The 57,671-nt window shown below is 63.7% G+C and carries 43 protein-coding genes, 5 tRNA genes and 1 pseudogene (1 of these 49 running past the window's edge); 42 read left to right on the top strand and 7 right to left on the bottom strand.

What is annotated here, in order from left to right:
* Positions 1 to 434, top strand: the 3' portion of a protein-coding gene (locus BFAL_RS09550) for a fructosamine kinase family protein (RefSeq protein WP_305765040.1). Its footprint begins 418 nt before the window's first position; the window shows 434 of its 852 coding nt (coding positions 419-852); its start codon lies off the left edge, out of view; the stop codon is at positions 432 to 434.
* Positions 435 to 488: 54 nt separating this feature from the next.
* Here the strand turns inward: BFAL_RS09550 and BFAL_RS09545 are convergent, their stop codons facing one another.
* Complete coding sequence (locus BFAL_RS09545) at positions 489 to 1,343, bottom strand: PAC2 family protein (protein ID WP_055428146.1); 855 nt, start codon at positions 1,341 to 1,343, stop codon at positions 489 to 491.
* 165 nt (positions 1,344 to 1,508) lie between these two features.
* On the opposite strand from BFAL_RS09545, the gene BFAL_RS09540 reads away from it, so the two are divergent.
* From BFAL_RS09540 to BFAL_RS09510, 7 genes are all read left to right on the top strand, one after another.
* Positions 1,509 to 1,581 (top strand) — tRNA-Gly (locus tag BFAL_RS09540).
* A 28-nt stretch (positions 1,582 to 1,609) separates the two neighbouring features.
* A tRNA-Cys gene (locus BFAL_RS09535) sits at positions 1,610 to 1,680 on the top strand.
* A 44-nt stretch (positions 1,681 to 1,724) separates the two neighbouring features.
* Positions 1,725 to 1,799: transfer RNA gene (locus tag BFAL_RS09530), tRNA-Val, on the top strand.
* A 35-nt stretch (positions 1,800 to 1,834) separates the two neighbouring features.
* Positions 1,835 to 1,907: transfer RNA gene (locus tag BFAL_RS09525), tRNA-Val, on the top strand.
* 33 nt (positions 1,908 to 1,940) lie between these two features.
* Positions 1,941 to 2,016: transfer RNA gene (locus BFAL_RS09520), tRNA-Gly, on the top strand.
* A 363-nt stretch (positions 2,017 to 2,379) separates the two neighbouring features.
* Positions 2,380 to 3,066, top strand: a complete 687-nt coding sequence (locus BFAL_RS09515) for a M23 family metallopeptidase (protein ID WP_236691732.1) — start codon at positions 2,380 to 2,382, stop codon at positions 3,064 to 3,066.
* A 30-nt stretch (positions 3,067 to 3,096) separates the two neighbouring features.
* The gene (locus BFAL_RS09510) at positions 3,097 to 4,911 is read left to right on the top strand and encodes an AMP-dependent synthetase/ligase (protein WP_055428145.1); all 1,815 of its coding nucleotides are present in this window, start codon (positions 3,097 to 3,099) and stop codon (positions 4,909 to 4,911) included.
* 98 nt (positions 4,912 to 5,009) lie between these two features.
* On the opposite strand, the gene BFAL_RS09505 is transcribed toward BFAL_RS09510, so the two are convergent.
* On the bottom strand, positions 5,010 to 7,052 hold the full coding sequence (locus BFAL_RS09505) for an AMP-dependent synthetase/ligase (RefSeq protein ID WP_055428144.1): 2,043 nt from the start codon (positions 7,050 to 7,052) through the stop codon (positions 5,010 to 5,012).
* A gap of 199 nt (positions 7,053 to 7,251) precedes the next feature.
* Here BFAL_RS09505 and BFAL_RS09500 point away from each other — a divergent pair, with 199 nt between their 5' ends.
* From BFAL_RS09500 to hemW, 14 genes and pseudogenes are all read left to right on the top strand, one after another.
* Positions 7,252 to 8,409 (top strand): NAD(P) transhydrogenase subunit alpha, encoded by a 1,158-nt coding sequence (locus BFAL_RS09500; protein ID WP_055428143.1) that lies wholly within the window; start codon positions 7,252 to 7,254, stop codon positions 8,407 to 8,409.
* 16 nt (positions 8,410 to 8,425) lie between these two features.
* A complete protein-coding gene (locus BFAL_RS09495; protein ID WP_034526141.1) occupies positions 8,426 to 8,725 on the top strand; it encodes an NAD(P) transhydrogenase subunit alpha part 2 in 300 nt (99 codons plus the stop codon).
* Complete coding sequence (locus tag BFAL_RS09490; RefSeq protein ID WP_055428142.1) at positions 8,726 to 10,147, top strand: NAD(P)(+) transhydrogenase (Re/Si-specific) subunit beta; 1,422 nt, start codon at positions 8,726 to 8,728, stop codon at positions 10,145 to 10,147.
* Between the two features lie 388 nt (positions 10,148 to 10,535).
* A complete protein-coding gene (locus tag BFAL_RS09485) occupies positions 10,536 to 11,165 on the top strand; it encodes a 50S ribosomal protein L25/general stress protein Ctc (protein WP_055428141.1) in 630 nt (209 codons plus the stop codon).
* 219 nt (positions 11,166 to 11,384) lie between these two features.
* Positions 11,385 to 12,512 carry a branched-chain amino acid aminotransferase gene (locus BFAL_RS09480; RefSeq protein WP_055428140.1) on the top strand — a complete coding sequence of 376 codons (1,128 nt, stop codon included), beginning with the start codon at positions 11,385 to 11,387 and terminating at the stop codon, positions 12,510 to 12,512.
* 352 nt (positions 12,513 to 12,864) lie between these two features.
* Positions 12,865 to 14,427, top strand: coding sequence for a DivIVA domain-containing protein (locus tag BFAL_RS09475; RefSeq protein ID WP_082440509.1), 1,563 nt, complete (start codon positions 12,865 to 12,867; stop codon positions 14,425 to 14,427).
* 80 nt (positions 14,428 to 14,507) lie between these two features.
* Positions 14,508 to 15,149, top strand: coding sequence for a hypothetical protein (locus tag BFAL_RS09470; RefSeq protein WP_152973628.1), 642 nt, complete (start codon positions 14,508 to 14,510; stop codon positions 15,147 to 15,149).
* 51 nt (positions 15,150 to 15,200) lie between these two features.
* Positions 15,201 to 15,383, top strand: a pseudogene (locus BFAL_RS09465) (TRIC cation channel family protein); the annotation flags it as partial.
* Positions 15,384 to 16,264: 881 nt separating this feature from the next.
* Entirely contained in the window at positions 16,265 to 16,474 is a 210-nt protein-coding gene (locus BFAL_RS09460) for a helix-turn-helix domain-containing protein (RefSeq protein ID WP_055428136.1), read from the top strand.
* A gap of 668 nt (positions 16,475 to 17,142) precedes the next feature.
* Positions 17,143 to 17,343, top strand: coding sequence for a helix-turn-helix transcriptional regulator (locus tag BFAL_RS11920; RefSeq protein ID WP_055428135.1), 201 nt, complete (start codon positions 17,143 to 17,145; stop codon positions 17,341 to 17,343).
* A gap of 181 nt (positions 17,344 to 17,524) precedes the next feature.
* The gene (locus BFAL_RS09450) at positions 17,525 to 18,289 is read left to right on the top strand and encodes a trimeric intracellular cation channel family protein (protein WP_055428134.1); all 765 of its coding nucleotides are present in this window, start codon (positions 17,525 to 17,527) and stop codon (positions 18,287 to 18,289) included.
* 208 nt (positions 18,290 to 18,497) lie between these two features.
* Complete coding sequence (gene rpsT, locus BFAL_RS09445; protein ID WP_055428133.1) at positions 18,498 to 18,758, top strand: 30S ribosomal protein S20; 261 nt, start codon at positions 18,498 to 18,500, stop codon at positions 18,756 to 18,758.
* Positions 18,759 to 18,879: 121 nt separating this feature from the next.
* On the top strand, positions 18,880 to 20,760 hold the full coding sequence (lepA, locus tag BFAL_RS09440; RefSeq protein ID WP_055428132.1) for a translation elongation factor 4: 1,881 nt from the start codon (positions 18,880 to 18,882) through the stop codon (positions 20,758 to 20,760).
* A 297-nt stretch (positions 20,761 to 21,057) separates the two neighbouring features.
* Positions 21,058 to 22,320, top strand: a complete 1,263-nt coding sequence (gene hemW, locus BFAL_RS09435; RefSeq protein WP_055428157.1) for a radical SAM family heme chaperone HemW — start codon at positions 21,058 to 21,060, stop codon at positions 22,318 to 22,320.
* A 73-nt stretch (positions 22,321 to 22,393) separates the two neighbouring features.
* Here hemW and bcp read toward each other — a convergent pair whose 3' ends face one another.
* Positions 22,394 to 22,924 carry a thioredoxin-dependent thiol peroxidase gene (gene bcp / locus BFAL_RS09430; protein WP_055428131.1) on the bottom strand — a complete coding sequence of 177 codons (531 nt, stop codon included), beginning with the start codon at positions 22,922 to 22,924 and terminating at the stop codon, positions 22,394 to 22,396.
* Between the two features lie 153 nt (positions 22,925 to 23,077).
* Here bcp and BFAL_RS09425 point away from each other — a divergent pair, with 153 nt between their 5' ends.
* Positions 23,078 to 24,256, top strand: a complete 1,179-nt coding sequence (locus tag BFAL_RS09425; protein WP_055428130.1) for a pyridoxal phosphate-dependent aminotransferase — start codon at positions 23,078 to 23,080, stop codon at positions 24,254 to 24,256.
* Positions 24,257 to 24,299: 43 nt separating this feature from the next.
* Here BFAL_RS09425 and BFAL_RS09420 read toward each other — a convergent pair whose 3' ends face one another.
* Complete coding sequence (locus BFAL_RS09420) at positions 24,300 to 24,980, bottom strand: TetR/AcrR family transcriptional regulator (protein ID WP_055428129.1); 681 nt, start codon at positions 24,978 to 24,980, stop codon at positions 24,300 to 24,302.
* 305 nt (positions 24,981 to 25,285) lie between these two features.
* Here BFAL_RS09420 and BFAL_RS09415 point away from each other — a divergent pair, with 305 nt between their 5' ends.
* The 4 genes from BFAL_RS09415 (at position 25,286) to BFAL_RS09400 (ending at position 31,482) form a co-directional block, all read left to right on the top strand.
* On the top strand, positions 25,286 to 25,987 hold the full coding sequence (locus tag BFAL_RS09415) for an ABC transporter ATP-binding protein (protein WP_055428128.1): 702 nt from the start codon (positions 25,286 to 25,288) through the stop codon (positions 25,985 to 25,987).
* Between the two features lie 5 nt (positions 25,988 to 25,992).
* Entirely contained in the window at positions 25,993 to 29,337 is a 3,345-nt protein-coding gene (locus BFAL_RS09410; protein ID WP_055428156.1) for an ABC transporter permease, read from the top strand.
* Between the two features lie 7 nt (positions 29,338 to 29,344).
* Complete coding sequence (locus BFAL_RS09405; protein ID WP_082440507.1) at positions 29,345 to 30,898, top strand: amidohydrolase family protein; 1,554 nt, start codon at positions 29,345 to 29,347, stop codon at positions 30,896 to 30,898.
* Positions 30,899 to 31,002: 104 nt separating this feature from the next.
* Positions 31,003 to 31,482, top strand: coding sequence for a flavodoxin (locus BFAL_RS09400; RefSeq protein WP_055428126.1), 480 nt, complete (start codon positions 31,003 to 31,005; stop codon positions 31,480 to 31,482).
* A 6-nt stretch (positions 31,483 to 31,488) separates the two neighbouring features.
* Here BFAL_RS09400 and BFAL_RS09395 read toward each other — a convergent pair whose 3' ends face one another.
* Together BFAL_RS09395 and BFAL_RS09390 are read right to left on the bottom strand one after the other, a co-directional pair.
* Positions 31,489 to 32,295 carry an SDR family NAD(P)-dependent oxidoreductase gene (locus BFAL_RS09395; protein ID WP_055428125.1) on the bottom strand — a complete coding sequence of 269 codons (807 nt, stop codon included), beginning with the start codon at positions 32,293 to 32,295 and terminating at the stop codon, positions 31,489 to 31,491.
* Between the two features lie 44 nt (positions 32,296 to 32,339).
* Entirely contained in the window at positions 32,340 to 33,632 is a 1,293-nt protein-coding gene (locus BFAL_RS09390) for an NADH:flavin oxidoreductase/NADH oxidase family protein (RefSeq protein WP_055428124.1), read from the bottom strand.
* A gap of 210 nt (positions 33,633 to 33,842) precedes the next feature.
* Between BFAL_RS09390 and BFAL_RS09385 the strand changes: the two genes are divergently transcribed.
* From BFAL_RS09385 to BFAL_RS09340, 10 genes are all read left to right on the top strand, one after another.
* Positions 33,843 to 34,427, top strand: coding sequence for a TetR/AcrR family transcriptional regulator (locus BFAL_RS09385; protein WP_055428123.1), 585 nt, complete (start codon positions 33,843 to 33,845; stop codon positions 34,425 to 34,427).
* Between the two features lie 186 nt (positions 34,428 to 34,613).
* Positions 34,614 to 39,182: a glutamate synthase large subunit gene (gene gltB / locus BFAL_RS09380; protein WP_055428122.1), complete on the top strand. Its 4,569-nt coding sequence runs from the start codon at positions 34,614 to 34,616 to the stop codon at positions 39,180 to 39,182.
* A gap of 1 nt (position 39,183) precedes the next feature.
* Positions 39,184 to 40,722, top strand: a complete 1,539-nt coding sequence (locus tag BFAL_RS09375; protein ID WP_055428121.1) for a glutamate synthase subunit beta — start codon at positions 39,184 to 39,186, stop codon at positions 40,720 to 40,722.
* A 138-nt stretch (positions 40,723 to 40,860) separates the two neighbouring features.
* Positions 40,861 to 41,331 carry a hypothetical protein gene (locus tag BFAL_RS09370; RefSeq protein WP_055428120.1) on the top strand — a complete coding sequence of 157 codons (471 nt, stop codon included), beginning with the start codon at positions 40,861 to 40,863 and terminating at the stop codon, positions 41,329 to 41,331.
* Between the two features lie 164 nt (positions 41,332 to 41,495).
* Positions 41,496 to 42,746, top strand: a complete 1,251-nt coding sequence (gene glgA, locus BFAL_RS09365; protein ID WP_055428119.1) for a glycogen synthase — start codon at positions 41,496 to 41,498, stop codon at positions 42,744 to 42,746.
* 147 nt (positions 42,747 to 42,893) lie between these two features.
* The gene (locus BFAL_RS09360) at positions 42,894 to 43,754 is read left to right on the top strand and encodes an ABC transporter ATP-binding protein (RefSeq protein ID WP_055428118.1); all 861 of its coding nucleotides are present in this window, start codon (positions 42,894 to 42,896) and stop codon (positions 43,752 to 43,754) included.
* 147 nt (positions 43,755 to 43,901) lie between these two features.
* Positions 43,902 to 44,735, top strand: a complete 834-nt coding sequence (locus BFAL_RS09355) for a nitrilase-related carbon-nitrogen hydrolase (RefSeq protein ID WP_055428117.1) — start codon at positions 43,902 to 43,904, stop codon at positions 44,733 to 44,735.
* A gap of 116 nt (positions 44,736 to 44,851) precedes the next feature.
* Positions 44,852 to 46,462 (top strand): hypothetical protein, encoded by a 1,611-nt coding sequence (locus tag BFAL_RS09350; protein ID WP_055428116.1) that lies wholly within the window; start codon positions 44,852 to 44,854, stop codon positions 46,460 to 46,462.
* Positions 46,463 to 46,489: 27 nt separating this feature from the next.
* Positions 46,490 to 47,410: a tellurite resistance TerB family protein gene (locus BFAL_RS09345; protein WP_055428155.1), complete on the top strand. Its 921-nt coding sequence runs from the start codon at positions 46,490 to 46,492 to the stop codon at positions 47,408 to 47,410.
* A gap of 33 nt (positions 47,411 to 47,443) precedes the next feature.
* The gene (locus BFAL_RS09340; protein ID WP_055428115.1) at positions 47,444 to 48,439 is read left to right on the top strand and encodes a hypothetical protein; all 996 of its coding nucleotides are present in this window, start codon (positions 47,444 to 47,446) and stop codon (positions 48,437 to 48,439) included.
* Positions 48,440 to 48,462: 23 nt separating this feature from the next.
* Here BFAL_RS09340 and BFAL_RS09335 read toward each other — a convergent pair whose 3' ends face one another.
* Positions 48,463 to 48,963: a hypothetical protein gene (locus BFAL_RS09335; protein WP_152973626.1), complete on the bottom strand. Its 501-nt coding sequence runs from the start codon at positions 48,961 to 48,963 to the stop codon at positions 48,463 to 48,465.
* A gap of 75 nt (positions 48,964 to 49,038) precedes the next feature.
* On the opposite strand from BFAL_RS09335, the gene BFAL_RS09330 reads away from it, so the two are divergent.
* From BFAL_RS09330 to BFAL_RS09310, 5 genes are all read left to right on the top strand, one after another.
* The gene (locus BFAL_RS09330; RefSeq protein WP_055428113.1) at positions 49,039 to 51,186 is read left to right on the top strand and encodes a hypothetical protein; all 2,148 of its coding nucleotides are present in this window, start codon (positions 49,039 to 49,041) and stop codon (positions 51,184 to 51,186) included.
* A complete protein-coding gene (locus BFAL_RS09325; protein ID WP_055428112.1) occupies positions 51,183 to 51,491 on the top strand; it encodes a DUF8612 domain-containing protein in 309 nt (102 codons plus the stop codon). Before BFAL_RS09330 ends, BFAL_RS09325 begins: the two co-directional genes overlap by 4 nt.
* 95 nt (positions 51,492 to 51,586) lie before the next feature.
* On the top strand, positions 51,587 to 54,529 hold the full coding sequence (gene leuS / locus BFAL_RS09320; protein ID WP_055428111.1) for a leucine--tRNA ligase: 2,943 nt from the start codon (positions 51,587 to 51,589) through the stop codon (positions 54,527 to 54,529).
* 447 nt (positions 54,530 to 54,976) lie between these two features.
* Positions 54,977 to 55,465, top strand: a complete 489-nt coding sequence (locus BFAL_RS11265; RefSeq protein ID WP_160319053.1) for a ComEA family DNA-binding protein — start codon at positions 54,977 to 54,979, stop codon at positions 55,463 to 55,465.
* A gap of 155 nt (positions 55,466 to 55,620) precedes the next feature.
* Complete coding sequence (locus BFAL_RS09310) at positions 55,621 to 57,345, top strand: ComEC/Rec2 family competence protein (protein WP_152973624.1); 1,725 nt, start codon at positions 55,621 to 55,623, stop codon at positions 57,343 to 57,345.
* Positions 57,346 to 57,671: the final 326 nt, after the last annotated feature.

Below are 57,671 nucleotides of genomic sequence, written 5' to 3'. Positions count from 1 at the left end.
TGCTTCCCATGGTGGAGCTTGGCATGAGGCGCGGCGAACTCGACGAGCATGACCTCGAGCTGACGCGGCGCGTCATCGAGGCCATGCCCGACCTGTTGGGGCGTGCGGCGGATGACAAGCCGGCGCGCGTGCATGGCGACCTGTGGAGCGGCAACGTGATGTGGACGGCCGATCGCGGCTACAGTGAGGCGGTGCTCATCGACCCCGCCGCCCACGGCGGCCATCGCGAGGAGGATCTTGCCATGCTCGGTCTGTTCGGCATGACCTATCTGCGTGACATCCTCGACGGGTATCAGAGCGTCCATCCGCTCAAGGCCGGTTGGCAGGAGCGTTTGACCCTGTGGAGGTTGTACCCGATTGCGGGCCATTGCGTGTTCTTCGGCGGAGGGTACGTGAGCGAATACCGTTCCATGTGCCGCTCTCTTCTGGGGTAGCCGGACTGTCCCGCGCGCCTTCCCCTTGGTGGGAAACGCGCGGCTGGCGACCAATCAGAGGTTCTTGAGGAAGTCCTCGGCCTCCCTGACGAGTTGTTCGGCCTGCTGGGGGTTGTTCGCGGTGGCGGTTCGTGCCGCTTCCGCGACATCCCACTGGTGCTCGAGCCGGTGCACGTAGTCGGCCAGTTGGTCGCTGCAACGCAGCAGCATCGTGCCTTTCGCGGACCATTCCCGGGTACGTGGCTCCAGGTCGCCGGTGTCGAGGTCGAAACCAAGGATGCCGTCGAGTCTTCGCAGCAACGCGAGTGTGGCGGGCGCGCAGTCGTAGTCGCCCATGTACTGCGGGATCGACACCCATATCGACGTGGTGTCGAACGATTGTTCCCTGGCCATGTCGTCCAATATGGTGGGGATGCCCACGGGGCCGCTGTACCCGTCTTGACCGGTGTTCGCGCCACAGTCGCAGCTGCGGCCGCATCCGTCCAGATCGTGCGAGACGTCGATGGGGAGGGGACGTGTGTGAGGGCAATCGGCGAACATGGACCCCAGCGTGACGATGCGGTCCACGTCGAGTTCGTCCGCGATATGCAGGCATTGGCGGCAGTATTCGCGCCAACGGTAGTTCGGCTCGGGCGCGAGCAGTGCGTAGACGCGGAGATCCTCGCGCAGCATGACTTCGTAGAACGTGGTTTGCGGCCATATGATGCGGGGCCTACCCGTGACGCGGCACAGCATGGGACGTGAGACCTGATAGTCGTAGTACCCGTCGCAGCTGATGTGACGTATCTCCTCGGATTCGTAATGGTTCAGCAGATGACGGATCGTATTCGTCGCCGCCTGACATGCGTCGTTCCATCCCTCGAAGGCGGCGAGCATGACTGTCCGCTGTGGTTCCCGTTCCTCGCTCATAGCTTCCAGAATAATGGCGGCGTCCTTGCCGCGGGCCGGTTTCGTGGGGGTGTTCGCCAACGGCGTTCAGGCATCCGCGGAGCATGCGACACGCCGTGCTTGCATTATCGTTGTCGATGGTTATAGTAGTGACTCGTGCTTCGGCGGGGAAACCCGCGGCCGATTGCGGACATAGCTTAGTTGGTAAAGCGCAACCTTGCCAAGGTTGAGACCGCGGGTTCGAGTCCCGTTGTCCGCTCTAAGGTCCGATGAGTTGACGACCTTACGGTGGGTTAGCCAAGCGGTTAGGCAGCGGCCTGCAAAGCCGTATAGACGAGTTCGACTCTCGTACCCACCTCGCATCGGCCGAAGAGATTCGGTCGGCCCGTCTTGTACGGGCATGGGCGGTTGGCGCAGAGGTAGCGCACTTCCCTGACACGGAAGGGGTCACAAGTTCGAATCTTGTATCGCCCACCAGGCCGAAGCCCGGGATAATTGAATACATGAGTTTCGGGCGATTGGCGCAGCGGCTAGCGCACTTCGTTCACACCGAAGGGGTCGTAGGTTCGATTCCTACATCGCCCACCGGAATTCGCAGTTTTCGATGCGTCTTCCCATGCGGACATAGCTTAGTTGGTAAAGCGCAACCTTGCCAAGGTTGAGACCGCGGGTTCGAGTCCCGTTGTCCGCTCCATCGCCCCGCTTGTCGCGGGGCTTTTCTCGTTTGTTCCCCCCCCCATGCTCCCGGTTCATGTGCTGGTTGGTCGGCGATTGTGAATGTTTCCGGGGGCTCTATCCACATTCTCTGTGCGGCTGGATTGCCGTGCCCATATGCGTCATCGTGGAAGGTGCACCGTGACGGTCGCGGTACGGCTGCGTCCGGTCGCGACCGTCCGCGAGGACCTGTATGGAGGCGAGGGCGATGGACGGACGGTTTCACCATGACGGTGATGGATGGGCGCACGCGATGCGGCGCAGGCGCGCGGATCTTCTCCGGCGTCGGGAGCGGCACCGTGCGGATCGGATACGGCGTATGAGGGTCCGTTTGGCGGCGGCCATGGTCTTGACATTGGGCCTGGCGATGCCGCTGGCGGTCGCCGTGGGCGGTGACCTCGCCGTCGGGCGTGTTTCGCGACCGGCCCGTGAGAGCACGGTCCCGCGTCCGTCATGGTGCGTGACCGGCATGGATGCTGGCTCGGAATTGTCGATGTGGTCCGTTCCCATGACGATGGTGCCTCCGGCGTCGCTCGCCGATGATGTCGACGAGTCCGGCGGAGCGGCGTGCCGGAGCTCACTGTCCTGGCCGTTGCGCGACGTCGACGTGACGGGCGGATTCGATGCCCCGGCACGACCGTGGATGCCGGGGCATCGAGGCGTGGACCTTGCCGCGCATGAGCATGACGATCTGCACGCGCCGTCGAATGGCGCCATCTCGTTCGCCGGCACAGTGGCCGGCAAGCGTGTGGTCAGCATACGACACGGCGATCTGACGCTCACCTTCGAGCCGGCGGTCACGCGACTGCAGGTCGGATCCGCGGTGACGCGGGGAGAGAGGTTCGGCGAAGTGACACGGGGTTCCGATCATTGCGACGACTCATGCCTGCATTGGGGCGTGAAACGAGGTGACGACTACCTCGACCCGGAACGTATGGTCTCGGCCCACCGCGTGGCGCTCAAACCGGTGTCAGAGGAAGATTCGAGGGAGGGAACGCCGACTGGAACACGCGCACGGTACAATCGTTGACGGCATACGAAGCATCCCAAAGGGGGAGTGATGAGCACGGAATATTCGCGTCCTCTCGAACAACCGATCGACACCGACGGGAACCTGTTCTCGATACTTGAGGAGCGTGCCGCACGCACGCCGGACCGACCGCTCGTGGAATACAAGGAGCCCGGCACCGGTGAGTGGGCGTCGTTCACCGCCGCGGGCTTCCGCAATGAGGTCGTTTCCCTCGCCAAAGGGCTCATCGCGCGGGGTGTCATGCCGGGCGACAGTGTGGCCGTGATCTCCAAGACCCGTTGGGAATGGACGGCGCTCGATCTGGCCATCATGTCGATCGGCGCGGTCACCGTGCCGGTATACGAGACGAACTCCCCGTCTCAGGTCGCCATGATCTTCAACGACGCACAGGTGCGGATGGCGTTCGCCGAGAACGACATGCAGCGGGACAAGATCGAGTCCGTGCGCGTCGAATGCCCCGATCTGGGCGACGTGTACGTCATCGACTTCGGTGCCCTCGCCACCATCGGGGAATACGGGAAGACCGTCACCGAAGCCGAGTTCCTCGAACGTGAGCGGAGCGTGCGGGGGACGGATCTCGCCACCATCGTGTACACGTCCGGGTCCACGGGAACGCCGAAGGGCGTCGAACTGAGCCACGGCAATTTCATCTTCATCACGTATTCGGGCGTTCGCTCCATGCCCGACATCGCGATGCCCGAGCATGCGCGGCTGTGGCTGTTCCTGCCGCTCGCGCACGTGTTCGCGCGCTACATGCAGTTCTTCTGCTTCGCCGGCAACGTCACGCTCGGCCTGTCCGGCAACCTCCGGACGATTCTCGCCGATTTCGCCGCGTTCAAACCGACGTTCATCCTCGCGGTGCCGCGTATCTTCGAAAAGATCTACAACGCCGCATCGCAGAAGGCAGGCGCCGGATTGAAGGGCCGCATCTTCGCCGGCGCCGCCTCCACGGCCCGTGCGTGGTCGATGGCGCAGCAGTCGGGCGAACCGATCCCCTTCTGGCTGACGGTGCGCCACGCCCTGTATTCGCGGCTCGTCTACCGTTCGATACTCGACGTGTTCGGCGGGCATGTCGAATACGCGGTGTCCGGCGGGGCTCCGCTCGACAAGTCCATCGCGCATTTCTTCAACGGCATCGGCCTGCCGTTGCTCGAAGGATACGGCATGACGGAAACATGCGCGCCCGCATCGGTCAATCCGACGTCGGGCTACCGCATCGGCACCATCGGCCTGCCGATGCAGGGCACCGCCATGGCCGTCGCGGATGACGGCGAACTGTGCATCAAGAGCCCGGCCGTGTGCATCGGCTACCACAATCATCCCGAGATCACCGCGCAGCAGATCCAAGACGGCTGGCTGCATACCGGGGACCTGGGATCGATCGACGGCGACGGCTTCGTCACCGTCACCGGGCGCAAGAAGGACCTCATCATCACCGCCGGCGGCAAGAACGTCTCTCCGGGCGAGCTCGAGGCTTCGGTGATGACCTCGCCGGTCGTCAACCAGTGCATCGTCGTGGGGGACCGCAAGCCGTTCGTCGCCGCCATCGTCGCGCTTGACCTGAGCGAGACCAACACATGGCTCGAATCGCAGGGGGCGAAGCCTTGCGCCGACCTGGCCGAGGCCGCCGCCAACCCGATCGTCCACGCCGAAGTGGAGCGCGCCGTCAACCAGGCGAACGAGGCGGTGTCCCGTGCCGAATCGATCCGCAAGTTCGAGATCGTCCCCGACGACTTCACCGAGGAGAACGGCCTCGTCACCGCCTCGATGAAGGCGCGGCGCGAAGCCATCACCGAGCGCTATCGCGACCTCATCGACGACGTGATCTACGCGGGCAAGCGCTGACAGGCGTCCGCCCGGTCATATGGCGAAGCCCTTCCGGCTCCGGGAACCGCTCCCCTGGAGCCGGAAGGGCCTCGCCGCCTCCTATGTGTTCCGTGCCGTCACTGACGCGGCGCGGTCTTCTTCGTGTACATCCGCGTGGCGAGCAGGTTCGCGTAGCGCTTGATGACCTTCGGACGAATCACCTTCATCGAGGCGGTCATCAGACCGTTCTCCTGTGTGAACTCCTCCGGCAGGATGATGAACTTGCGCACGGATTCGGCACGGGAGACCCCCTCGTTGGCCTGATCCACCCACTTCTGGACCTCGGCCCGCACGGCCGCGTTCTCCGCCGCCGCCTCCATGGACATGTTCTCGTCCAGGCCCTTGGTCGCGAGCCACGGGCGCAACGACTCCTCGTCCAACGTGATGAGCGCGGAGATGAACGGGCGTTTATCACCCAGGACCAGGGCCTGCGAGACGATCTCGCAACGCTGGATGACCTCCTCGATCGGGCCGGGGGCCACGTTCTTGCCGCCGGCAGTGATGATGAGGTCCTTCTTGCGGCCGGTGATGTACAGGAAGCCGTCGTTGTCGAGCCGTCCCAGATCGCCGGTCATATGCCAGCCGTCCGGGGTGAAGGCGTTTTCGGTGGCCTCGTCGTTCTTGTGGTAACGGTGGAACACCACGGGGCCCGCCACCTGGATCTCGCCGTCCTCGGCGATCCGCAGCTTGAAGCTCGGGAAGGCGATGCCCACGGAACCCTCATGGAACGGCACGCCGAGCGGGTTGAACGCGCAGGGGGCGGTCGTCTCGGTCAGACCGTACCCCTCGTACACCGGCACGTTCGCGCCGCGGAAGAACGCCAGCAGCTCCGGGTCGAGCGGCGCGCCGCCGGTGACGATCCACCGGGCCCGTCCGCCCAGCACCTCGCGCAGCGACTTGTAGACGAGCGGATCGAAGGAGGAGCGGCGCATGGCGGTGAACGCACCGGCCTTGCCGTTGGCGCTCACCTCCTTCATGTACTGTTGCGCCGAGGTGACGGCAGCGGCGAACAGCATGCCCTTGGCCCCATGACCGGCCTTCTGCGAGGCGGCGTTGTACACTTTTTCGAGCACGCGGGGCACCACGATCATCACCGTCGGCTTGGCGACCTGCAGGTCGGTGAGCAGCGTCTTGATGCCGGTGGCGATGTAGATGCGCAGGTTGCTGGCCACGCAGATGTAGTTGATGGCGCGCGCGAACGTGTGCGCCTGCGGCAGGAAGAGCAGGATGGAGCCGTTCTTGTCGTGCTGGAGCAGGTCCGGCATGTAGTCGCGCAGGTTGAATGCGTCGGTGCAGTAGTGCTCATGCGTCATCTCCACGCCCTTGGGCGCCGAGGTGGACCCGGAGGTGTAGATGATCGAGCATACGTCGGTCTTGCGCAGGGAGTCGATGCGCTCGTCGAGCTCCTCGTCGCTCACCGAATCGCCGTATGCGGCGATCTCGTCGAGACCGCCGGTCTCGATGCAGACGATCTGTTCCAGCGACGGGCAGTCCTCGATGGCGCCTTCCGCCTTGTCCCGCATCGTGGTGTCCTGCACGATGAGCAGACGTGCATCGGAGTTGTTGACGATGTTGCGGATCTGCTCGGCCGAATCGGTGTCGTAGATGGAGGCGAGCACGCCGCCGCATGCCATGATCGCCGCATCGGCGAGATCCCACTCATAGGAGGTGCGGCACATGAACGCGACCGCATCGCCTTTCCTCAGTCCGTAATGCAACAGTCCCTTGGCGACCTTGCGCACTTCGGCGAGGAACTCGTTGGCGGTCTTCGAGACCCATTCGCCGTGTTCCTTGTACGTGTACAGCGGATCGTCGCCCATGCGGCGCGCGCGTTCCGCGTAGATGCCATAGATGGTCGTGTGCTCGTCGAGTGGGGGATTGCCCGCCGTCTCGGTGGTGAGCAGACCCGTCTTCTCGTCGATGTATGTGGTGGTGGGGTAGCCGGGGCCCCATTCGTCGGTGTGCGGCAGGCGGATGGATTCCTCGCGGATGATGTCTTCGTTCGCGTAATCGGGTTCGCCGGCGTCATCGCCGACGGGATGTGCGAAGTCGGTGCCGAGGCGCAACGCCCTGCGCGTGATGTTCGTGGTTTGCTGTTTCAGCGTGGAAAAAACGGACACGTGATGCTCCTTGACCCGGTTCCTTGCGGTTCTGCTATGCCTTGTCAAAACAGCCAGTCTACCGCCCGTGCCGCGACACGTCACCTTACGGTAGCGTAGGAAACCAAGACGTTTCTGGACGATGATCCGACTCCGTGCCGTGTCGTCGGCTACACTGAGCTACGTATGACTGCAACGGCCAATGTCAGAAAGGGCTCTCATGGCTGAAATCAAGGAAGCCACGGTGGCTTTCGGTGTCTTGAACGAGACGTCGGATACGGAATCCCGCGTCGCGCTGACCCCGGACATCGTCACCAGGCTCGGGCGGAGCGGGGTCTCCTGCCTGATTGAAAGCGGCGCCGGCGCCGCTGCGCGATACACGGACGAGGATTACGAGAAGGCGGGCGCCACCGTCGCCTCGCGGGACGATGTCGTCGCCAGGGCCGACGCGCTCGGGTTCGTCGACCGGCCTTCGCCCGAACTGGTCGCGCGGATCGGGGCCGGCAAGTGGATCATCGGCATGCTTGGATCGTTCACCGACGCCGACTATGTGTCGGCGCTCGAATCCGCCGGTCTCGTCGGCATCGCCATCGAGCGGCTGCCGCGTCAGCTCTCCAGCGCCCAGTCCATGGACGAGATGACCTCGCAGAACTCGGTGATGGGCTACAAGGCCGCCATTCTCGCCGCGGACGCGTACGGTTCGTTCCTGCCGATGATGACCACGGCCGCCGGCACGATCCGTCCGGCCAAGGCGCTGGTGCTCGGCGCGGGTATCGCGGGGCTGCAGGCGATCGGCACGCTTCGCCGTCTGGGCGCCGTCGTCACCGCGTACGACGTGCGCCCCGCCTCCAAGGGTGAGGTCGAATCGTTGGGCGCGAAGTTCCTCGACCTCGGGCTCGACTTCTCCAAGGGGCAGGGCGAAGGCGGCTACGCCCGTGCACTGACCGCCGAGGAGCAGAGGCAGCAGCAGGCGGCCGTCGACGCGAAGGCCGCGGGCTTCGACATCGTCATCACCACGGCCAAGGTGCCCGGCCGCAAGCCGCCCGTGCTGCTCACCAAGGCCGGTGTGGACGGCCTGCACCGCGGCGCGGTGGTCATCGACTGCGCGGCCTCGGAGCTCGGCGGCAATGTGGAGGGCTCGGCAGTGGGCAAGCAGACGACCGAAGGCGGCGTCGTCATCATCGGCGCGCCGTATCTCGCCTCCGGAGTCGCGACGACCGCCTCGGACCTGCTCGCCCGCAACGTGGCCGACATCCTCGTCCATTTCATTCGCGAGGGGAAGTTGTCGCAGGAGCTCTCCGAGGAGCTGGACGACGCGCTTGTCGTCGCAGGACGAGCCGAGACGCCCGCCCCGGTCGCCGGAACCGAAGAGAAGTAAAGAGGGGTAAGAGAACATGCCTACACTCGTCGTATCCATCACATTGTTCGTGCTCGCGCTGCTCATCGGCATCGAGGTGATCGGCAAGGTGCCCGCCACCCTGCACACGCCGCTCATGTCCGGCGCGAACTCGATTCACGGCATCGTCATCGTCGGCGTCGTCATCGTCGCGGCCGAGGCCAACTCGCCGCTCGCCTACGTGTTCATCTTCCTCGCCGCCGTGCTCGGCACGATGAACGTGGTCGGCGGCTATGTCGTCACCGACCGCATGCTCGAGATGTTCAAGTCCAACAAGAAGAAGGGGGAGGATAAGTAAATGGCCTCCGCAACCGTCGGAACCATCGACATCGTCGCCTGGTTCGTCTACCTGTTCTCCGCCGTCATGTTCGTGGTCGGCCTGCACTTCATGAACTCGCCCAAGACGGCTCGTAAGGGCAACCAGATCTCCGCGTTCGGCATGGTCGTCGCGGTGCTCATGGCGTTCATCGTGCTGTTCGCCAAGGGCTTCGTCAACACGGTCGCCGTCGTCGTGCTCGTCGTCGGCATCGTGATCGGCGCCGTCGCAGGCGTCGTCTCCGCCAAGAAGGTGAAGATGACCGACATGCCGCAGCTCGTCTCCGTGTTCAACACGGTCGGCGGCGGCGCGGCGGCCCTCGTCGCGTTGAACGACATCCTCACCAAGGAGGGCGCTCCGGACATCGTCGTGCTCGTCACGGCCGGCCTCGGCATCCTCATCGGCTCCGTCACGTTCACCGGATCGCTCATCGCCGCCGGCAAGCTGCAGGGCGTCAAGTGGGTCAAGAAGCTCTCCCTGCCCGGCAAGGGCGCTTGGAACATCGTGTTCATCGTGCTGACCGTCGCCAGCTTCGTCATGTTGTGCGTCCAGCCCGGGCAGCGTCTGCTGTGGTCGATTCTGACCACCCTGTTCGCCCTGTGCTACGGCCTCGTGTTCGTCATCCCGATCGGCGGCGCCGACATGCCCGTCGTCATCTCCGTGCTCAACGCCTGCACCGGTACGGCCGTCGCCATGTCCGGCCTCGCGATCGACAACGTGGCGCTGATCGTCGCGGGTGCGCTCGTCGGCTCGGCCGGCGTGACCCTGTCCATCCTCATGGCGCAGGCCATGAACCGTCCGCTGCTGTCGGTTCTCGCCGGCGGTTTCGGCGGTTCCGACGCGGCCGCCGCGGGCGACGGTCCGGAGGGCACGATGAAGGAGACCTCGCCGGACGATCTCGCCGTCCAGCTCGTCTACGCCGACAAGGTCATCTTCGTGCCGGGCTTCGGTCTCGCCCAGGCGCAGGCGCAGCGAGAGCTCGCCGATCTGGGCGAGCTGCTCAAGGGCCACGGCGTCGAGGTGTCCTACGCGATCCACCCCGTCGCCGGCCGTATGCCCGGCCACATGAACGTGCTGCTCGCCGAGGCGAACGTGCCGTACGAGGAGCTCGTCGACCTGGACGAGATCAACCCGCAGTTCCCGTCCGCGAACGTCGCGCTCGTCGTCGGTGCGAACGACGTGACCAACCCGGCCGCCCGCCGTCCCGGCACCCCGGTCTCCGGCATGCCGATCCTCGACGTGGACAAGGCACAGAACGTGGTCGTCATGAAGCGCGGCCGCGGCATGGGCTACGCCGGCATCCAGAACGAGCTCTACTTCGAGGACAACACGCAGATGCTGTTCGGCGACGCGAAGAAGAGCCTGCAGGCCGTCATCGCCGCCGTCAAGGAATTGCTCGCGTAGCGTCATTTCCTGCGCGATCGGTGCGCGGAGCCTCGCATATGGGCGCGGGCCGACCCTCGAAAGGGCCGGCCCGCGCCTTTGCGTTTCCCGTCGTTGTCCCGGCCCCGTCTATAATTGACTCCTGTTGCTTTGGCAGGCCGAGCCGTTAAACAGACAATCCGGTGGATTGTTCGTAGGCGAGGGGAGCGCGGTTTACCGCGCGACCTTGTGCCGAGCCAAAGCGTGTTGCTTTGGCGAGGGAAAGCACAGTCCCGCAAGGGTCCGTGCCTTCCGTAATCGACTCGGCGTGAATCCGTTCCCTCCTTGGGAATCGTTCTGCGGCGCGTCGTGGCGTCAAACAAGACAGAACGACAAGTGACACAAGTTCATCAACCCAAGGAGACCAGTTATGGCTACCAAGATCGTCCTCGAAGGCGAGATCCGCAACGAGTTCGGCAAGGGCGCGGCGCGTCGCATGCGCGTCGCCAAGCGCATCCCCGCCACCATCTACGCCGGTGGCGAGCAGCCGAAGTTCATCACCCTGCCGATGAAGGAGACCACCCTTTCCCTGCGCCACACGAACGCCCTGTTCGAGCTGTCCTTCGGCGAGGACAAGGCCATGGCCGTCGTCAAGGACGTGCAGCGCAACCCCGTCAAGCGCATCGTCGAGCACATCGACTTCTATGAGGTCAAGGCCGGCGAGAAGATCGACGTCGAGGTGCCGGTGTTCGTCGAGGGCACGCCGAAGGGCGCGGCCGTCGCGTTCGTCGACATCCAGGAGCTCAAGGTCCGCGCCGATGTCGCGAACCTGCCGGAGCGCGTCGTCGTCAACGTCGAGGGCCTGACCGATGGCACCAAGGTGTTCGCCAAGGACGTCGTCCTGCCCGAGGGCGTCGAGCTCGACATCGACGATCCGGAGGAGTCCGTCGTCACCGTCGAGGTGCCGGAGGACGCCACTGAGTCCACCGCCGCCCCGGAGGCTGCCGCCGCCCCGGCGGCCGACGCCGCTGCCGCCGCCCCGGCCGCCGACGCCAAGTGATCGCCGCCGGCGTGAGGCCGGCGGATGGATGTCTTTTCCATGGGAAGGCCCGCGATACGTCTCGCGGGCCTTCCCGTTTCCATTTTTCATAATGTGAACCGGCGCACATCCGCCGGTCGCGGATATGAGAAAGTAACTGACAGCACCGGGCGCCACAAGCGCGCGGCAACCCCTTCGAATGGCCGTGATACACGGCCGGTTGAAACAAAAGAAGCGAACATGACTGAGAACACGCATCACGATCCGGCAGGCCTCGACAAGCTCGTTGAGCCGTTCACCGTACTGCCGAACGAGAACCCCGCCTCCGACGCCAAGCGCAACGAGCTGATCGACAAGCCGGCGTTCGGGCAGGTCTTCTCCGACAACATGACCCATATGACATGGACCAAGGGTGAGGGTTGGTCCGATCGTCGCGTCGAGCCGTACGCGCCGCTCAAGATGGATCCGGGCGCCTCCGTCCTGCACTACGCGCAGGAGTGCTTCGAGGGTCTGAAGGCGTACCGTCACGCCGACGGCTCCACGTGGCTGTTCCGCCCGGATGCGAACGCCGAGCGTTTCCAGAACTCCGCGAAGCGTCTGTACTTGCCCGAGCTGCCGGTCGACGACTTCATCGGATCCGTCGCGGCGCTGGTGCGTCGCGACGCCGCGTGGGTCCCGTCCCGTCGTGAGTACACGCTGTACATGCGTCCGTTCATGTTCGCCTCCGAGCCGTTCCTTGGTGTGCGTGCCCCGCAGGAGGTCGACTACTGCGTGATCGCCTCCCCGTCCGGCCCGTACTTCCCGGGCGGCGTCAAGCCGGTGAGCATCTGGGTGGAGGACAAGTGGTTCCGCACCGGCCCCGGCGGCACCGGCTTCGCCAAGTGCGGCGGCAACTACGCCGCCTCGCTGCTCGGCGAATACAAGGGCATCGAGAACGGTTGCCAGCAGGTCTGCTTCGTGGATGCGGCCACCAAGACCTACCTCGAGGAGCTCGGCGGCATGAACATGATGGTCGTGCACAAGGACGGCCACGTGGAAACCCCGTCCCTGACCGGCAACATCCTGCCGGGCGTGACGCGTCGCTCGCTGATCCAGCTCATGCAGGACCGCGGCATCGACGTCGTCGAGACGATGATCGCCATCGACCAGCTCGTCGACGACATCAAGTCCGGCGAGGTCACCGAGGTGTTCGCCTGCGGCACCGCCGCCATCATCACCCCGATCGGCCGCTTCAAGTCCGAGAAGTTCGATGTGACCGTCGCCGACGGTGAATCCGGCAAGCTGACCGTCGACCTGCGCAACGAGCTGCTCGGCATCCAGCTCGGTGAGATCGAAGACCCGCACAATTGGATGTGGAAGGTGTGCTGACCAAGCCTGAGGATGTCAGCCCCGGAACCCCTTGGAAACGCACTGTTTCCAAGGGGTTCTTCATCTGCAGCTGTTTATACGTGATTGGGTTGAAGACGATTCGCTGTCCATCGATGAGGAGAAACTCCCCGGAAGTCAGTATGGCGGAAGCGTACACTCCGTGTGCCAATCCAATAATCAGGCAGATGCGAGAGCGAGCCGTCCTCATATATTCGACTGCGAATTGCAGATGCGTTATCATCTTCGCTGAAACGCCGATCGAAGCGCCGGCGTGAAGCATCGGCGCGGCCATGGGGCTTTCCGCAAGGCGGGCGGGACCGGCCGATGGGAGCCGTTTTGCGCGGCGAGGAATATGAATCCATATACGGGGATGCGACAACCGCCATGCTATTATGTGGAACAGCATATACGGCGAGGCATCTATGAGAAAGGGATACGGCAGATGGAGACGGGGTTTCCTACAGCGTTCCGCGGTTATGACAAGGAGTCTGTCGACGGATACGTCGCACACATGGCTCAGGAAACTTCGACGCTGCAGCAGCAGATCGACGATCTGAAGAACTCCCTGTCCCAGTTGCAGAGCGACTACCAGTCGTCCCAGATGCAGCTCGAGGATGCGCGCAAGCATGCCGCGATGGCGGAGGAGAAGGCCCAGAACACGGCTCAGAATTCCGTGAAGTATCTGGGCGCCAGTGCCCAGCAGCTGCTCAACGCCGCGGAGAAGACCAGCACGGAGCTCATCGCCCGTGCCAAGAGGGAGGCCGCCGACCACAAGCGCGAGTCCACCCAACAGATCGCCGATATGGTTCAGCAGGCCAACAACGACGTGCAGCTCATCCTCGCCGAAGCGCGCAAGAAGTCGGCCGGGATTCTCGAACGCGCCAACGACGAGGCCAAGCTTCTGCAGAAGAACACGGCGGAGAAGATCGACGCCGACAAGAAGCGTGCCGCCAAGGAGATTTCCGAGCGCCGTAGCGCCTTGGACATGGAGCTCGAGAACATGCGCGAGGCCACGAAGGCCGATTTGGAGAAGCAACGCGCCATCTGGCAGACCACCCTCGCCGCCGAGAAGGTCGAGCAGGCGAAGAACCTCGCCGCGCAGCGTCAGGAAGCGGAGCAGAGCGCCGCGCGTCTCAAGGCCAGCGCCAGCGAGGAGGCCCAGCGTAACATCACCGAGTCCCGACGGCAGCTCGATGAGGCGCGCAGCAAGTCCGAAGCGATGATCAACGACGCGAAGGCGAAGTCAGCGAGGATGCTCAGCGACGCGAACGAGCAGTCCAAGCAGATTCTTGGCGATGCGGAGATTTCCAAGGCCGAGACGCTGAAGAAGGCCGCCGACGAGCTCGAACAGGCCCGTTCCGTGATTACCAAGCAGCGTGAGGATACCTCCGCTGAAATCAACGACATGCTCAAGAGCATCAACCAGCGTCGTATGGAGGCCCAACAGGAATCCGACAACATCCTTGCGAAGGCCAAGTCGGTGCTCGCCAACGCGAATCAGGTGGCGTCCGAGAAAGAGGAGGAGGCGGAGAAGTTCCGCGTCTCCATCGTCCAGGAGGCCAAGGAGACCGCCGAGCAGGAGACGCGTCAGCGTCGCGCTGCGGCCGACCGTGAGATTTCCCGTCTGCAGAACCGCATCGACAGCCTGCGTGATATGGAATCGCAGTTGATGACCCGAGTGAGCGACATGCGTTCCGTCCTGTTGAGTTCGTTCGACACGCTCGACGACGGTTCCGCGTTGTCCTCGGCCGCCGGCCGTGCGCGCGTCTCCGGCGGCGATTACGCGAAGAAGACGATTCAGAACGTACTGGTGGGCGTTGACGCCGGCGGCGACACCGATCCGGCTCTGGTCGACCCGTCCACCTTCGCCACTTCGTCGAAGCCTTCGACGCCCCCTGCCGACAGCTTCATCTGATGGAATGAATGTGCCGTGGGCGCGACGCGTGATGTAGAGATAAGGTTTTGCACGGTGGGATTCGATTGACGGGTGCGTTCGTGGACGATACGCAGACTCAGACTACGGGAGAGGAGGAGAGGTCCGGTTCATCCCTCGATGAGACGGACCTCAGTTTCGTCCTGCCTGATCTCGACGAGGACCTGCATATCGACGTACGGTCGTACATGAACGATTTGGTCGAGCGCGAACGTTTCAGCGAGGCGGGTTCCCATGCCGTCATGTCGGGGGAGAAGGATGAGGAATCCTTCGAACGGATGCTGCATCGTGTCCGTCGCATGGCGGGCGAGTGTTCGGAGTCGAAGGTCAGTCCCGAGCTCACCGCTTTGGCACGTACGATGCCCGACCATGTCATCGACGTCGCCGGACAGGAGGACGGTACGTCGGATGGCGTGGATGCGGCCACGTCCGAAGACGTTGCGGAAAACGACGTAACGTCGGAGGACGCGGCGTTGGCGGGTACGTCCTCGCGCGCGCGTCGGGAACGACGTCGCGCCTCGGCGTCCACGCGTGCCGCTTCCGCGTCACGTCGGGGACGCCATCGTCGCGCCGAGAAGGCTCCGGATGCGCGCAAACGCAAGTCGAGCAGGCATGCTGCGCCGAAACGCGCGTTCCCGGGTGCCGCCGCGGTGTTGGCCGCGTGCGCGGCGCTGTTGGTCGTCGTCTGCGTCGTCATGTTATGACGGACGCCGTTTCCGTGACGGTCACCATTTGGTGACGATTGGAGGAGGGGCATTCAGCTTGCGTTGGAAAGCAATGCGTTCTTTCTCGGCGTGGAATATCTCGCGATTGTCTGTTGCGGTCTGGTCTGCGGTCTCGTAGCCGTGCGCAAGCAGTACGGGCTGTTCGCGATTCTGGTCGTCGCATGGCTCACCGCGTTGGGCGGCGGCGTTCTGCGCAACGAGCTGCTCGGCATCCAGCTCGGTGGGGTCGACGACCCGCACAATTGGATGTGGAAAGTGTGCTAGCAATCGCCTGTTGACGCAGTGTCAAGACCCCTTGGAAACCCAGTGTTTCCAAGGGGTCTCGTCATGTTGACGGTGTGTCGTAATGGTGTTGCTGACGCCATTGCGCAACAAACGAGCGGAATGGCGTGCGAAATGTGCGCATGAAGACGTCCGGAAAGGAGCAACGCGGGGGCGATGGATGGTGCCGAATGCGGCCTGATGTTTGATAACTGGATAGCGGTGGACGCCGATAGTCGTCCAGGTGGGGCGGCGTGGTAGGTTTTTCCCAACACGGAGCGGACGTGATTCCCGCGCGACTGTGTAGCTCAAAGCGACGGCGCTTAATGACAGCGACGGGGCATGTGCCTACCTATGGACGGAAAAGCGATAGCGGGTATCCGGCATGGAATTGCACCCGCTAGTGACGTGAGCCCGTACGCTGGGAGACAACAGAAGGCGGGCATAGCGCACGTGGATACGAGAGAGACAACTCGGGTACTGTGCGGACTGGGATAAACCCCACGTTGCGGAACGGTAGAATCGCCCCACCTTGAAAGTGAGGCCAAAAGAAAAACGTCCACGAATCTGCAGTTCGTGGACGTCCACTAACTAATCCAAAAAATAGATTACCATGAAACCGAGACTCTTAGGAGCATGCGGCAGGTCATGGTGGTGTTCGGCATGCCGCACGCGTCACGCGTGCGTGGTCGTCGTGTATATTGACGATGCCATGCGCGTGCGTGTGAGCGTGCGCACCATCTGACCATGATAGGCGGCGGCACGGGAGACTGTGCCGCCGTATTCCTTGGGTAGACTTGGCCTCACGCGATACAAACGAGGTGAGGTCAAAAATGTCACTGAAATCTTTGCGCCTTAAGCGCGGATTAACACAGCAACAGCTAGCCGACAAGATTGACGGCATGACGCAAGGCCGCGTAGCGGCCTATGAAACCGGTCATGTTGCCGTAGGCAATATGACGCTGGATATGGCGTGCCGTTTTGCTGACGCGTTGCGTGTGTCTAATCCGCGCCGACTACTGGACGATGACGACGAGTCGTGATTGTCCAGGTGGCGCGCCTGATTGTAAATCGCCGGCCTAAACGCCGGCGTCCCGTTTGCCACACGGGCAATGTGGTGTAACCCGCTAGCGGGTGGAAACGCTAGTGGCCTATGCGCGGTCTTTATGGGCGCGGGGAGGCACTCGGCGCGGCGGTTGTGTCGTGCCGCCTTGGCTTCTCGCCTAGGCGTGGATACAAAAAACCGCACATGCTGGAACATGTGCGGTTCAGTGTCCCACCGAAGTGAGGGGGACGCGGGGATAACCCCGCGCCAAACATAACCAAGGGAGATAATACCATGCCTCAGCTGGTGAGTGCAACAGGTCGGATATGGACGGACGAACACGGACACTGTCATGTGGTGGTGTCAGTGGAATACGTCGCTGATTGCGGCGATGAAGTCCAGTCTGATTGATGGTATCGGCGGCGCTTGCGGCGCTTGTGCGTCGTGGGGCGTCGCCCCCTTGGTTTCCAAGTTTTCTATCGGTTGTGTCGTGGCCTATCGACACGCCGGTTTGCATTACCCACGATTATTACGCTATGCTATTAACCATCAAGCCCAATCGGGCGAGACGACAGCTGGTTTGATAATTCAATGGGTTATCCGCTACATGCAAGTATTACACTTTGCTAGTAGTATTGGCTTAGCGAACGAAAGCGAGGTAAGCCAATGGGACTCAAAGAGCTCCGCAAGGCGCGCGGCCTCACACAGACCGCGTTAGCCAAGCAGACCGGGATAGCGCAAACCATCTTGAGCAGTTATGAGACCGGACGTAGAGACGTCCATAACATGACGCTCGATAACGCCTTGCGATTATCCCGCGCCCTTGGGTGCCGTCCAGATGAATTGACGGACGGCTACCCCGACTAAAAAACCGCCGTGAGATTAGGCCCTCACGGCGGTGGTGCTCCAAACAGATTCATCAATTGTGGCGTGCTCAATCATAGCATGCCTCGCGAGAAAAGTGAGGCGCGGGCTGGGGAAACGAGCGGCCCCGCATGTGATACGGTCATGCGCAGAGGGATGTGTGACGATGACGGGAGGGGCTCGCATGACGATGGCGCTGGAAAGCAATGCGTTCTTCATGGGGGTGGAGTATCTCGCCGTGTTCTGCTGTGGACTTGTAGGCGGTCTGGCGGCGGTGCGCAAGAGCTATGACCTGTTCGCCATTCTGGTCACCGCGTGGCTCACCGCGCTGGGCGGCGGCATCCTGCGTGACGTACTGCTCGAGGTGCCGCCCGTCGGCATCACCGATCGTTGGTCCGTGCTTTCCGCGTTGGCGTCGGGGGTGGTCGTCGCCGTCGTCCATCCGGAGATCAACAAGCTCAAATGGTCGATGCTCACGTTGGACGCTCTGGCATTAGGGCTGTTCGCCGTGATTGGCACGTCCAAGGCCATGTACCTCGGCTCATCGGGCATGACTTCCGTGTTCCTCGGCATGGCGACCGCCCTGGGCGGCGGCCTGGTGCGCGACATGCTGCTCAACGACGTGCCGATGATCATCCGTGACAAACACTGGTACGCCGTTCCCTCCGCATTGGGATGCGTGATGACCGTGTTCGTGTGCAAGGGCCGCCTGGCCGGTCTGCTCGACGCGGAGCAGGAGATCGGGCTCGACATATTGGCGATCGTGCTCGTCGTCGCGATGCGCCTTTCCTCCGTGATCTACAACATCAAACTGCCCGGGGCCGTCGAACGCCACAACGTGTATCTGCCCGGCGAACGCCGCTACCTCCAACGCCCGGACATCACTCCCAGAACGGACGGCGAGGAGCCGCGGCGGTCGGCACGTTGGGATGAGGACGACGACGCCTGATCAATCCCGGACGGGGACGTCGGAACGGACCGCCGGGAGAGCCGGGCGTGCGGCGGAGAACAAGGCGGGGACGCCGCGGATGACGCCGAAGAATGCCCCGTCGCGGCGTGCCGACGCTTGCCGCCCGTGCGGCGCGTCGCAATATCCGACCGGCATGCTATCATCTACGTCTCGTATGTCCTTATAGCAAACGTCGTTTGGAGTTACATTGGCAAACATCAAGTCGCAGAAGAAGCGCGTCCTCACCAACGAGAAGGCGCACAAGCGCAACGTGGCCGTCAAGTCCGGCCTGAAGACCGCCATCCGCGCCACCCGCGAGGCCATCGCCGCCGGTGACAAGGCCGCCGCCGAGGCCGCCTACCAGGTCGCCGCCCGCAAGCTCGACAAGGCCGCCAGCGCCGGCGTGATTCACAAGAACCAGGCCGCCAACCGCAAGTCCGGTCTGGCCGTGGCGATCAACGCCCTGTGAGCGTGATTCCGCTTCGCTGAAGCGCTTCGCAAGACCCCGCAGCCATCACGGTTCGCGGGGTCTTTCAGTTCGCGTACACTAGTGAGAGTTTGACTTGAGTAAGTAGTAGGAGGCACGTTCAGTGGTCGCCCAGCACAATCAGCCCGGTTCCACCGATCAGTCGTTGATCCGTAATTTCTGCATCATCGCGCATATCGACCACGGCAAATCCACCGTGGCGGACCGCATCCTGCAGTTGAGCGGCATCGTCCCCGAGCGCGAGATGCGCGACCGCTTCCTCGACCGCATGGACATCGAACAGGAACGCGGCATCACCATCAAGTCGCAGGCCGTGCGTGTGCCGTGGACGTTCGACGGCACCGAATACACGCTCGGCATGATCGATACGCCCGGTCACGTGGATTTCACGTACGAGGTGTCTCGTGCGCTGGCCGCATGCGAGGGCGCGGTGCTGCTCGTCGACGCGACGCAGGGCATCGAGGCGCAGACCCTGTCCAACCTGTACATGGCGATCGACCACAACCTCACCATCATCCCCGTGCTCAACAAGATCGACCTGCCGAGCGCCGAACCGGACAAGCACGCCGAGGAGATCGCGGGCCTCATCGGCTGCGAGCCCTCCGACGTGCTGCGCGTGTCCGGAAAGACCGGTGAGGGCGTGTCCGACCTGCTCGACCAGATCGTCATGGAAGTGCCAGCGCCGCAGGGCGACCCGGACGCCGCCGCCCGCGCGCTCATCTTCGACTCCGTGTACGACTCCTACCGTGGCATCGTCACCTACATCCGCATGGTCGACGGTGAACTGCACGACCGCGAGAAAGTGCACATGATGGGCATCGGCATGACCCACGATCCCATTGAGATCGGCGTGATCAGCCCCGACATGACCCGCACGAAGGCGCTCGGCGCCGGCGAGGTCGGCTACATCATCACCGGCGCGAAGGACGTGAGCCAGTCGAAGGTCGGCGATACGTTGACCTCCGCGCTCAAACCGGCCACCGAGCCGCTGCCCGGATACCGCGATCCGAAGCCGATGGTCTACTCCGGCCTGTTCCCGATCGACAACGCGCAGTTCCCGGAACTGCGTGACGCGCTCGACAAGCTCAAACTCAACGATGCGGCGCTCGTCTACACGCCGGAGACCTCCGTCGCGCTGGGATTCGGCTTCCGCTGCGGCTTCCTCGGCCTGCTGCACATGGAGATAGTCTCCGAGCGTCTCAGCCGTGAATTCGGCCTCGACCTCATCCAGACCGCCCCGAACGTCACCTACGAGGTGACCAGCGAGGACGGCACCGAGCATCACGTCACCAACCCGAGCGAGTTCCCGGACGGCAAGATCAAGAAGATCGTCGAGCCGATGGTTGCCGCGGACATCATCACCCCCAAGGAGTTCATCGGCGCGGTCATGGACCTGTGCCAGGAGAACCGCGGTCAGATGGGCACGATGGAATACATCTCCGCCGACCGTGTGGAGATGCACTACCGCATCCCGCTCGCCGAGATCGTCTTCGACTTCTTCGACCAGCTCAAGAGCCGCACGAAGGGCTATGCCTCGCTCGACTACCATGAGGACGGCGAGCAGTCGGCCGACCTCGTCAAGGTCGATATCCTCATCCAGGGCGATAAGGTGGACGCGTTCAGCGCCATCGTGCACCGTGACAAGGCGTACAGCTACGGCGTGATGATGACCAAGAAGCTGCGCGAGCTCATCCCGCGCCAGCAGTTCGAGATTCCGATCCAGGCCGCGATCGGCTCTCGCATCATCGCCCGCGAGAACATCCGCGCGTTGCGCAAGGACGTGCTCGCCAAGTGCTACGGCGGCGACATCACGCGTAAGCGCAAGCTCCTCGAGAAGCAGAAGGCCGGCAAGAAGCGCATGAAGATGCTCGGTCATGTCGAGGTGCCGCAGGAGGCGTTCATCGCCGCGCTGTCCACCGGTGACGGGTCGAACGACCGCGACACCAAGGACAAGATCCGCGCCGCGCAGAAAACCGAAGGCTGAGCCGGAACAGATTCGCAAAACTTAGGCGGTTTCGTCGTTTCTTAGGCAGGTGACGAATGAATCCCATATGGGGCATGGCGCGTTCTCAAGGGCATTCGCTCTGGTATTCGCAGATTCACCTGCCTAAGAAATGCGGAATCTGCCTAGGAAATGAGAAGAGGTCGTCTGAAATGCCATTTGAAGTGTATATCCATGTGCTGTTCTGCCTGCGGCGCCGAGGCGTGAAAGGCACAGTCCGGTGGACTGTGCCTAGCCGAGGTGAGCGGCTGTGCCGCGAAGGCAACGTCGGAGGTGACCATGCCGTTTGAGGTCTATATCCACGTTCCGTTCTGCCTCCGACGTTGCGGTTACTGCGACTTCAACACGTACACGGCCGTCGATTTAGGCGCGGGGGCTTCGCGCGGCAACTACGCGAACAAGGTCATCCGCGAGATGGAGCTCATGCGCGAATGGCAGGACGCGCACGGCATCGACGAGCCGCCGGCCTCGACCGTGTTCTTCGGCGGCGGCACGCCCACCATCCTCTCCGCAGATGATCTGGTGGCCATGTTGGATGCGATTCGGCGCATCTGGGGACTCGCGCCCGGCGCGGAGATCACCACCGAGGCCAATCCGGATACCGTCAACGAGTACACCATCAACCGGCTCGCCGAGGGCGGCTTCACACGCGTCTCCTTCGGCATGCAATCGGCGGTCCCGCATGTCCTGGACACCTTGGACCGCACGCACACGCCCGAGAACGTCGAGGCGGGCGTGCGCGCCGCCGACAAGGCGGGGCTCCGCTCCAGCGTCGACCTCATCTACGGGGCGCCGGGGGAGAGCCTCGACGATTGGCGCACCTCGGTTGAGACCGCCATCGGGCTCGGTGTCAACCACATCTCCGCCTACGCGCTGACCGTCGAACCGACCACGAAAATGGGCCGCCGTATTGCCGCCGGCACGCTTCCCAAGCCGGATGACGACGACGAGGCCGCCAAATACGAGATCGCCGACGACCTGTTCTCGAAGGCCGGTCTTGAATGGTACGAGGTGTCCAATTGGGCGAGGCCCGGGTATGAAAGCCGTCACAACCTCGGCTATTGGAGGAACGTCGACTGGGCGGGCTTCGGCCCCGGCGCGCACTCGCACTACAACGCGCATGCGGAGAGCACGGGCGTTCCGGGCATGAACGCCCTGCGCGCGTGGGACATCGCGCATCCCCGCATGTGGGCCACGACCATCAACGAAGGTCGTGTGCCGTGGGGAGGTAGCGAGGAGATCGCTCCGGACGAGAACCTTGAGGAGCTCATCATGCTGGGTCTGCGCATCCGCGAGGGGCTCGACCTGAATCGCATCAACCAGGCGATCGCATCCGCCGCCGGAGCCGATTCGAACGGCTCCTCACGGCTCAACCCCATCGATCCCTCTCGGCTTGGGACGATGGTCGATGAGGGGCTCGTCACCCTGACCCAGGGTTCCGGTGACGCCGGAGCCGCTGGTGTCCGCGTCGTCCCCACGCGAAAGGGACGTCTCCTCAATGATGCCGTCATTGAGCGCTTCTTCGAGCTGGCGGGCATCTGACCGGATCTGGCGGGTGTCTGACCGGACATGGTGGGCTGTTATATCCGGTCAGACGCGTCCGGGAACAATCCGGTCAGCCGAGCCGCTTGAGCAGCGAATCCACGTGCCCTTTGGCGCGCACGTTGTACCGCGCCAGAGTGATGACGCCGTGCTCGTCGATGGCGAACGTGGAACGGATGACGCCCACATGCGTCTTCCCGTACAGCTTCTTCTCGCCCCACGCGGCATACGCTTTGTGCACGCCGAGATCCGGATCGGAGAGCAGCGGGAACGACAGGTGGTCACGTTCGCGGAAACGCTGCAGCTTGGCGACCGGGTCCTTCGAGACGCCCAGCACCGTGTATCCGAGCGTGGTCAGACGGGCCATATTGTCGCGGAAGTCGCACGCCTCGGTAGTGCAGCCGGGCGTCATCGCCGCCGGATAGAAGTAGAGGATCACCTTGCGGCCCCGGCCGGTCAGTTCGGAAAGCGAGATCGTCGATTCCGTGCCGTCCGGTTCGACCGCCGGAAGCGTGAAGTCCGGTGCTGTCTGACCAGCTTCGAGTCTGGACGGCAGGTCTTCCGAGGAAGTCTGGTTTACGGTGTTTGTGGTGCTATCGGTCATATGTGTCATCGTAGTCCCGCCGTGGTCCTGTCGATTGTTTCGGTGCTTGGGAATGGCCGTGCCGAAACATGGCCGCGCTACCATCGGCGCCATATTTGCGATACGCAATAACGCAATATTTGCCGTCATCAGTTCGGGGAGGACGCAGCAGCCATGCCGGAGATATCGAACCGCGCCCGCGAGGCGCTGTACCCGTCGGTGCGCGAGATGTTCGAACTCGCCTCGCATGTGCCCGACGCGATTTCCTTCGCGATCGGCGAACCTGGATTCGACACGCCCCGTCCGATGATCGACGCGGCATACCGCGCGGCGCTCGCCGGCGACACGCACTACACGCCGAACAGGGGAGCGGAGGCGCTGCGTCGCGCATGGTGCGCCGCCCGCGAACGCGACGACGGCACGCGCTACGACCCCGAGTCGGAGATCATCGTCACCACGGGCGGCATGGAGGGCGTGTTCCTCGCGATGACCGCCGCGTTGGACGCGGGCGACGACATCCTCATCCCCGACCCCGGCTACGCGAACTACTTCGGTCAGGCGCAGATGACGCAGGCGCATGTCGTGCCGGTGCCACTGCACGAAAGCAACGGCTGGCGCATGCGCGCCGAGGACGTGGAGGCCGCGATGACGCCGAGGGCCCGCGCGCTGCTGCTCAACTCCCCGTCCAATCCGACCGGCGCGATTATCGAGCCCGGCGAGCTTGCGCGCATCGCCGACGTGGCGAGGCGACACGATCTGTGGGTGATCAGCGACGAGGTGTACCGCGCGTTCGTCTACGGCGACGATACGCCATGCATGTCCATCGCGCAGTTTCCCGGCATGAAGGATCGCACGCTCGTCGTGGACTCCTTCTCCAAGACGTACGCGATGACCGGATGGCGCATCGGCTGCGTGTTCGGGCCGAAGGAAGTCATTGACCGGATGACGGTGATGCAGGAGAACGTCGTCTCCTGCGTGCCCGGCGCGCTGCAGACCGGTGCTGTCGAGGCGCTCGAAGGCTCTGCGGACATTCTGAAGACGATGAAGGCCACGTACCGGGCCAACCGTGACATGGTGGTCGATGCGATCGCCGACATGCCGCTTGTTTTCTGCGACGTTCCGGACGGGGCGTTCTATGTGCTTGTCAACGTGACGGAGACGAGCATGAGCGATCATGACTTCGCGGTGCGTTTGCTGAACGAGGCGAAGGTCGTCGTCACGCCAGCATCCGGATTCGGCGCGCGTGGCGCAGGGTATGTGCGATTGTCCTATGTGGGGACACGAGAGGATACGGCCGAAGGACTGCGCCGCATGCATGCATGGCTCGAGGAGCTTGCCGTCTCCCGCCGGTGATCAGGCGTGATGGTCATGCCCGACGATTCGCGGCCGGAGGCGGTCACCACAGGATATCCACCGGGGCGGTGGTCTTGTTGACCTCGATGATCCGGCAGATCTCCTCCGGGCTCTCCTTGCACCCGCGGCGGATCCACAGCCAGATGATCGAAGAGACCGCGGAGACGAGGATCTCCATCGCGTAGTCGGCGGGGATGCCGTTGTAATCGGTCTTCGGTTCGGCGCCGAACCGTGTCGCCTGTGCGACGATGAGGCGCTTGAGCACCTCCTTCATCCGGTCGTAGATCTGCATGTCGTTGCCGGATCGGGAGACGACGCTGAAGAAGGCGTAGTCGTTGCGGATGTGGCGCAGGGCGTCGGCTATGGACGCCGACTGGAACGCGTCGCAGATGGCCTTGCCCCGATGCGGTGTGGTGGCGCTCGCGCCGGGGGAGGCGGCTTTCCGATCACGATCAGGGGAGGCGGCGTCGGTGACGAGGATGCACGTCAGGTCCTCGATGGCGTCGTCGACGAGCTGCTGGCGCAGGTCCATCTTGTCGAGATAGTGCATGTAGAAGGTGCCGCGATTGATGCCTGCGGTGCGGGCGATGTCGCTGACGGTCATCGCGTCAAAGCCCTTGGACTGCATCAGCGTGGTGAAGGCCGCTTTGATCCGGGCCTCGGTCTTCGTGTTGCGCTTTGCCGGCGCGCTCGCGGATACTGGGGTGCGTGTGGTGGAAGGCATGTGGTGCTCCTTGGATTCATGCGGTCGACTGTGGCCGCGCCGTGGGGTCTGCAGGGGTCTGCATTGCTGTGTGGGGATGCTGATACCGATGCATTATATCAACATGTTGTCTTTTTAATGGGTGATTCATGGTGATACGAACGGTTTGGGTAACAGTGTTCAATCTGAACGGATCATCGGAAGTTGTTGATTGACCGGGTGTGTCGTTGTTTCCTATCATCGAAATCGTTATATCAACATGTTGTTTATTTAGTGGTTGAGAGCAACCATAAGGAGCATGAGGAGCATAAGGAGGCGAAGGACCTGTGGCATATATCGAGATGGTGCACAGCTACAAGCGCTACCACATGGGAGACACCGTCATCGTCGCCAACAATGACGTGAGCTTCGGCATCGAGAAAGGTGAACTGGCGATCATCCTCGGTTCATCCGGCGCAGGGAAATCGACCGTACTCAACATTTTGGGCGGCATGGACACCAACAGCGAGGGACAGGTGGTCATCGACGGCAAGGACATCTCGAACTACACCGCGCGTCAGTTGACCGACTACCGCCGCACCGACATCGGGTTCGTGTTCCAGTTCTACAACCTCGTGGCCAACCTCACCGCCCGGGAGAATGTGGAACTCGCCTCCGAGATCGTGCGCGACGCGCAGGACCCGGTCCAGGCGCTCGTGGATGTGGGACTGAAGGACCGTGTCGACAACTTCCCGGCGCAGCTTTCCGGCGGCGAGCAGCAGCGCGTCGCCATCGCCCGTGCCGTGGCCAAGAACCCCAAGATACTCCTGTGCGACGAGCCGACCGGCGCGCTCGACTACAACACCGGTAAGCAGGTGCTGCGCATCCTGCAGGACCAGAGTCGCGTCAAGGGCGCCACCGTGGTGATCGTCACCCATAACTCCGCCATCGCGCCCATCGCCGATCGTGTGATCCACATGCACGACGCGCGAGTTAAGGACATCGAGGTCAACGAGCGCCCCATGGACATCGAGGACCTGGAATGGTGAGCGCCATGACGTGCCGTAAGCCTCGCAGGCTCCGCAAGCGCATGTTGTGGCGTGACATCCGCGCCACCCTCGCCAAATCCAAGGGACGGTTCGCCTCCATCGTGAGCCTCATGATCCTGGGATCGTTCGCTCTCGTGGGCCTGTTCGCCACCGCGCCCGACATGAGGGCCACCGGACGCGCGTTCTACGGCGAGCACAATCTTGCGGACGTGACCGTGATCAGCGACTACGGCCTGACCGCCGACGACAAGACGATCATCCGCGAAACCGCCGGTGTGAAGGACGCTGAATTCGGCTACTTCAAGGATGTGACGATCGCGGACAGTGACCACAGCCTGCGCGTCAACTCGCTGCCCGAGACCGTCTCCACCTACGAGGTCGTGGAGGGGCGGCTGCCGCAGGCGGCCGGGGAGATAGCGCTTGACTCGGGGGAACGTGATCGGTTCGCCGTGGGCAGCTCCATCAGCGTGACCGAACTGCCGGACATCGCCGGCGACACCGTGCTCAGGCGGACCGACTTCACCGTGGTCGGCTTCGTGGAGGCCAGCGACACCGTCTCCAACCTCAACATGGGGCAGTCCACCGCCGGGTCCGGCGAACTCGACGGATACGCCGTGGTCACTGCTGGCACGTTCGACTCGTCAGTGGCAATGATCGGGCGCGTCACCTTCGAGGACACGGCAGGACTGAACTACTGGGATGACGCCTACCGTGACCGCGTGCAGGACCACAAGACCATGCTCGCCCGGCGGCTCGTCAACCAGCCCGACGCCCGCCGCGACTCCATCCGCTCCGAACGCCGCGAACAGATCGCCAAGGCGCAAGAGCAGGTGGACGACGCCAAACAGCAGCTTGTAGACGCCCAAACCCAGCTCGACGATGCCAAGGCGCAGATCGAATCCGGCAAGGACCAGCTTACCCAGGGCCAGCTCGACGCCGTCGACCAGGCATCCTCCGCGGCCGCCGAACTCGCCGGCGCAACCTCACAGATCGCTTCCGCCAACTCCACGCTCTCCGCCGCCCAAACCCAGCTCGCCGCCGGTGCCCAGCAACTCAATCAGGGCCAAGGCAGTCTCGAACTCGCCTGGCTGCAGCTCAATCAGGCCGGTACGCAACTCGCCGCGGCCCGTATGGCGCTCGATGCTTCCAAAAGCGCGCTCGACGCCACCGGACGTCTCCTCGCTTCATGGGAGAAAACCGGGATAACGGGCAAGGCGTACCAAAGTCTTAAGGGCCGGTACGATCAGGCGCTCGCCGACTGGAACACGGCCGCGGACACGTACAACGCCATGCTGAACCAATACAACAGCGGTCTCGAACAGTTCAACGAGGGGGCCGCCAAGCTTGATCAGGGATCCGAGGAGTACCAAAAGAACTCGGCCGCGATCGCGGAAGCCCAAAAACTGCTTGCATCCAAGCAGACCGAACTCGGGCACGCCGTCTCCACGGCTGCATCCGGATCGGCATCCGACGGTGCTTCACAGATGATCCAAGGCCAGCGCGACCTCGAGAAAGCCGAAGACGAATACGACCAGAAGCTCAAGGAATTCAATGACGCCAAGCCCGAGGCCGAGAAGAAGATCGCCGACGCGGAACGTCAGATCAAACTGGCGAGCGAAAAGGTGGACACCCTCGAAGTGCCCGCGTATTCGATCGACGGACGGCGTGAGGGACTCACCTCCGAGGGATATCGCGTGTACGAGATCATCGCGGACATCGTCATGAAACTCGCGCGTATCTTCCCGATCTTCCTGTACTTCGTGGCCGCGCTGGTCACGTTCACCACCATGGGCCGCATGGTGGATGAGGAGCGCACCAATTCCGGCACACTCAAGGCGTTGGGATATGGAAACGCGGACATCATGAAGAAATTCCTCGTCTACGGCTTCTCCGCCTCCACGGCCGGCACGATTCTGGGTGTGGCGGCCGGGCATACCATCCTGCCGCTCATCGTCTACCGTGCCTATGATTCCGGATTCACCATGCCGCGCATCGAGCTGCACTTCCACCCGGGCGTGACCGCCGCCGCGTTCCTGCTTGCATGGGCGAGCGCCGTGGCCCCCGCGTGTATCGCCGCATCCCGCGAGCTCAAGGAGAGGCCCGCCGCGCTGCTCCTGCCCAAGCCTCCCGCCAAGGGCTCGAAGATCTTCCTCGAGCGGATCACGCCCGTGTGGGACCGCCTGAACTTCACCCGTAAGGTCACGGCCCGCAACCTGTTCCGTTACAAGTCGCGCGGCCTTATGACCATTTTCGGCGTGGCCGGCGCAGTGTCGCTGCTCACCGCGGGCCTGGGCGTGCAGGCGTCGATCGGCCAGATCGGCGAGCGCCAGTTCGGCGGCATCATACACTACGATCTGATCGTGGCGGAGAAATCAGACAACAACGCCGACCAGCGCGACGCCGTATCCAAGGCCGTCGCCCCGGCGGACGGGGACGACGGCAATGGGGCGATCGACCGATCCGCGCCAATCCGCTACGAGGAGCTCACCACCACCGCCGGCAAACAGGGCGACAAGCAGACGATCACGCTCATCGTCACCGACGACGCCTACAACTTCGGCGACTACATCACCCTGCGCGACCGTGTCTCGCATGCCCCGCAGGTCCTGACCGACCGGGGCGCGATCATCTCCGAACGTATGGCGGATATGCTCGGTGCCAAGGCCGGGGACACCATATCCGTGACGGATCCCGACGGCGCGAAGCGCCAAGTGCGTGTGGATGGTGTGACCGAAATGTACATCGGTCACTTCATGTTCATGTCCTCCGGAGGCTACGATCGCGCATTCGGCGCCGACTACCGGTCCAACGCCTACCTGGTCCGCCTCAAGGACTCATCCGTGGACAACGCCAACAGGCAGGGAGCGGACCTCATGGCCGTGGACGGGGTCAGGGGCGTGGTGCAGAACATCACCATGAGGAACCAAGTGGCCACGATCGTCGACTCGCTCGACCAGATCATGGAGGTGCTCATCCTGGTGGCTGCGCTGCTCGCGGTGGTGATCCTCTACAACCTCACCAACCTCAACGTGTCCGAACGCATCCGCGAACTGTCCACCATCAAGGTGCTCGGCTTCCATACCGGGGAGACGACCATGTACATCTATCGCGAAACGATCGTCCTGTCCGCGTTCGGAGTGCTGGCCGGATACGTGTTCGGTGCCGTCTTGCACCGATACATCATCACCGAGGTGCCGCCGGACGAGGTCATGTTCGACCCAGCCATCGCCTGGCTGGCATTCGCCGTGCCGCTCGCCGTGGTGGTTGTGGTGCTCGCCATGCTTGGCTGGGTGGTGTACCGCCGTCTCAAGGACGTGGACATGCTCGGCGCGTTGAAGAGCGTGGAATGAGCCGGGAATGGAGAAAAAAGAGAAAGAAAGGAAAACCATGAACCATCCGGTCGAATCGAATGATGTCGCCCCGCTGCGCTTCCGTGGTAAGGTCGACTTCCAGTCGCACTACCTGCCTCCCGCGTATCTGGAATTCCTGCGCGCGCATTATCCCGGCAGCCCGGACGGTTACCCTACGCCCGACTACTGGACTCCCGACTGGCAGCGTGACAAGATGGACCTGCTCGGTATCGCCTATGCACATCTGGAACTCTCCTCGCCGAATGTCTTCCTGCCGCAGGCGGACGACTGTCTGCGGCTGGCCCGGAAGATCAACGATCAGGGGGCGGCAATCGCCGCCGAGGAACCGACCCGGTTCGGGCTGATTGCCACACTGCCCCTGCCATGGGCCGAGGAGTCCGCGGCGGAGGCCCGGCGTACGCTCGACGAGCTCAAGGCCGACGGCGTGGGACTGACGACCAACCACCATGGCGTGTATCTGGGTGACCCCCGACTCGATCCGGTGATGCGCGAACTGGACGACCGCGGCGCAATGGCGATCGTCCATCCCACCGCGCCGCCAGTGTCCGTGCTCGGCGCGTGCGAGGGCCTGTCCCTTCCTGCTTTCGAATACTTCGTGGAAACCACGCGGGCCTTCACCAACATGGTGTTGGAGGATACGTTCGTCAAGTTCCCGAACATCCGCTGGGTGATGCCGCATGCCGGCGCGTTCGTCTCTATCCTCGCCGAGCGGTTCGAAAGCTTCGCGTTCATGCTGCGCTTCGCTGACCCGGACCGCCGTGTCGACTATATGGAGGCCATGTCCCATGTGTACTACGACCTTGCCGGATTCAGTGAGCCCAAGCAGCTCGCCGACCTTTTACGCAACGTGCCGGACACCCACCTGCTGTACGGGTCGGACACCCCCTACACGCCCATCGAGGCGGTGCTCGGCCAGGCTCGGGCGCTGGAGGGGACCGACAAGCTCACCGAGGAGCAGAAGCGCATGGCGTTCACCGGCAATGCGCTCGCCGTCAACCCGAAACTCGCAGGAATCCCGGCATTGGCACGGGCGGCTTCCGAGACCGCGGGGAATGTCACGGTGAGGCGGGACGGACGGTGGCATGTGCGGCTCTTGCGCGACCTCTTCCCGCGTAGGCATGTGGCCGTGCGCGTGCCTGTTCCGCCGCACGAGGCCGCCCCAAAGATCGCCGGGGCCGTTCGCGATGCCGCCGCCGCGCGCCTTGCGCCCGATCCCGGCGACGACCCGGCACTCACCGCCCGCTATGACGTGCGGCTCAACTCACCGGTGGGCGTAATCGCGATCCCCGTGATTGTCTCCTACGATGACACGACCCGAACGTCGTTCCATGGCAAGGCGCAGGTCATGGGAATCGTGGCATCCTACCGGGATGGCGTGCGCGACGGGACGCAGCATTCGTTCGACATTCGCGTGCGTCTGCCGTTCGGCCCGCTCACCGTCCACCTCGATGCTGACGTGTCCGAACCCGACGGCTCGGTCGCGGGCACGGCCGTCGCGCCCCATCGCAGGCCCATGCCCTTCACCGGCCGGCGGCGCTGATCGTCGGTCCGATCTCGCATGCGTTTGTCTTCGAGCGCTTGAGGTGGGTATTACTGAAATCGAACGACAGCCTGCCCGTATCGGGCTGAAGGAAAGGAAGCATCATGTCCAAGCGCATGCTTGTCACGTATTTCTCCGCCACCGGCACCACGCGTGAGGTCGCCGAACGCCTCGCGCACGCGATCGGCGCCGACCTCAAGGAGATCGAACCCGCCGAGCCGTACACGGCCGCCGATCTCGACTGGCGCGACTCCGACAGCCGCACCAGCGTCGAGCACCGCAACCGCGACATGCGTCCGGCGTTGAAGACGCCGATCGACGTAAGCGGCTACGACGTCGTGTTCGTCGGATACCCGCTGTGGTGGGAGACCGCGCCGCGCGCCGTCCGCACGTTCCTCGAAAGCGCGGATTGGGAGGGCAAGACCATCGTCACGTTCGCGACCTCCGTCTCCAGCACGCGCGGAGCAGACGGCGTGCAACTGCACGATTCGGCGCCCGCCGCCCATTGGGTGCCGGGGCGTCGCGTCGCCGCTGGCGAGAGCGAGGCCAAGCTCGCCAAGTGGGCCGATGGCCTCGGCCTGTGATTCGGCTTACCTGCCGTCAAAGCCGCCATCCTCGAAGCTGGTGGCTTTGACGGCGAGCGCGCTCGGCATGAGTTTCGCGAACACCCGGTATAGCTTGTAGAACAGCATCGGCGTATAGGTGGCGCGACCGCGTTCGGCCATCATGAGTGTACGCGCGGTTTCGCGTTTGAGGTCGAGATACGGCAGACGTCCGAGCTTGCCGGTCGCGGTCGCCTGCACGTTCATTTCGGTGTTCATGTTTCCGGGGCTCATCAGCAGCACGTTCACGCCGCGTTTGCGTTCCTCGTCGTGCAACGCCCGTGCGAGGAAGCGCGTATATGCCTTGCTTGCCGAATACACCGCCTGCCAGGGGGTCGGTGCGAACGAGGCGACCGAGCCTGTGATCACCTCGACCGAACCTGCGCTCATATACGGCAGGAATACGCGGTTCACCATAGTCATGCCCATGATGTCGAGTCTGATCATCGCGTGGATGTCCTTGGAATCCATGTCACGGAACAGGCCTTTGCGTTCGAAGCCGGCGTTGTTGATGAGCACACGTACGGTCGGTTGTCTCTTGGCGAGCATGGAGGAAAGTTCGTCGTAGGAGGATGGTTCCGCCAGGTCGAGCGCTACGGCGTGTACGCGTGCGTGACTGTTCGGGAATTGTTCGGCCAGCGCTTCGAGACGTTCCTTGCGCCGCGCTATCAGCCAGATCTCGTCGAGATCGGGGTACCGGTGGACGATGGTCTCGTAGAATTGTCTCCCCAGGCCGGACGAAGCCCCGGTGATCACTGCGATGTTGGCGTGTTCGGTGTTGTTGGATGTCGTCATGATATGCCTTCCACGGTTGTTTCTTGGTGATGTGTCACGGATGCTCACTGATGGCCCTTGCGGCGGCGCGGGGTCAGGGCTGCCGGACCGTGCTTGCCAATCGCGAAGCACAGCGCCCGCAGTCCGCCAATCCGCGGATTCGGCTTCTTCCCGCGTCCGATGCGGTTCATCTGAAGCTCGAACCAGCCGATGACGAGGATGCCGCCGAACGCGCGGTCGAGCGCCTTGATTCCGGTCGTCACCCACGGCAGGTCCACGGTGCCGTCCCAACGGTCGCGGATGATCCGCTTCGGCAGATCGGGCACGAGGGCAAGTGGTCGCGCGATGCCGATCATCTGAGTCAGTCCCTCGTCGAGCGCGCGTTCCATGTCGCGCGCGTTGCGGAACCCGCCGGTCAGGGCCACGGGCACGGAGAGCTCTCCTTTGACGCGTCTGGCGAAATCGGTGAAGTACACGCCGCGTCTGCGGTCTTCGGCCGCGCCGCTGTTGGTCTGGATGACCGGCTTCTCAAGAGTGCCGCCGGAGACGTCGATCAGATCGACGCCGCGCTTTTCGAGCTGCTTCATGACCCAGATGGATTCCTCCTCATCGAAGCCGGCGAAGACGCCGTTTCGCTCGCTGGCCTTCGCCGCGATCGGCACGTCGCTTGAATTGAGCTTCACCGCGATCGGGAATTCCGGGCCGACGGCCTCGCGTACTGCGGCGAACACCTCGAACAGGAAACGCGCGCGGTGCTCGAGGTCGCCGCCGTAGTCGTCGGTTCGCCGGTTGTCGTCGGAGGAGAGGAACTGGTTGATGAGGTAGCCGTGCGCCGCGTGGATCTCCACGCCGGTGAATCCGGCCTTCTTCGCGATACGCGCCGTCGTGGCGAACCGGCGTACGATGTCGTGGATCTGCTCGATGGTGAGCGCGGTCGGTTCGGCGAAGAACCGGCCGTATTCGCCTTCCATCCTTCCGCCGCTGGGTGCGTACGGATGCTGGTTGATGGTGATGGGGGACTGGCGTCCGGGATGGTTGATCTGCATCCAGCAATGCGCCCCGTTGCGGGTTCCCGCCGCGGCCCAACGGCGCAGCATGTTCAGATCCCGTTCGTCCTCGACGGCGACGTTGCCGGGTTCGCCGAGCTGCGTGCGGTCGACCATCACGTTGCCGGTGACGAGCACTCCGGCACCGCCGTCCGCCCACGTGCGGTAGAGGTTCACGTGTTCCTCGGTGGGGGCGCAGTCGCGTCCGGCCAGCGCCTCGTTCATGGCCGACTTGTAGAAGCGGTTCTTCACCGTGACCCCGCATGGCAGGGTGAGCGGGGCGGCGATTTCCGGGGTGCGGTCTGCGTTCATGATGTTCCTTTCCGGTGTATGCGAACGTCCAGATTTTTGCACATGTCTAACTTTGTTTAAGTCGTACAATAATCCAGATTTAGACATTTGTAAAATTCTGGACGATAAGTTAGGGTAAAGCCGTTGGAGTCATTGGCAACACGCCGGCGGCACCTGCGCCATTGCCGGATGCCGCCAAAAGAACCAGTGAGAAAACGAAAGGGACTCGACATGAAAAAGGACCTGAACGCAAAACTCTCCCGCGGTGCACTGCGCACGCTCGACGCCTTCTCCGGCGCGATGATCGATCTGCTGCGGACCAAGCCGTTGACCTCGATCAGCGTCAACGAACTATGCGAACGCAGCTCGTATCCACGCGCCACGTTCTACAACTACTTCGACGACCGCGACGACCTGCTGACCTACTGCTGGATCGCCATGTCCGGTCAGGCTCGGATCGCCGATCTCGAATCGACCGAACCGAGCGGCCGCGTGGACCTTGCGCTCGACATGATGGCCGACATGCTCGAGGACAACGCCGCCCTGCTGGAGGAGGTCCTCGAACACAATCCGGTCGACGGCCCGCTGTTCGCCAGCCTGCGCGCGTTCATCACGGAACGGTCGCGTGAACTCATGCGTACCTGCATCGATCGAGAACGCCACACGTTGCCCCTCGAACTGGTCGCCGACCACTACGCCGACACCCTGATGCTCGTCCTCGACTGGTCGTATCTGCGCGGACATGCGCTTATGCGCCCCGAGCTGCACGACTATGCCCACGTTCTGCTCGAAGGCGTGGAACGGCCTCGGGCGTGAATCGCATTGTGAGCGCGCCCAGCGCGCCGGGGTCGGCAAGTCGCGTAAAATTGGGTATTGACTTTTTCCCCGACTCGGTATATGGACAGCGAAACGCGCATGACATATCGCGACGCTACGCTGTCAACAGCAATCTGACAGGAGTGGCGCGTTTCCGCGCGCCCGCAAGCAATTGAGGTGATTTCGGTGACATTCAGACCGCTTGATCTCACGGTCCACGCTCCGGACGGCATGTACGACCCCTCCAACGAGCATGACGCCTGCGGTGTGGGTATGGTCACCACGCTCAACAAGCGCCCCGAACACAAGATCGTCAAGGACGCCATCGAAGTGCTGGTCAATCTCGACCACCGCGGCGCCGTGGGCGCCGAAGAGAACACGGGCGACGGCGCCGGCATCCTCATGAGCATGCCGGACGAGTTCATGCGAGCCACCGTGCCCGCCGAACTGCCCGATGCCGGCCACTACGCCGCCGGCATCGCATTCCTCGACCGCGACATCGAAACCTCCGGACAGCAGGAGCAGGCCATCGCCAGGATCGCGCGCGAGGAAGGCCTCGAGGTCCTCGCATGGCGCGTCGTGCCCACCAATCCGGACGGACTCGGACTCCAGGCGCTCGCCGCCATGCCGAGCTTCAAGACGCTCGTCGTGGCGGACCCCGAAGGCGGGCTCGCCGGCGTCGAACTCGACCGCAGGACGTTCCGCATCCGCAAGCGCGTCGAGCATGAGGTGGGCGTCTACTTCGCCTCCCTGTCCGCGCGCACCATCACCTACAAGGGCATGCTGACGACCATGCAGCTCACCCACTTCTTCCCGGACCTGGTCGACGAGCGCATGAAGGCCGTCGTGGCCATCGTCCACTCCCGCTTCTCCACGAACACGTTCCCGAGCTGGCCTCTCGCCCAGCCGTTCCGCCTGCTCGCGCACAACGGCGAGATCAACACCATCCAAGGCAACCGCAACTGGCTGTCCGCCCGCGAAGGCCGCCTGAGCTCCGAACTGCTCGGCGAGTTCGAGCCGCTGCTGCCGATCGCCACGCCCGGCTACTCCGATTCCGGCACCTTCGACGAATGCCTCGAACTGCTGCACCTCGCAGGCCGTTCCCTGCCGCACGCCATCTCGATGATGCTGCCGCCGGCGTGGGAGAAGAACGAGAACCTCGACCCTGACCTCAGGGCCTTCTACGAGTACAACAACACGCTGATCGAGCCGTGGGACGGCCCGGCCGACATCGTCTTCACCGACGGCACCCAGGTGGGCGCCCTGCTCGACCGCAACGGCTTCCGCCCCGGCCGTTGGCAGCTCACCGACGACGGCTACATCGTCCTCGCCTCCGAAGCGGGCGTGCTGCCGGAGACCGAGCAGGAGCACATCGTATCCAAGGGCCGTCTCGAGCCCGGCAGGATGTTCCTCGTCGACACCGCCGAAGGCCGCATCATCCCCGACGAGGAGATCAAGAAGACCCTCGCCGCCCAGCACCCGTACCGCAAGTGGGTCGAAGGCAATTCCGTCGAGATGAGCGACCTGCCCGCACGCGAGCACGTCAACCACTCCGGCCAGTCCGTGCAGCGCCGCCAGCGCGCCTTCGGCTACACCGAGGAGGACCTGAAGCTCATTCTCACGCCGATGGCCAACACCGGCAAGGAGCCGCTCGGCTCCATGGGCAACGACACCCCGCTGCCCGTACTCTCCGGCCGTTCGCGCATGCTGTTCGACTACTTCCACCAGAAGTTCGCGCAGGTCACCAACCCGCCGCTCGACTGGGAACGCGAGGAGGTTGTCACCTGCCTCGAATCCGCCATCGGCCCCGAGCCGAACCTGCTGGCCGATTCCGAACTGCACGCCAAGAAGATCCTCATCCCGCTGCCCGTCATCGACTCCGACGAGATGGCGCAGCTCAAGCGCCTCGACAAGGCCCGCATCCTCGGCGGCTACTACCGTCCGTACGTCGTCAAGGGTCTCTATCAGGTCGCCGGCGGCGGCCAGGCCCTCAAGGAGCGTCTCGACGAGATCTTCGCCGAGATCGACGAGGCCATCGACAACGGCAAGAACTTCATCGTGCTGTCCGACCGCGATTCCAACCACACGTGGGGCCCGATCCCGTCCCTGCTGCTCACTTCGGCGGTGCAGCACCATCTGCTGCGCCGCCACACCCGCACGCAGATCTCCATGGCCGTCGAGGCCGGCGACGTGCGCGAGATCCACCACGTGGCGCTGCTCATCGCCTACGGCGCGGCCTGCGTCAACCCGTACCTCGCGTTCGAATCCGTCGAGAACCTCTCGCGCGAAGGCTACGTGAAGGTCGATCCGGCCACCGCCGTGAAGAACCTCACCAAGGCGCTGTCCATCGGCGTGCTCAAGATCATGGCCAAGATGGGCGTCTCCACCATCATGAGCTACCGTGGCGCCCAGCTGTTCGAGGCCGTTGGCCTGAGCCAGGGCATCGTCGACGAATACTACACCGGCACCACCACCCGCGTCGGCGGCGTCGGTCTCGACGAGATCGCCGAGGAGGTCGCCTCCCGCCACCGCGTCGCCTATCCGAACCAGTGGACCGCGTCCCCGCACCGCAACCTGCGTACCGGCGGCCTGTACAAGTGGCGCCGCACCGGCGAGGACCACCTCAACGACCCGGAGGCCATCTTCCTGCTGCAGCAGTCCACCCAGCGCGGCGACTACGGCATGTTCAAGAAGTACACGCACCACATCGACGACACCTCGAACAGGCTCATGACGCTGCGCGGCCTGATGAAGTTCAACCACACGCGCAAGCCGATCGACATCTCCGAGGTCGAACCGGCCAGCGAGATCGTCAAGCGGTTCTCCACCGGCGCGATGAGCTACGGCTCCATCTCGCAGGAGGCGCACGAGACGCTCGCCATCGCGATGAACCGCATCGGCGCCCGTTCCAATTCCGGCGAAGGCGGCGAATCCGACGACCGCATCGAGGATCCGCAGCGCTACAGCCGCATCAAGCAGATCGCCTCCGCTCGATTCGGCGTCACCTCCGACTATCTCGTGCACGCCACCGACCTGCAGATCAAGCTCGCGCAGGGCGCCAAGCCCGGTGAGGGCGGCCACCTGCCCGGAGCGAAGGTCCCGCCGTGGATCGCCACCGTGCGTCACGCGACGCCGGGCGTCGAGCTCATCTCCCCGCCGCCTCACCACGACATCTACTCCATCGAGGACCTCAAGCAGCTCATCAACGACGCCAAGATGGCCAATCCGAAGGCCCGCGTCCACGTCAAGCTCGTCTCCGAGTTCGGCGTCGGCACGATCGCGGCCGGCGTCGCCAAGTGCCATGCCGACGTGGTCCTCATCTCCGGCTACGACGGCGGCACCGGCGCGGCCCCGCTCAACGCGATCCGCCATGCGGGCACCCCGTGGGAGATCGGCCTGTCCGAAACGCAGCAGACGCTGATTCTCAACGGCCTGCGCTCCCGCATCGTCGTCCAGTGCGACGGCGAGCTCAAGACCGGCCGCGACGTCGTCATCGCCGCCCTGCTCGGCGCCGAGGAATTCGGCTTCGCGACGGCCGCGCTGATCGTCGAAGGCTGCGTCATGATGCGCGCATGCCAGAAGAACACGTGCCCGCAGGGCATCGCCACCCAGGATCCGGAGCTGCGCGCCCGCTTCCGCGGCAAGCCCGAGCACGTGGTCAACTTCTTCATGTTCATCGCCGAGGAGGTGCGCGAGATCCTCGCCCAGCTCGGCTTCCGCACGCTCGAGGAGGCCGTCGGCCACGTCGAGTGCCTCGACCAGAACGAAGCCATCAAGCGTTGGAAGTCCGATGGCATCGACCTGACGAACGTGCTCAAGCAGGCGGGTCCTGTGCCCGGCACCATCCTGCACAACACCGAGCCGCAGAACCACGAGCTGGAGAAGGCGCTCGACAACCGCCTCATCGAACTCGCCGAACCCGCGCTCGAACGCAAGGAGCCGGTGCGCATCGAAGTGCCGATCCGCAACGTCAACCGCACGGTCGGCACGATGGTCGGCTACGAGATCACGCGCCGCTACGGTGCCGAAGGCCTGCCCGACGACACCATCGACATGACCCTGCACGGTTCCGGAGGCCAGTCCATCGGCGCGTTCATCCCGCGCGGCGAGACCATCCGCGTCTACGGCGAGGTCAATGACTACGCGGGCAAGGGCCTGTCCGGCGGGCGCCTCATCGTCCGCGCGGAGGACGGCGTCACCTTCGACCGCCACGAGAACGTGATCGCGGGCAACGTCACCGGTTTCGGCGCCACCTCCGGCGAGATGTTCGTCGCCGGCAAGGCTGGCGAACGCTTCGCCGTGCGCAACTCCGGCGCGACGTTCGTGGTCGAGGGCGTCGGCGACCACGGCTGCGAGTACATGACCGGCGGCACGGTCGTCGTGCTCGGCCCCACCGGCCGCAACTTCGGCGCGGGCTTCTCCGGCGGCAACACGTACGTGCTCGACCTCGACATGGGGCAGATGAACCCCGAGGCCGTGGAGTCCGGCGCGCTGCTGTTCGAGCCGCTCGACGCCGAGACCTCCTCTCTCGTGCGCGCGCTCGTCAAGAAGCACGCCGAGGAGACCGGATCCGAGTTCGCCGCCGCGCTGCTCAAGGATTGGGATGAGAGCGCGAAGCGCTTCACCCACGTCGTGCCGAAGCACTTCATCGCCATGGAGAAGGCCATGGCGGACGCCGAAGCGGAACACATCGATTTCAACACGCCCGGCGCTTGGGAACAGGTGTACGAGCACGTCATGGAAGGAGCGCGCTGAAATGGGCGACCCGAGAGGATTCCTGAAAGTCCGTACCCGTCGTGAGCTGGCCGAGCGTCCTGTCGCGGAGCGTATCAAGGACTGGTTCGACGTGCATGCCGAATCCGGTTTGCAGCCGTGGACGACCGAACAGGCGGCTCGCTGCATGGACTGCGGCACCCCGTTCTGCATGACCGGCTGCCCGCTGGGCAACCTGATCCCCGAGTTCAACGATCTGGTCCGTCAGGAGCATTGGGAGGACGCCTACCAGCGTCTGAGCCTGACCAACAACTTCCCCGAGGTCACGGGCCGCATCTGCCCGGCCCTGTGCGAGCAGGCCTGCGTGCTCGGCATCCACCAGCCGCCGACGATGATCAAGAACGACGAGTGCACGATCATCGATCAGGCGTGGGACCTCGACTACGTCAAGCCGATGCCGCCGCAGCGCCTGACCGACCAGACCGTCGCGGTCGTCGGTTCCGGCCCCGCCGGACTCGCCGCCGCGCAGCAGCTCACCCGCGCCGGCCACACCGTCGTCGTCTACGAGAAGGACGACGCGCTCGGCGGCCTCATGCGTTACGGCATCCCGAACTTCAAGCTCGAGAAGACGCTGCTCGACCGTCGTGTCGAACAGATGGAGGCCGAAGGCACGCGTTTCGAGACCGGCGTCGAGATTGGCAAGGACATCAGCTGGGACGACCTGCGCGACCGGTATGACGCGGTCGTCGTCGCCATCGGCTCCCGCGTGCCGCGCGACATGAAGATTCCCGGCCGTGAGCTCGACGGCATCCACTTCGCGATGGACTTCCTGCCCGACGCGACCCGCCGCATCTACGGCGCGCCGCTCGAGCACGACATCACCGCGAAGGACAAGCACGTCATCGTCATCGGCGGCGGCGACACGGGTTCCGACTGCCTCGGCACGTCCATCCGCCAGGGCGCGAAGGACGTGACCGTCCTGCAGATCATGCCGAAGGAGCCGGCCTCGCGTCCGGACAACCAGCCGTGGCCGACGTTCGCGCGTCTCTATCAGAAGACCACGTCGATGGCCGAGGGTGGCGAATACCTGTACTCGACCGATTCGGTGAACTTCATCGGCACGGACGAGGAGCAGAAGCGCATCCACGTGGAGAACTCCACCACTGCGGAAGGTTTCGTGGCCGACGAGCATGGCCACGTGACCGGCCTCAAGGTCGTGTCCGTGGCGCCCGGCGAGAACGGCCCGTTCACCCGTCAGCCCGGCACGGAGCGCGTGCTGCCCGCCGACCTCGTGCTCATCTCCGTCGGCTTCCTCCACCCGGACACCACGACGATCGTCGACCAGCTGCCCGTCGAGCTCGACAAGCGCGGCAACATCGCCCGCGACGACAAGTTCGCCACCTCGCAGGACGGCGTGTTCGTGTGCGGCGACGCCGGCCGCGGGCAGAGCCTCGTCGTGTGGGCCATCGCGGAGGGCCGCTCCTGCGCCGCCGCCGTCGACGAATACCTGTCCAGCGAGCACACCAGCGAGCTGCCCGCCCCGATCAAGGCGAGCACCCGTCCGATGATGCTGCCCCGCTGAGTGCGGTCCGCCACGCCCGCCGGCATCACGCGGGCATGGCATGCGTCACAGTGATGGATGACGGTATGGATGCCGTCATCCAATGGAATCCTGCGGTACTATCTACCGCAGGATTCTTTTCTACCAAAGGAGCTTCATATGCCGAATCGAGCGGAACGTCGTGCCAAGGCCAAAGCGGACCGTAGAGGTATCCCTTCGCAGTACGATTCCACGCGCGGGCGCGCACGGTCGGGCATGATCGACGAATACCAGCTGCAGGAGCGTTCCCGCAGGCTGCAGGAGGGCGGCGACCTCGGCCCGTGGAAGCCGAGCGGCGGTCCTATCGCCGAAACCGACACGACACTCACCACGAACCCCGACTACCGTGACCCGAAGGCGTTCAGGAAGCCGCATTCGGTGCGCCAATGGTTCCGCGTGGGCAGCTGGACGCTGATCGCGTTGTCCATCATCGCGTTCTTCGTGGTCATGTGGCTGCCGACATCGCTGCGCCCCATGTGGCTGATCATCACCGTGTCCGCCGTGTTCATCGTGGGCGTGGTGAGCCTGTTCTTCACCGCCGGCGATTCCAGGCACAATCCGAATCTGGACGAGCACGGCACCGCCGTCTGATTCCGATGCGCGCCGCATGACGTCGATGACGTCCGTGCGACGCGCATCCGGAGGAGATGAACAAACGCGAAACGCACGACGCAGGTTGTGCGTTTTTCCGTATGTCGTGCCGTAGAGTGGAAGCTGCTTGAGTTTTTCCGGACGGAAAGAGAGGTAGCACACCAATGAAGGTCAACATTCTCACCCGCGAATACCCGCCGCACGTCTACGGAGGCGCCGGCGTGCACGCCGAAGAGCTGTCCAAGGTGCTCGCCGAGCGCGTCGACGTGACCGTGCGCGCGTTCGACGGTCCGCGCACCGAGGCCGACATGCCGGCCATCCCGAACGCGGATCAGGCGAAGGGATCCCTCAAGGTCGTCGGCTATGACGTTCCGGCCGAATTGAAGGACGCGAACGGCGCGGTCAAGACCTTCGGCGTGGATCTGCAGATCGCGAACGACGCCGACGGCGACATCAACCACGCGCACACGTGGTACGCCTGCCTCGCCGGCTACCTCGCCAAGATGCTTCACGGCACGCCGCTGGTCGTCACCGCGCACAGCCTCGAACCGTTCCGCCCGTGGAAGCGCGAACAGCTCGGCGGCGGCTACAACCTGAGCTCCTGGGCGGAGAAGGACGCCTACGAGCACGCCGACCGCGTCATCGCCGTCTCCGGCGGCATGCGTGAGGACATCCTCACCGCCTACCCGGAGCTCGATCCGAACAAGGTCGTCGTCGTGTACAACGGCATCACCATGTCCGAATTCGCCACGCCCGCCGAAGACGATCCCGCATGGGGCGTGTTCGACCGCTACCACATCGACCGCAGCAAGCCGACCCTGCTGTTCGTCGGCCGCATCACCCGCCAGAAGGGCCTGCCGTACCTGCTCAAGGCGCTGCACTTCGTCGACCCGGGCGTCCAGGTGGTGCTGTGCGCCGGCGCCCCCGATACTCCGGAGATCATGGAGGAGGTCAAGAACTCCTTCGCTGAGCTCGACGCGAAGCGCGGCAACATCATCTGGATCGAGGAGATGCTGCCGAAGAACGAGCTTTCCGCGCTGGAACACGGCTGTGACGCGTTCATCTGCCCGTCCATCTACGAGCCGCTCGGCATCGTCAACCTCGAGGCCATGGCGTGCGGCCTGCCGGTCGTCGCCTCCGCCACCGGCGGCATCCCCGAGGTCGTCGTCGACGGCGAGACCGGCTACCTCGTGCCGATCGACCAGCTGCGCGACGGCACCGGCACCCCCACGGACCCGGACAAGTTCGTGCACGACATGGCCGACGCGATCAACAAGGTCATGTCCGATCCGGAGCTCGCCAGGAAGATGGGCCAGGCCGGCTACGAGCGCGCCCGTGACGTGTTCAGCTGGGAGTCCATCGGCGACGCCACTGTCAAGGTGTACGAGGACGTGCTCGCCGAGCAGAAGAAGTGAGGTCGGCCGGCCGATCGATCGGCGATCGGCCGTCGGCGATTGACTGATGGATGGGCCTTCCCTTGCGAAAGGGAGGCCCATCGTCGATAATCGTCGGCGAATACCGATGAACGGACAGACGATAGACACAACGGGGAGGAACCGCATATGACCGACACCACCGACGACGTCGTGCTCAGGCTCGAGGACGTCGAATTCCGCCGCAACCGTCGCGTAATCATCACCGACGTGAACCTGACGATCCGCGCGGGGGAGCGGTGGGTGCTGTTCGGGCCGAACGGCATCGGCAAATCCACCGCCGTCGGCATGCTCGCCACGCGCACGTTCCCCTCCGAAGGCCGCGTGTTCATCCTCGGCCATCAGCTCGGCAAATACGACGTGTTCAAACTGCGCACGCGCATCGGACTCGCCTCCGCCGCACTGGGCCGCCAGTTCCCCGAATTCGAGGATCCGCTCGACGCGGTCGTCACCGGACTGTCCGCCGTGACCGGACGCTGGCGCGACACGTATTCGCAAGAGGAGTATGCGCGTGCCCGCAAACTATTGAGCGACTTCCGTGTGGGCTACCTCGAGGGCAAGGAGATGTGGCGCCTGTCCGAAGGCGAACGCACGCGCGTGCTCATTGCCCGCGCGCTCATGGGAGACCCGGAACTGCTCATCATGGACGAGCCGACCACCGGCCTCGATCTGGGCGGGCGCGAGCAGGTGATGCGCACGCTGAGCCGTATCGGCGAGGAGGATTCGCGGCGCGCCGTCGTGCTCGTCACGCACCGGCTCGAGGAGATCCCCGCCGGATTCGACCACATCGCCATCATGGGCCGCAAGCCGATCCCCGTGGAGGACGCCACCGAGGAGGGGCTCGATTCGGCCGGCAATCCCGGCGCCGGCACCATCGTCTACACCGGCCCGCTCGAACAGGGTCTGACGGACGAACGCCTGTCCGACCTGTTCGGCATGCCCATCGAGGTGGAGCATTCCCACGGCCGCTGGGCCGCCTACGCCGTGTGAGATTCTGTAAGACGGCGTCCATATCTGCACTCGTCGCGATTTGGATGGTCGCGATATCGACACTCGTCATGATTCGTGTGGTCTCTCTACCGACACTCGTCGCGTTTGATGATCCACGCGGTGTTTTCGCGTGGCATGATGTGTTGTATGGGATTCCTGACGACGCTTGCCGTGGCGGTGGCGCAGTTCACCGTCACGCGTGAACCGGAACGCAATCTGGAGATCATCGACGGGTTCGCGCGCGACGCGGCCGCCGGAGGCGCGCGCCTGCTGGTATTGCCTGAAGGGCTGATCGCGCGTGACGGGGACGACGACGGGTTCGCCGCCGCGCACGCGCAGCCGTTGAGCGGTCCGTTCGTCTCCGGGTTGCGCCGCATCAGCAGGGAGCGTGGCGTCGCGCTGCTGGGCACGGTGCACGTCACGCCCGAGCCGTCGGACATGACGTTGGGCGCGGACGCGCGCGTCTCCAACGTGTTCCTGGCCGTCGACGACGGGGAGATTCGTGCCGCCTACCGCAAGCTGCACCTGTACGACGCGTTCGACGCGCGCGAATCCGATGTGGTGCGGCCCGGAACGGAGCTGCCGCCCGTCATCGACATCGACGGCTGGAAGGTCGGCGTCATGACCTGCTACGACCTGCGCTTCCCGGAGACCGCGCGCTCGCTGGCCGTGCGCGGCGCCGACGCGATCGCGGTGAGCGCCGCGTGGGTGCGGGGGCCGCGCAAGGAGCGTCACTGGTCGCTGCTCGCGGCCGCACGCGCGTTGGAGAACACCTGCTATGTGATGGCGTGCAGCGAGGTGAGCGCCCGCAACATCGGATGCAGCCGCATCGTCGATCCGATGGGGGAGACGCTGGTCGAAGCGGGCGATGACGGGCCCGCGCTCATCACCGCCGATCTGAGCCGCGAGACGCTGTCGTCCGCCCGCCGCGTCCTGCCCGTCCTCGGCAACCGCCGCTTCGCCGACCCGGTGCTGCGGTGACCGATGGCAGGCGTTCGGGGCGATAAGGCGAACGAAGCGAAGTCTTGCCACAAATCCGACGGTGTTGGACTTTCCATGTATCGAAGGCGTTGCGTTGGCGTGAAAGGACACGTTCGATGAATGGGAATGATGATTTTCCGCAGGAGCAGGAGAATCGGCGCCGAGTCGAGAGGCAGCGTCGCGTCGTTCTGGATAAGGCGCTGGAAGGTGCCGCCGCGGAAACCGTGCAACGCTTCGGCGATGCCGTCAAGGAGCATCTGGTGGCCTATTCCGGGGAAGACCATGAACGCGGAGAACGGTTCGCCCGGAGTCTGAAAACGGTCGCCCGGCAGCGTGTGAATCCTGATTTCGCTCAACAGAACATCAAACAACAGGCTGGGTTCAGCGCCGAAATGGAATCGGTGGCGCGCCGGAATGCCAAGAACATAATCGATGGCAAGGGAGAGCGGTTCAAACGGTTCGATGACGTGCCGCGTGCGGATGGGACCAAAGTCGCCAACGATCAGGTCGTGGACATCGTCTCATTCGACCGGTTCGGGGATGAGATAGCCGGATCCAAAGCTCAGATGAAATTCGTCGGTGGCAGCGCCAAGGAATTGCTCTTCGAATTGAAGAGTGAACAATATCGGAAATACCGCGAGGGGAACGTCCTCATGGATATTCCCGATGATTACTACGATGTACTGATGGGCGATGGCCCTGAGGGCATCGACGCCCAAATCAATAAGCTGCAGCATAAGCTGGACGATGGCGGGCTCGCCGGAGACGCTTCCGACAAGATCCATCAGGAAATAGACAAACTTCGCAAGATCAAGAAGAGTCTGCGCAAGAGCGGGCTTACCAAGGATGAGGCCATCCAAGCTCGTCTGCACCCCAAATTGGTGGTGGCGAAGGACGTCGCCAAACTGGCGCATAAGGCCGGAGCCCAACAGGCGATGAACGGGGCGCTCATCGGCGGCGGTGTCTCCCTGATACGTAACATCGTTGGATGCGTCAAGGGCGACATCGACCCTGTGCAGGCGGTCAGGAACATCGGAGAGGATGCCGCGATGGCTGCGGCGTTCAGCTACATCACCGCTTTTTCCGGAACCGCGATCAAAGGCGCCCTGCAGAACGCTTCAAGCGCGTATGCGCGCAGCCTGTCCAACACGAATGTCGCGGCCACTTTGGTTTCCACTACGGTGGACGTATCCAAGGCCATCGGCCGATACTGCCGTGGAGAGATCAACGGCGCCCAATGCGTCGAGCAAATAGGGCAGCAGGGGCTGGGGCAGTTGGGCGCCGTGATGGGCACTGCCGTTGCCATGTCCGCAGTCTCTTCGGCGGGCGCCACGGGCATGGTGGCCGTTGCGGCCGGCATGGTGGGCAGCGCCCTCGGATATTCCGCTGCCATCGCGGTCTACGAGGAGTTGTCCACGGCTCTGAATGAGTATGAAATGGCCAAGGAGGAGCGCATCCGCGTGGAGCGGGAATGCGCTGAAGCCGTTGAGCTGATACGCCAGTATCGGATTGATTTCAACAATGCCGTGGATACCTATCTGACGGATAAGGCCGAAACCTTCAACGCCGGATTCGAGGCCATGGATAAGGCCATCATCGAAAACGATGTCAACGGATACCTGAGCGGCAACGCATTGATTCAGGAGGCGTTGGGGTATCAGCCTCGATTCCGCACTCAACAGGAGTTCGATGATGTGATGGACTCCGACGAGAACTTCATTCTGTAGAGACCTGTAGAGAGGAGCATGATCGTAATGACCTATATCCAGCGGAAAGCCGCGTTGAAGGCGTTCTATTATCTGATGGCGGTGGATGGTTCCGTTGATGATCAGGAAATCGAGCTGTTCGATCATATCGGCGAGGAACTGGATTCCGACCATTTCCACGACTACCGGCGACAGGTGATCAAGTCATGCGAGGGCCGTCTCAGGTCATATTCGAACGATGATCGTTATGACGTGATCGTGGAAGGAGTCGACGAAGCGATATCCCATCGCGTGGATGACGACAAGGATGGCATCGCCTCTCGTTTGCTGCTGTGGGATATGTTGGCGGCGGCGTATGCGGATGGCGATTATGATGCTCATGAACGCAAGCTCATCAGGCATATAGCGAGAACGGTTGTCCGAGGACGGTCCTTGTACCCGGAAATGGAGCATCTCATGAGGGCGGCCCAATCGGTGCGGGAGGAACGGGAGTGGATCGAGACCTCGGATCGACCGTATGCGGAGGTCAAGCCTGTCGTGGACACGCTCGAAGAACGCGAAAGGGCGATCCACCATGCGGCTACGCAACTGGTCGCCGATGAAATGGTTCCGCCGGCTCCGGCGGCGATGACCGTTGAGAAGGACGTATTCGACATCGCAAAAGAAAACCTGGACAAGGCGGCCGCTCCCGTGGCGAATCAGGTTCAGCAGGGCGTGAATCAGGTTCAGCAGGGAGCACAGCAGGCGGCTGAAGCAGTGAAGCAGGCGGCGGTCAAAGTCCCGGGAGTCGCACAGGTCGGCGGCGCGGTGAATTCCGCGGCGAAGGCCGTGGGCGATGTGCTGAACCCGGCGGGCGACGAGATCCGCAAGCAGGCCGACAATGCCGCGCGCGAGGCGAAGAAGCAGGCCGACAATGCCGCCAACGTCGTCAAAGGTTTTATGGGCGGACTTTTCGGCGGCAAACGCTGAAGGCCGGTAGGGAAGACAAGGGAAGGATTGATTATGCCAATCTTCGTTGTGCCGTTGTTCATGGGTATCGCGGCGGCCGGCGGCGTGGCCGGCGTGGGTATGGGAGCCAAAGGCGGTCTCGATCAGTTCAAAGCCGATCGGCTGAACGCCAACTCCAATGATCGGATTCACTGGGCGGCCCGTCGGCTCGAGCAGCTGCGCGAGCAGTGTTCGGAATCGCTGAATCAGCTCGGCAAAGAGAAGGTCATCGTCCTTGACGGGAATATGAGGCGTTTTCTTGGTGCCTTCGGCCGATTGAAGAACGTGGACTTCACGCCCTCGGAAGGATTGGACGAACTGGACAGGCTGCGCATCGATAAAGCGTCATTCGATGAGCTGAAGACGATGGGGAGCGTGGCATCCTCACTGCTGGAAGGCGGCGTGACCGGTGCCGCCAGCGGTGCCCTCACCGCTTTCGGCGCGTATGGCGCCGCGTCCACGCTCGCCACGGCTTCTACCGGTACGGCCATCAGTGCGCTGAGCGGCGCCGCGGCTTCCAATGCGACGCTCGCTTTCTTCGGAGGTGGTTCGCTGGCTGCGGGCGGCTTGGGCATGGCGGGCGGAGCCGCGGTCCTGGGCGGCCTTGTGGCAGGGCCCGCGCTGCTGGTCATGGGAGCCATCGTCGGGGCCAAGGGCGGCAAGAACCTGGAGGAGGCGAAGGCGCAGTCCGCGAAAACCAACCAGTATTGTGAGGAGATGATGGCGGGAGTCGATCAATGCATCGCCATTCGCAGACGTAGCGCGTTGTTCTATGCGCTGCTGGCACGGCTTGACGCCAGGTTTTTGCCGCTCATCTACGATTTGGAACGTGTCATAGACGCAGAAGGAGAGGATTATTCGCGATTCACGCCTGAAGGCAGGCGTGTCGTCGCCGCTGCGGCATCCACCGCCGCCTCCATCAAAGCCGTTTTGGATACGCCGCTGTTGTCGGAGAACGGTTCTCTGACCGCCGAATCCGCTTCCCTCGCCCAAGCGAATCTCGACCAGTGATAGTGGTTCCCGGATGGCGCCATTCACGTGTCATCCGGGATAGTGTGCCTGTCCTCGGCAACCGCCGCTTCGCCGATCCGGTGGTGCGTGGGCGAGATAGTTGAAGGGCGTTCCGACAAGGTACTCCGTCTCCGAGACGGCATCCTGATTCCGATACAATGGGACGCATGCATGACACGGGGAAGGTCTTCGACGTCGAAGAGACCAAGGTGATGGAATTCAGTCTGCTGTTTTCGGGGCAGACGGGTGAGAATCGTGATTTCGATGCGGAACGGCTGCTGTTTCGCGAAGGGCGTGACCTGTACGAGTGTGGTCTTCTCCGGAGGTTCAAGGAATCCGGGAACGACGATCATCGCGTTATCACCGCCGATGTGATGAATGAGTCGAATGAGCGGGTTCGGGCGCACGTGACGATACGCGTGGTCGCAGATGCGATCACCGGAATGGCATGCACGTGCACGCGTCGTGGCGTTCCGCGCTGCGTGCACGCGTGTGCCGTATGCTTCCGACTGTTCTACCGGCATCGTTATACGGTCCGTGACGTCTACACCGGACGTACGAGGATACCGAGGGAGGCGTCTGAAATCGTCAGCCGGTATATGGCGGATAAGCTGGGCACGTGGCTTTCCTCCGACGCCGACGACATGTCCGCGATGGCCAGAGGACTGGAGATCATCACCGGATTCGACCAATGGGAGCGATGGATCGCCAACAGCCACACCGTGACATTGCTCGGCAACTGCATGCCCACCGTCGAGGAATCGATCGACAACGATACGCGGATCTGGCCGAAACGTGACGAACCGGATTTGTCGACGGTGCTGCCGCATGGCTGGTTCACCATGTTGGAAGCGGCCTATGAAGGACTCGGTGATTTTGAGGGACTCGCGAAAGTGTATGGCGTGTATATCGCTCAAGGGCATCTGCCGCAGGACTCCCGCTATGTGGACCGCCTCCGCTGGCTGCTGGGCGACTCGACGGAACTCACCGACATGATCGGCAAGCTGACCAAAGGGTTCCATCCGGTTCGGAACGTTTATCAGAAGCCGGTCCCGAATCTCGCCTACGAGCATCTACTCCGTGAGTTTCAGTTGTCCGACGAGTCAGTCGCCTACTGTGAATCACTACGGGAATGCGACCGGCGTTGCATGCGGCGTCTCGCCGACACCATGGCCCTCGGCAACGCCGACCGGAAGAACATGGAAACGACTCGTGTTGACTGGACCACGCGCTGCGATGGCACCATCATCGACTGGCTTGTGATGGATTTTCGTGCGGAACTTGAGGAACGGATGCCGGCGTTCTTCGCCAATGGGTACGTGGATCCGATTGTCGAAGACTGCGAGGAACTCATCCATGCCGCCGGCGCCGGCACCAAAGCGCGATGCCGTCTGATCGTTTCCAAGAGATTCGGTTCCGCCCGTCACGCCACCATCGCACGTGACCTGTTGCGTGAAGCCATGGAACATGAGCCTCGGGCGAACGATTCGCGTTCCATCATTCTGGAACGTGCCATCAACATGGTCGAACCATGCGCCGACCTGCTGGCTCGCACATTCCTCGTCGACGATGACGTGGTGGTATTCACCGCGCCGGTCGACGAGACGACGCTGCGACGCGAGCGACCCCGGGACTTCATGGACGCACTCGGACGGATCGATGCAATCGACGGGCGGCCACTCGTCCACGACGTGACGTCCGGAGGCACACAAGATCTCGCCACCATCGAACAGTCGTTGAGGAAGCGTCTTGAACGACGCAAAACGGAGGCGCGCTTCGACGACATCATCGCCGCATCCAGTGACGAATATGACACGGCACGGGCCGACGAGCTCAACAACCTACGTGAATGCCTGAACGTACAGCTCAAAGCGCTGTTCGGCTCCCGGTACTCACTGGACGCCATCACATGCGACAATCTGTTCGACCCTCCCGTCACCGTGGGCGAACGCAACAAGTGGTTGCGCCCCACCGCCGGGCAGCTTGGCGTATGGTCCGCCGCATACGTGCTCAACGTCAAACGCCACGTGCACGGCAAACCGGGTGAGAACGTGCATCTGCCGCACTATCTCGCCGCGAAGGGACTCAGAACCGTCATGATCGACATGCTTGACCATATGCTTGGCGTTTCCGCAATGCTGGGTATCCCGCGCGCGCAAGTGGACCTCGATGAGTGGAATGCGCTGAACCTGCTGCGCATCGACCCGCATCCTGAATCCATCGACGCGCATGGTCACAGTGCCATCCTGAGACCGGACCGCGAGTTCACGGTGTTGTACCTGACCGGCACATTGCGCCACACCCATCACGAACTGGAACTGATCGACGTCTCCGACGGGCAACGGATACGCAACGCGGCGGATGAGCTGCGTATGCGGCTGGACATGTTGACCGACCGTGGGAAACGATGGGACGGGTGGGACGATGACGCTGAAGAAGAGGTCAGAGCCGAAGCGGACGATATCGCGCTCGCGCTGGCTCTCGCCACGCTTGCCGACCCGGAACATGTGTTGCCGTCAATCGACGATCCGGTCGTGGCTCGCGCGGCGGCAGAACAGGCCAAGCAGACCTACATGACGTTCTGGCATGTGCGTGACGAGAATGATGCCGCGCCTGCGGACGACGATGACGAGATCGCCGGGCACGAGGGCGATATCACCGATGCCGCCAACATGATGTTGATGCTGCTGGAACAGGCCTACACGAATCTCATGAATGTGGCCGAACCCGGCTATAAGGACTGGTGAGGAGCGGCGCGAAAGCTGATCTGCGGTTCGGCGGCATGCCGGGACTGTTCTCCTTGAGGGAACGGGATGAGGAGGACATCGCTCGGGAACTATCCTCCATGTGCGACACGGTCATACTGAACGACGTGGCCAAACGGCTCGGCATCCGCGATCTCACGTTGCTCGAACGGCTCGTCGTCTACCTGTTCTCCACCTCCGGGAACCTCTTCTCCACCCGCAAGGTGACTGGTGCGCTGAGAAGCGCGGGATGCCGGATGTCGCAGGACATCATATCCATACCTGACTGGCTGCCCGCCGGGGAGTGACGGCCTCTCCGTACCCTCCAATCCTTCGCCGCGCCCGTCCCGCGATATGCGACGGGCGGCGGCCCTCGGGCTCCCCACGTGTATCATCGTGCGGTATGAGTGAGACCGAACCGAAGTTCCGTTACAACGCCGCACTGGCGCAGGACATCGAAAACAAATGGCAGAAGAAGTGGGATGAGGAAGGCACCTTCTGGGCCGCCAACGTCTCCGGCGACCTGAAGGACGGCAAGGGCCGCAACGCCGAGGGGCGTCCCTCCTACTTCGCGATGGACATGTTCCCCTACCCGTCGGGCAAGGGCCTGCACGTGGGCCACCCGCTCGGCTACCTCGCCTCCGACGTGGTGTCCCGCTACCACCGCATGAAGGGCGAGAACGTGCTGCACGCCATGGGCTACGACGCCTTCGGCCTGCCCGCCGAGCAGTACGCGGTCCAGACCGGCCAGCATCCGCGCGTCACCACCGAGGCCAACATCAAGAACATGTCGCGCCAGCTGCACCGCATGGGCCTGAGCTTCGACAACCGCCGCACCTTCGCCACCATCGACCCCGGCTACGTGCGCTGGACCCAGTGGATCTTCTCGCGCATCTACGACTCCTGGTACGACGAGGACGCCACGAACCCGTCCGGCACGAAGGGGTCCGCCCGCCCGATCAGCGAGCTCATCGCCAAGTTCGAAAACGGCGAGAAGGCCATTCCCGGCCACGAGTCGGACGGCAAGGCGTGGGGCGACCTCACCGACGCCGAACAGCAGGACATCCTCAACGACTTCCGCATCGCGTACATCTCCAAGTCCCCGGTGAACTGGTGCCCGGGACTCGGCACCGTGCTCGCCAACGAGGAGGTCACCGCCGAAGGCAAGTCCGAGCGCGGCAACTTCCCCGTGTTCCAGCGTGAGCTGCGCCAGTGGTCGATGCGCATCACCAAGTACGGCCACCGCCTCATCGAGGACCTCGACGGCATCGACTGGCCGGAGAAGGTCAAGCTCATGCAGCGCAACTGGATCGGCGAAAGCCACGGCGCATCCGTGCACTTCCAGGTGGAGACCCCCGCCGGCGTCAAGGACATGGAGATCTACACCACGCGTCCGGACACGCTGTTCGGCACCACGTTCGCCGTCGTCTCCCCGGAGCACCACCTGCTCGAGGACGTGCCGGAACAGTGGCCGGCCGAGACTCCGGACGAATGGAAGGGCGGCTACGCCACCCCGGTCGAGGCCGTGAAGGCGTACCGTCTGGCCGCCGAGGCGAAGACCGCGAAGGACCGCGTCGATGAGAACGGCGAGAAGACCGGCCTGTTCACCGGCCTGTACGCCGTCAACCCGATCACCGGCGCGAAGCTGCCGCTGTTCACCGCCGACTACGTGCTCATGGACTACGGCACCGGCGCGATCATGGCCGTGCCGGGCGGCGACCAGCGCGACTACGATTTCGCCGCCAAGTTCGGTCTGCCGGTCATCTACACCGTCAAGCCGCTGCCGGAATCCGGCGACGACCTCGCGAACTACGAGGGCAAGGCCCCGTTCGTCTCGCACGACGGCATCGTCATCAATTCCTCCGTCGAAGCGACGAAGGCGAAGGGCGACGCGCTCTCCCTTGACGGCCTGCGCGTCGACGACGCCATCGCCAAGGTGAACGCGTGGCTCGAATCCGCGGGCGTCGGCAAGGGCACCGTCTCCTACCGTCTGCGCGACTGGCTGTTCTCCCGCCAGCGCTACTGGGGCGAACCGTTCCCGATCGTCTACGGCGAGGACGGCACCCCGCACCTGCTGCCGGACTCCGCGCTGCCGATCAACCTGCCCGACGTGCCCGACTACCAGCCGCGCACCTTCGACCCGATGGACGCCGAATCCAACCCGGAGGCGCCGCTGAGCCGCAACGAGGACTGGGTGAAGGTCGAACTCGACCTGGGCGACGGCGTGAAGACCTACTACCGCGACACGAACACCATGCCGAACTGGGCCGGCTCCTGCTGGTACTACATGCGCTACATCGACCCGTCCGACACCGCCCACATGGTCGAGAAGGACGAGTTCGACTATTGGATGGGCCCGAACCACAACAAGTATTCGGGCGATGAGGGCGGCGTCGACCTGTACATCGGCGGCGTCGAGCACGCGGTGCTCCACCTGCTGTACTCGCGCTTCTGGCACAAGGTCCTGTTCGACCTCGGCTACGTGGATTCGGCCGAACCGTTCCACAAGCTGTTCAACCAGGGCATGATCCAGGCGTACGCCTACACCGACGACCGTGGCCAGTACGTGCCGGCCGACGAGGTCGTGGAAGGCCCGGCCGGAGCCGACGGCGAGCCGACATTCACGTGGAACGGCGAGCACGCCAACCGCGAGTTCGGCAAGATGGGCAAGAGCCTGAAGAACATCGTCACCCCGGATTACATGTACGAGAACTACGGTGCGGACACGTTCCGCCTGTACGAGATGAGCATGGGCCCGCTGGACGAGTCTCGTCCGTGGAACACGCGCAACGTGGTCGGCGGCATGCGCTTCCTGCAGCGTCTGTGGCGCAACGTGGTCGACGAGACCACCGGCGAGCCGCACGTGAGCGAGGAGACGCCGGACGTGAAGACGCTCAAGCTCCTCAACAACACGATTGCGGACGTGACGGTCGAGATGGAGAACATGCGCCCGAACACGGCCATCGCGAAGCTCATCGTCCTCAACAACCACCTGACGTCGCTCAAGGCGGTGCCGCGCGTGGCCGTCGAGCCGCTGATCCTCATGCTCGCGCCAATCGCCCCGCACATCTGCGAGGAACTGTGGGAGCGTCTCGGCCACGCCGAGTCCCTCTCCGCCGCGCCGTGGCCGGTCGCCGACGACAAGTACGTCGGCCAGGACACGGTCACCGCGGTCGTGCAGATCAAGGGCAAGATCCGCGCCAAGCTCGAAGTCTCCCCGGACATCGACCCGGCCGAACTGGAGAAGCTCGCGCTCGAGGCCGTCGCCGCGCGCCTCGGCGGCAAGGAGCCGCGCAAGGTGATCGTCAAGGCACCGAAGATCGTCTCGATCGTTCCGTCCGAGTGACGTTGACGGTTCCGCGGCGAATGTGAAGAGTTCCAGGGGCTCTATCCACATTCACCGGTGAGCTGGACGCAACGCCCATGCACCACGCACAGTGGATGCATGGGCGTTCGTCATAGTGAAGCAAGCGGGGCATCATCCGGCAGAGGCGCGTCGGGCACGCGGCCGGTACCCTTGCCGGAATCCGCGCCGGCACGGCAACCCGTATCGACGCACGAACCGGCACCGTCGCCGGAATCCGTATCGTCGATCATGCCTCCGGTGCCGTTGCCTCAGATCGTCGACACGGAACCCGATACGACGACGGGCTGCGTGCCGGACCGTATGTCGGACGATACGCGGCGACATGCGGAACCCCACGCGAAAACGACGCTTGCGGGCCTCTCCGGCGTGCGTGAATCCGATATGGACGACCGGTTCACCGAACGCGCACGCCACGGCCGCCCACGCATGGCATTCACCGCGACGCATGCGCTCGCGGCGATTCTCCTTCTCGTGACGGCCACCTGCGCGAGCCTCACACTGCTCGTCCGTCAGGCGGTGAACTATGCGGTGTTGGACGGCGCCGCCGCGACGGTGACGAGGCAGGACGATGCGAACGGTGCACGGTCGCCCGGCAGCGGAAGAACAAACGCGTCCGGTGATGATATCTCCGACACGGCAGGAGACGACGGTGCCGGCGACGGCACATCACAACCGCAACCCGAAACACAAGCACAGCCGCCAGCCGAAACCCAGCCGGTGGACACGCGCGTCGACCTGAACACGGCCACGCTCGAACAACTCGACGCCGTGCCCGGCATCGGCCCCGTCACCGCGCAGAAGATCCTCGACCATCGCGCCAGCATCGGACGATTCTCCAGCGTCGACCAGTTGCTCGACGTGCCCGGCATCGGCGCAAAAACCCTGGAGAAAATCAGACCGGCGGTGAAGGTCTGATGCGCGCGCGAAAACGCCACACCCCATACGGCAGGGCCGAAGGCGACACGTCCACGCCACCGCTCGAACGCGGCTCCGAAGACCATCGGCTGATACCGGCGGCCATCACATGCTGGGCGTCATGCCTGGGCACGCACCGCCTGTTCGAGTGGATCATGAACTTGCTACATCCCGCTGCCGGCGACCGCGGGCCGTCGGCGCTCGCCGGCATGCCGTTGACCTCCATGACGCTCGTGCTGGTCACCGCCGGCATGATCGGCATCTGGCGTCTCGCATCGCGATGCGCCGCACGCTACGGGGTGGGCAGGGAGGCCGTCGTCGTATGCGTGGCCGTCATGTTGCTCGCCGGCGTCTCCACATGGGCCGCCGACTCCGCCACATGGTTCGACCCGGCCACGGTACGCGCACGGGACGGTCCGGCGCGGATCGTCGCGCAGGTGCGCATCACCGGACCGGTCATGGCATCCGCATCCGCCGACCATGACTGCCAGGCCGAAACGAGACTGACCGTCATCACCATGGATGACGTTTCGACACGTACGAACGCGCAAGTGCGACTGTTCGCCTCCGCGCGTGACTGCGCCATGCTGCATCGAGGAGCCGAATACAATGTCGCGGGAACGCTCAGCGAAGCGGATTGGGGCATGACGCCGTTATGGCTTACACCGTCAACCGACGACGATGGGCGAAGCGGAACCCATGCCGATGACGGGACCGGCAGCGGGGAAGGTGACGGTGCGGGCGCCGATACCGACGGCGGCATCAGCATGGAGAACGCACAACCGGCATTCGACCGATGGCGCGAACATGCGCAGGAGTCGTTCTTCCGTGCCACGGAGGGATTGACCGACGCCGGGCGCATCCTCGTCCCCGGACTGACCATGGGCGTGCTCGGCCAGGACCACGTCGATGCCAGGCGGTGGCTCGCCGAAGACGGCGACGGCACGGACCCCATCGACGAGACATATGCGGCACGATTGGAGGACTGTTTCCGCAACGCGGGAATCATGCACCTCATGGCCGTGTCCGGCGGGCATTTCGCTCTTCTGGCATCACTGATACGGCGTCTCTGCGCGCGACTGTTGGCCCCCAGACAAGTGACGGCATGTCTGATCGCCGTATTCACCACATTGATGGCGACGATGATGGCGCCCGGCGACAGCGTCACCCGCGCATTGTTGATGGGATGGATCGCCGCCGCGGCGTCATTCATCGGACGGCCGCACCAATCATTGAGCTCGCTCGGAGTCACCGTGCTCGCCATGCTGTTGTGCGACCCCTCGAAGGCGAGAAGCTTCGGCCTTGCGCTGTCATGCGCGGCCGTGTTCGGCATCATCATGCTCGCCCGGCCCATGGCGGACGCCATGGCATTGCTGTTGCCCGATGCGCTCGCCGATGCCACGGCCATGACGGTCGCCGCGCAGATCGCGACATTGCCGATTCAGGTGCTGATGGAACCGCAGCTGCCGCTATGGTCGGTTCCTGCGAACATCGTCGTCGCTCCCGTGGTGGCGTTCTCCACGATGACAGGTCTCGCCGGTCTGGCGGTGGCATGGGTGAGCCTGGACGTCGCGAAGGTATGCGCGTGGTTGGCGTCATGGGGAACAAGAGTCATGGAATACGTGGCCTTACGGTTGGGGGAGGGACCCCGGACGACGATTGTATGGATCGACGGAATCCTTGGAGCATTGCTGCTGGCGGCGGCCGAGGCGGCGGTCATCGTCATGGTGAGGCGTGCCTCGCGATGGGTGAGGGGGTCGTCGGGGCGTCATGCGCTTCCGGGGGATGTGTTCACCGCCGATCCCCGTAACCGGATGCGTATCTGGTGGATGGATACGAGGCGGATGATCAAGGACATGCGCTGGGGTGACATGGATTGATTGGTTGTTGTGGTTGTTTGGGTTGTTGGTGGGTGGGTTGTTGTGGTTGGTTGTGGTGTGGTGTCTTGGTATGGGGGTTGGTGGGGTTGGTTGTTGTTGGTGTGGTTGTGGTGTTGGGTTGGTGTTGGTGGGGTGGGGTTGGTGGTGTTTGTCGTGGGTTTCGACACGCCGTGGGTGGCGTGTGTTTTCTAGGGTTTTGGGGTTGTTGGTTGGTGTGGGTTTGCGTTGGTGTTGGGGTTCGTGTATGTTGTTCTCTTGCTGCCGCTGAGCGGTCCGGGTTCTTTTCCTGGTTTGGTTTTGGGCTTGGGCTGGTTTGGTGTGTGTGG

The organism is Bifidobacterium aesculapii, assembly GCF_001417815.1.
Lineage (GTDB): Bacteria > Actinomycetota > Actinomycetes > Actinomycetales > Bifidobacteriaceae > Bifidobacterium > Bifidobacterium aesculapii.
Note: the sequence above shows the minus strand (reverse complement) of the source record. Positions and strands in the feature narration are given on the sequence as shown.

What these genes read in the sequence shown, in the direction of transcription:
- BFAL_RS09310 (WP_152973624.1), top strand. Translation starts at nt 55,621, where the DNA reads ATGAACTTGCTACATCCCGCTGCCGGCGACCGCGGGCCGTCGGCGCTC.
- BFAL_RS09475 (WP_082440509.1), top strand. Translation starts at nt 12,865, where the DNA reads ATGAATCCATATACGGGGATGCGACAACCGCCATGCTATTATGTGGAA.
- BFAL_RS09330 (WP_055428113.1), top strand. Translation starts at nt 49,039, where the DNA reads ATGGCGGATAAGCTGGGCACGTGGCTTTCCTCCGACGCCGACGACATG.
- BFAL_RS09335 (WP_152973626.1), bottom strand. Translation starts at nt 48,963, where the DNA reads ATGCCGGTAGAACAGTCGGAAGCATACGGCACACGCGTGCACGCAGCG.
- BFAL_RS09370 (WP_055428120.1), top strand. Translation starts at nt 40,861, where the DNA reads ATGCCGAATCGAGCGGAACGTCGTGCCAAGGCCAAAGCGGACCGTAGA.
- BFAL_RS11920 (WP_055428135.1), top strand. Translation starts at nt 17,143, where the DNA reads ATGGGACTCAAAGAGCTCCGCAAGGCGCGCGGCCTCACACAGACCGCG.
- BFAL_RS09395 (WP_055428125.1), bottom strand. Translation starts at nt 32,295, where the DNA reads ATGACGACATCCAACAACACCGAACACGCCAACATCGCAGTGATCACC.
- BFAL_RS09400 (WP_055428126.1), top strand. Translation starts at nt 31,003, where the DNA reads ATGTCCAAGCGCATGCTTGTCACGTATTTCTCCGCCACCGGCACCACG.
- BFAL_RS09345 (WP_055428155.1), top strand. Translation starts at nt 46,490, where the DNA reads ATGACCTATATCCAGCGGAAAGCCGCGTTGAAGGCGTTCTATTATCTG.
- BFAL_RS09545 (WP_055428146.1), bottom strand. Translation starts at nt 1,343, where the DNA reads ATGAGCGAGGAACGGGAACCACAGCGGACAGTCATGCTCGCCGCCTTC.
- BFAL_RS09390 (WP_055428124.1), bottom strand. Translation starts at nt 33,632, where the DNA reads ATGAACGCAGACCGCACCCCGGAAATCGCCGCCCCGCTCACCCTGCCA.
- hemW (WP_055428157.1), top strand. Translation starts at nt 21,058, where the DNA reads ATGCCGTTTGAGGTCTATATCCACGTTCCGTTCTGCCTCCGACGTTGC.
- BFAL_RS11265 (WP_160319053.1), top strand. Translation starts at nt 54,977, where the DNA reads ATGGCATTCACCGCGACGCATGCGCTCGCGGCGATTCTCCTTCTCGTG.
- BFAL_RS09490 (WP_055428142.1), top strand. Translation starts at nt 8,726, where the DNA reads ATGGCCTCCGCAACCGTCGGAACCATCGACATCGTCGCCTGGTTCGTC.
- BFAL_RS09495 (WP_034526141.1), top strand. Translation starts at nt 8,426, where the DNA reads ATGCCTACACTCGTCGTATCCATCACATTGTTCGTGCTCGCGCTGCTC.
- BFAL_RS09385 (WP_055428123.1), top strand. Translation starts at nt 33,843, where the DNA reads ATGAAAAAGGACCTGAACGCAAAACTCTCCCGCGGTGCACTGCGCACG.
- bcp (WP_055428131.1), bottom strand. Translation starts at nt 22,924, where the DNA reads ATGACCGATAGCACCACAAACACCGTAAACCAGACTTCCTCGGAAGAC.
- BFAL_RS09460 (WP_055428136.1), top strand. Translation starts at nt 16,265, where the DNA reads ATGTCACTGAAATCTTTGCGCCTTAAGCGCGGATTAACACAGCAACAG.
- BFAL_RS09410 (WP_055428156.1), top strand. Translation starts at nt 25,993, where the DNA reads ATGACGTGCCGTAAGCCTCGCAGGCTCCGCAAGCGCATGTTGTGGCGT.
- BFAL_RS09360 (WP_055428118.1), top strand. Translation starts at nt 42,894, where the DNA reads ATGACCGACACCACCGACGACGTCGTGCTCAGGCTCGAGGACGTCGAA.
- BFAL_RS09480 (WP_055428140.1), top strand. Translation starts at nt 11,385, where the DNA reads ATGACTGAGAACACGCATCACGATCCGGCAGGCCTCGACAAGCTCGTT.
- leuS (WP_055428111.1), top strand. Translation starts at nt 51,587, where the DNA reads ATGAGTGAGACCGAACCGAAGTTCCGTTACAACGCCGCACTGGCGCAG.
- BFAL_RS09500 (WP_055428143.1), top strand. Translation starts at nt 7,252, where the DNA reads ATGGCTGAAATCAAGGAAGCCACGGTGGCTTTCGGTGTCTTGAACGAG.
- BFAL_RS09355 (WP_055428117.1), top strand. Translation starts at nt 43,902, where the DNA reads ATGGGATTCCTGACGACGCTTGCCGTGGCGGTGGCGCAGTTCACCGTC.
- BFAL_RS09375 (WP_055428121.1), top strand. Translation starts at nt 39,184, where the DNA reads ATGGGCGACCCGAGAGGATTCCTGAAAGTCCGTACCCGTCGTGAGCTG.
- BFAL_RS09420 (WP_055428129.1), bottom strand. Translation starts at nt 24,980, where the DNA reads ATGCCTTCCACCACACGCACCCCAGTATCCGCGAGCGCGCCGGCAAAG.
- BFAL_RS09350 (WP_055428116.1), top strand. Translation starts at nt 44,852, where the DNA reads ATGAATGGGAATGATGATTTTCCGCAGGAGCAGGAGAATCGGCGCCGA.
- BFAL_RS09510 (WP_055428145.1), top strand. Translation starts at nt 3,097, where the DNA reads ATGAGCACGGAATATTCGCGTCCTCTCGAACAACCGATCGACACCGAC.
- glgA (WP_055428119.1), top strand. Translation starts at nt 41,496, where the DNA reads ATGAAGGTCAACATTCTCACCCGCGAATACCCGCCGCACGTCTACGGA.
- BFAL_RS09450 (WP_055428134.1), top strand. Translation starts at nt 17,525, where the DNA reads ATGACGATGGCGCTGGAAAGCAATGCGTTCTTCATGGGGGTGGAGTAT.
- BFAL_RS09515 (WP_236691732.1), top strand. Translation starts at nt 2,380, where the DNA reads ATGGTCTTGACATTGGGCCTGGCGATGCCGCTGGCGGTCGCCGTGGGC.
- BFAL_RS09405 (WP_082440507.1), top strand. Translation starts at nt 29,345, where the DNA reads ATGGAGAAAAAAGAGAAAGAAAGGAAAACCATGAACCATCCGGTCGAA.
- BFAL_RS09340 (WP_055428115.1), top strand. Translation starts at nt 47,444, where the DNA reads ATGCCAATCTTCGTTGTGCCGTTGTTCATGGGTATCGCGGCGGCCGGC.
- BFAL_RS09425 (WP_055428130.1), top strand. Translation starts at nt 23,078, where the DNA reads ATGCCGGAGATATCGAACCGCGCCCGCGAGGCGCTGTACCCGTCGGTG.
- BFAL_RS09485 (WP_055428141.1), top strand. Translation starts at nt 10,536, where the DNA reads ATGGCTACCAAGATCGTCCTCGAAGGCGAGATCCGCAACGAGTTCGGC.